Annotated in this window: 51 protein-coding genes (1 of these 51 only partly in view); 24 read left to right on the top strand and 27 right to left on the bottom strand. The window is 69.2% G+C overall.

Features of this window, described 5'->3' with window-relative positions; all coding sequences use genetic code 11:
* On the top strand, window positions 1-303 hold a 303-nt coding region (locus tag KXS11_RS15475), incomplete at its 5' end, for a hypothetical protein (protein WP_437386517.1).
* A gap of 121 nt (window positions 304-424) precedes the next feature.
* Here KXS11_RS15475 and pip read toward each other — a convergent pair.
* The 5 genes from pip to recQ all read right to left on the bottom strand — a co-directional run bounded on the left by pip (window position 425) and on the right by recQ (window position 7808).
* Window positions 425-1384: a prolyl aminopeptidase gene (gene pip / locus KXS11_RS15480; RefSeq protein ID WP_437386518.1), complete on the bottom strand. Its 960-nt coding sequence runs from the start codon at window positions 1382-1384 to the stop codon at window positions 425-427.
* Between the two features lie 135 nt (window positions 1385-1519).
* Entirely contained in the window at window positions 1520-2404 is an 885-nt protein-coding gene (ypfJ, locus tag KXS11_RS15485; RefSeq protein WP_437386519.1) for a KPN_02809 family neutral zinc metallopeptidase, read from the bottom strand.
* Window positions 2405-2476: 72 nt separating this feature from the next.
* Complete coding sequence (locus tag KXS11_RS15490; protein ID WP_437386520.1) at window positions 2477-3448, bottom strand: acyltransferase family protein; 972 nt, start codon at window positions 3446-3448, stop codon at window positions 2477-2479.
* Window positions 3449-3534: 86 nt separating this feature from the next.
* Window positions 3535-5616, bottom strand: a complete 2082-nt coding sequence (locus KXS11_RS15495; RefSeq protein WP_437386521.1) for an acyl-CoA dehydrogenase family protein — start codon at window positions 5614-5616, stop codon at window positions 3535-3537.
* 161 nt (window positions 5617-5777) lie between these two features.
* The gene (gene recQ / locus KXS11_RS15500; RefSeq protein WP_437386522.1) at window positions 5778-7808 is read right to left on the bottom strand and encodes a DNA helicase RecQ; all 2031 of its coding nucleotides are present in this window, start codon (window positions 7806-7808) and stop codon (window positions 5778-5780) included.
* A gap of 211 nt (window positions 7809-8019) precedes the next feature.
* On the opposite strand from recQ, the gene KXS11_RS15505 reads away from it, so the two are divergent.
* A complete protein-coding gene (locus KXS11_RS15505; RefSeq protein WP_437386523.1) occupies window positions 8020-8679 on the top strand; it encodes a fasciclin domain-containing protein in 660 nt (219 codons plus the stop codon).
* 156 nt (window positions 8680-8835) lie between these two features.
* Here KXS11_RS15505 and KXS11_RS15510 read toward each other — a convergent pair whose 3' ends face one another.
* The 5 genes from KXS11_RS15510 to KXS11_RS15530 all read right to left on the bottom strand — a co-directional run bounded on the left by KXS11_RS15510 (window position 8836) and on the right by KXS11_RS15530 (window position 12697).
* Window positions 8836-9498: a copper resistance CopC family protein gene (locus tag KXS11_RS15510; RefSeq protein WP_437386524.1), complete on the bottom strand. Its 663-nt coding sequence runs from the start codon at window positions 9496-9498 to the stop codon at window positions 8836-8838.
* Window positions 9498-10262 carry a YcnI family copper-binding membrane protein gene (locus KXS11_RS15515; protein WP_437386525.1) on the bottom strand — a complete coding sequence of 255 codons (765 nt, stop codon included), beginning with the start codon at window positions 10260-10262 and terminating at the stop codon, window positions 9498-9500. Before KXS11_RS15515 ends, KXS11_RS15510 begins: the two co-directional genes overlap by 1 nt.
* A 144-nt stretch (window positions 10263-10406) precedes the next feature.
* The gene (locus KXS11_RS15520) at window positions 10407-11024 is read right to left on the bottom strand and encodes a hypothetical protein (RefSeq protein ID WP_437386526.1); all 618 of its coding nucleotides are present in this window, start codon (window positions 11022-11024) and stop codon (window positions 10407-10409) included.
* A 98-nt stretch (window positions 11025-11122) separates the two neighbouring features.
* The gene (locus KXS11_RS15525) at window positions 11123-11527 is read right to left on the bottom strand and encodes a hypothetical protein (protein WP_437386527.1); all 405 of its coding nucleotides are present in this window, start codon (window positions 11525-11527) and stop codon (window positions 11123-11125) included.
* A 51-nt stretch (window positions 11528-11578) separates the two neighbouring features.
* A complete protein-coding gene (locus KXS11_RS15530) occupies window positions 11579-12697 on the bottom strand; it encodes an AI-2E family transporter (RefSeq protein ID WP_437386528.1) in 1119 nt (372 codons plus the stop codon).
* A 124-nt stretch (window positions 12698-12821) separates the two neighbouring features.
* Between KXS11_RS15530 and KXS11_RS15535 the strand changes: the two genes are divergently transcribed.
* The 7 genes from KXS11_RS15535 to KXS11_RS15565 all read left to right on the top strand — a co-directional run bounded on the left by KXS11_RS15535 (window position 12822) and on the right by KXS11_RS15565 (window position 20701).
* Window positions 12822-13772, top strand: coding sequence for a pirin family protein (locus KXS11_RS15535; RefSeq protein WP_437386529.1), 951 nt, complete (start codon window positions 12822-12824; stop codon window positions 13770-13772).
* A gap of 116 nt (window positions 13773-13888) precedes the next feature.
* Window positions 13889-14470, top strand: coding sequence for an ECF transporter S component (locus tag KXS11_RS15540; RefSeq protein ID WP_437386530.1), 582 nt, complete (start codon window positions 13889-13891; stop codon window positions 14468-14470).
* Between the two features lie 94 nt (window positions 14471-14564).
* The gene (locus KXS11_RS15545; RefSeq protein ID WP_437386531.1) at window positions 14565-16352 is read left to right on the top strand and encodes an ABC transporter ATP-binding protein; all 1788 of its coding nucleotides are present in this window, start codon (window positions 14565-14567) and stop codon (window positions 16350-16352) included.
* Window positions 16349-17182, top strand: a complete 834-nt coding sequence (locus KXS11_RS15550) for an energy-coupling factor transporter transmembrane component T (RefSeq protein ID WP_437386532.1) — start codon at window positions 16349-16351, stop codon at window positions 17180-17182. The genes KXS11_RS15545 and KXS11_RS15550 overlap by 4 nt, the downstream gene beginning before the upstream one ends.
* A gap of 27 nt (window positions 17183-17209) precedes the next feature.
* Window positions 17210-17800, top strand: a complete 591-nt coding sequence (locus KXS11_RS15555; RefSeq protein WP_437386533.1) for an ECF transporter S component — start codon at window positions 17210-17212, stop codon at window positions 17798-17800.
* 53 nt (window positions 17801-17853) lie between these two features.
* Window positions 17854-18516, top strand: a complete 663-nt coding sequence (locus KXS11_RS15560; RefSeq protein WP_437386534.1) for a dihydrofolate reductase family protein — start codon at window positions 17854-17856, stop codon at window positions 18514-18516.
* A 49-nt stretch (window positions 18517-18565) separates the two neighbouring features.
* On the top strand, window positions 18566-20701 hold the full coding sequence (locus KXS11_RS15565) for an intein-containing Rv2578c family radical SAM protein (protein WP_437386535.1): 2136 nt from the start codon (window positions 18566-18568) through the stop codon (window positions 20699-20701).
* Window positions 20702-20778: 77 nt separating this feature from the next.
* On the opposite strand, the gene KXS11_RS15570 is transcribed toward KXS11_RS15565, so the two are convergent.
* Entirely contained in the window at window positions 20779-21198 is a 420-nt protein-coding gene (locus tag KXS11_RS15570; RefSeq protein ID WP_437386536.1) for a GNAT family acetyltransferase, read from the bottom strand.
* A 107-nt stretch (window positions 21199-21305) separates the two neighbouring features.
* Here KXS11_RS15570 and KXS11_RS15575 point away from each other — a divergent pair, with 107 nt between their 5' ends.
* Window positions 21306-22814, top strand: coding sequence for a carboxylesterase/lipase family protein (locus KXS11_RS15575; RefSeq protein WP_437386537.1), 1509 nt, complete (start codon window positions 21306-21308; stop codon window positions 22812-22814).
* Between the two features lie 73 nt (window positions 22815-22887).
* Here KXS11_RS15575 and KXS11_RS15580 read toward each other — a convergent pair whose 3' ends face one another.
* Window positions 22888-25113, bottom strand: a complete 2226-nt coding sequence (locus KXS11_RS15580) for a DEAD/DEAH box helicase (RefSeq protein ID WP_437386538.1) — start codon at window positions 25111-25113, stop codon at window positions 22888-22890.
* A 275-nt stretch (window positions 25114-25388) separates the two neighbouring features.
* Here KXS11_RS15580 and KXS11_RS15585 point away from each other — a divergent pair, with 275 nt between their 5' ends.
* Window positions 25389-27215, top strand: a complete 1827-nt coding sequence (locus KXS11_RS15585; RefSeq protein ID WP_437386924.1) for a glycoside hydrolase family 15 protein — start codon at window positions 25389-25391, stop codon at window positions 27213-27215.
* Window positions 27216-27296: 81 nt separating this feature from the next.
* Here KXS11_RS15585 and KXS11_RS15590 read toward each other — a convergent pair whose 3' ends face one another.
* Window positions 27297-27782: an NUDIX hydrolase gene (locus tag KXS11_RS15590; protein WP_437386539.1), complete on the bottom strand. Its 486-nt coding sequence runs from the start codon at window positions 27780-27782 to the stop codon at window positions 27297-27299.
* 80 nt (window positions 27783-27862) lie between these two features.
* Here KXS11_RS15590 and KXS11_RS15595 point away from each other — a divergent pair, with 80 nt between their 5' ends.
* On the top strand, window positions 27863-28477 hold the full coding sequence (locus KXS11_RS15595) for an antibiotic biosynthesis monooxygenase (RefSeq protein ID WP_437386540.1): 615 nt from the start codon (window positions 27863-27865) through the stop codon (window positions 28475-28477).
* A 21-nt stretch (window positions 28478-28498) separates the two neighbouring features.
* On the opposite strand, the gene KXS11_RS15600 is transcribed toward KXS11_RS15595, so the two are convergent.
* Window positions 28499-29416, bottom strand: coding sequence for a helix-turn-helix domain-containing protein (locus KXS11_RS15600; protein ID WP_437386541.1), 918 nt, complete (start codon window positions 29414-29416; stop codon window positions 28499-28501).
* 172 nt (window positions 29417-29588) lie between these two features.
* On the opposite strand from KXS11_RS15600, the gene KXS11_RS15605 reads away from it, so the two are divergent.
* Window positions 29589-30104 (top strand): pilus assembly protein CpaE, encoded by a 516-nt coding sequence (locus tag KXS11_RS15605; protein WP_437386542.1) that lies wholly within the window; start codon window positions 29589-29591, stop codon window positions 30102-30104.
* 75 nt (window positions 30105-30179) lie between these two features.
* Here KXS11_RS15605 and KXS11_RS15610 read toward each other — a convergent pair whose 3' ends face one another.
* The gene (locus KXS11_RS15610) at window positions 30180-30959 is read right to left on the bottom strand and encodes an IclR family transcriptional regulator (RefSeq protein ID WP_437386543.1); all 780 of its coding nucleotides are present in this window, start codon (window positions 30957-30959) and stop codon (window positions 30180-30182) included.
* A 109-nt stretch (window positions 30960-31068) separates the two neighbouring features.
* Between KXS11_RS15610 and hutH the strand changes: the two genes are divergently transcribed.
* Window positions 31069-32673 carry a histidine ammonia-lyase gene (gene hutH / locus KXS11_RS15615; protein ID WP_437386544.1) on the top strand — a complete coding sequence of 535 codons (1605 nt, stop codon included), beginning with the start codon at window positions 31069-31071 and terminating at the stop codon, window positions 32671-32673.
* 97 nt (window positions 32674-32770) lie between these two features.
* On the opposite strand, the gene KXS11_RS15620 is transcribed toward hutH, so the two are convergent.
* Both KXS11_RS15620 and KXS11_RS15625 read right to left on the bottom strand, forming a co-directional pair.
* On the bottom strand, window positions 32771-36784 hold the full coding sequence (locus KXS11_RS15620) for an efflux RND transporter permease subunit (RefSeq protein WP_437386545.1): 4014 nt from the start codon (window positions 36782-36784) through the stop codon (window positions 32771-32773).
* A gap of 143 nt (window positions 36785-36927) precedes the next feature.
* Window positions 36928-38370 (bottom strand): PLP-dependent aminotransferase family protein, encoded by a 1443-nt coding sequence (locus KXS11_RS15625; RefSeq protein ID WP_437386546.1) that lies wholly within the window; start codon window positions 38368-38370, stop codon window positions 36928-36930.
* Window positions 38371-38433: 63 nt separating this feature from the next.
* Here KXS11_RS15625 and KXS11_RS15630 point away from each other — a divergent pair, with 63 nt between their 5' ends.
* Entirely contained in the window at window positions 38434-39096 is a 663-nt protein-coding gene (locus KXS11_RS15630; protein ID WP_437386547.1) for a YczE/YyaS/YitT family protein, read from the top strand.
* Between the two features lie 124 nt (window positions 39097-39220).
* Here KXS11_RS15630 and KXS11_RS15635 read toward each other — a convergent pair whose 3' ends face one another.
* A complete protein-coding gene (locus KXS11_RS15635) occupies window positions 39221-40570 on the bottom strand; it encodes a cation:dicarboxylate symporter family transporter (protein WP_437386548.1) in 1350 nt (449 codons plus the stop codon).
* A 216-nt stretch (window positions 40571-40786) separates the two neighbouring features.
* Between KXS11_RS15635 and KXS11_RS15640 the strand changes: the two genes are divergently transcribed.
* Entirely contained in the window at window positions 40787-42436 is a 1650-nt protein-coding gene (locus KXS11_RS15640; protein ID WP_437386549.1) for an ATP-binding protein, read from the top strand.
* Window positions 42433-43140, top strand: coding sequence for a response regulator (locus tag KXS11_RS15645; RefSeq protein ID WP_437386550.1), 708 nt, complete (start codon window positions 42433-42435; stop codon window positions 43138-43140). The genes KXS11_RS15640 and KXS11_RS15645 overlap by 4 nt, the downstream gene beginning before the upstream one ends.
* 62 nt (window positions 43141-43202) lie before the next feature.
* Here KXS11_RS15645 and KXS11_RS15650 read toward each other — a convergent pair whose 3' ends face one another.
* Window positions 43203-43973, bottom strand: a complete 771-nt coding sequence (locus KXS11_RS15650) for a MerR family transcriptional regulator (RefSeq protein WP_437386551.1) — start codon at window positions 43971-43973, stop codon at window positions 43203-43205.
* Between the two features lie 216 nt (window positions 43974-44189).
* Between KXS11_RS15650 and KXS11_RS15655 the strand changes: the two genes are divergently transcribed.
* Entirely contained in the window at window positions 44190-45080 is an 891-nt protein-coding gene (locus KXS11_RS15655) for a DUF4097 family beta strand repeat-containing protein (protein WP_437386552.1), read from the top strand.
* Window positions 45077-45706: a PadR family transcriptional regulator gene (locus KXS11_RS15660; RefSeq protein WP_437386553.1), complete on the top strand. Its 630-nt coding sequence runs from the start codon at window positions 45077-45079 to the stop codon at window positions 45704-45706. The genes KXS11_RS15655 and KXS11_RS15660 overlap by 4 nt, the downstream gene beginning before the upstream one ends.
* A gap of 84 nt (window positions 45707-45790) precedes the next feature.
* On the opposite strand, the gene KXS11_RS15665 is transcribed toward KXS11_RS15660, so the two are convergent.
* Window positions 45791-46294 (bottom strand): septum formation family protein, encoded by a 504-nt coding sequence (locus KXS11_RS15665; RefSeq protein ID WP_437386554.1) that lies wholly within the window; start codon window positions 46292-46294, stop codon window positions 45791-45793.
* Between the two features lie 263 nt (window positions 46295-46557).
* On the opposite strand from KXS11_RS15665, the gene KXS11_RS15670 reads away from it, so the two are divergent.
* Both KXS11_RS15670 and KXS11_RS15675 read left to right on the top strand, forming a co-directional pair.
* The gene (locus KXS11_RS15670) at window positions 46558-48561 is read left to right on the top strand and encodes an APC family permease (protein ID WP_437386555.1); all 2004 of its coding nucleotides are present in this window, start codon (window positions 46558-46560) and stop codon (window positions 48559-48561) included.
* Between the two features lie 59 nt (window positions 48562-48620).
* Entirely contained in the window at window positions 48621-48908 is a 288-nt protein-coding gene (locus tag KXS11_RS15675) for a hypothetical protein (RefSeq protein ID WP_437386556.1), read from the top strand.
* A 33-nt stretch (window positions 48909-48941) separates the two neighbouring features.
* Here the strand turns inward: KXS11_RS15675 and KXS11_RS15680 are convergent, their stop codons facing one another.
* Window positions 48942-50225, bottom strand: coding sequence for an MFS transporter (locus KXS11_RS15680; RefSeq protein ID WP_437386557.1), 1284 nt, complete (start codon window positions 50223-50225; stop codon window positions 48942-48944).
* 119 nt (window positions 50226-50344) lie between these two features.
* Between KXS11_RS15680 and KXS11_RS15685 the strand changes: the two genes are divergently transcribed.
* Window positions 50345-51103: a DeoR/GlpR family DNA-binding transcription regulator gene (locus KXS11_RS15685; RefSeq protein ID WP_437386558.1), complete on the top strand. Its 759-nt coding sequence runs from the start codon at window positions 50345-50347 to the stop codon at window positions 51101-51103.
* Window positions 51104-51113: 10 nt separating this feature from the next.
* Here the strand turns inward: KXS11_RS15685 and crcB are convergent, their stop codons facing one another.
* Genes crcB through KXS11_RS15705 form a run of 4 tightly spaced genes read right to left on the bottom strand, consistent with a single transcriptional unit; the run spans window position 51114 to window position 53083 of the window.
* Complete coding sequence (gene crcB, locus KXS11_RS15690) at window positions 51114-51494, bottom strand: fluoride efflux transporter CrcB (protein ID WP_437386559.1); 381 nt, start codon at window positions 51492-51494, stop codon at window positions 51114-51116.
* Entirely contained in the window at window positions 51491-51967 is a 477-nt protein-coding gene (locus KXS11_RS15695; protein WP_437386560.1) for a fluoride efflux transporter FluC, read from the bottom strand. Before KXS11_RS15695 ends, crcB begins: the two co-directional genes overlap by 4 nt.
* Window positions 51964-52494, bottom strand: a complete 531-nt coding sequence (locus tag KXS11_RS15700; RefSeq protein ID WP_437386561.1) for a universal stress protein — start codon at window positions 52492-52494, stop codon at window positions 51964-51966. Before KXS11_RS15700 ends, KXS11_RS15695 begins: the two co-directional genes overlap by 4 nt.
* A gap of 4 nt (window positions 52495-52498) precedes the next feature.
* Window positions 52499-53083, bottom strand: a complete 585-nt coding sequence (locus KXS11_RS15705; RefSeq protein WP_437386562.1) for an HhH-GPD-type base excision DNA repair protein — start codon at window positions 53081-53083, stop codon at window positions 52499-52501.
* A 206-nt stretch (window positions 53084-53289) separates the two neighbouring features.
* Here KXS11_RS15705 and KXS11_RS15710 point away from each other — a divergent pair, with 206 nt between their 5' ends.
* Both KXS11_RS15710 and KXS11_RS15715 read left to right on the top strand, forming a co-directional pair.
* Window positions 53290-53505, top strand: a complete 216-nt coding sequence (locus KXS11_RS15710; protein ID WP_437386563.1) for a DUF3073 domain-containing protein — start codon at window positions 53290-53292, stop codon at window positions 53503-53505.
* Window positions 53506-53608: 103 nt separating this feature from the next.
* Window positions 53609-54724: a 2TM domain-containing protein gene (locus KXS11_RS15715; RefSeq protein ID WP_437386564.1), complete on the top strand. Its 1116-nt coding sequence runs from the start codon at window positions 53609-53611 to the stop codon at window positions 54722-54724.
* A gap of 217 nt (window positions 54725-54941) precedes the next feature.
* Here KXS11_RS15715 and purF read toward each other — a convergent pair whose 3' ends face one another.
* On the bottom strand, window positions 54942-56399 hold the full coding sequence (gene purF / locus KXS11_RS15720) for an amidophosphoribosyltransferase (RefSeq protein WP_437386565.1): 1458 nt from the start codon (window positions 56397-56399) through the stop codon (window positions 54942-54944).
* A gap of 59 nt (window positions 56400-56458) precedes the next feature.
* Window positions 56459-57087 carry the 3' portion of a phosphoribosylformylglycinamidine cyclo-ligase gene (purM, locus tag KXS11_RS15725; protein ID WP_437386566.1) on the bottom strand. 490 nt of this gene lie beyond the right edge of the window, so only the last 629 of its 1119 coding nucleotides appear in the window; the start codon falls outside the window, past its right edge; the stop codon is at window positions 56459-56461.

The following is a 57087-nucleotide window of genomic DNA, read 5'->3' on the forward strand; positions in this document are numbered from 1 at the left end:
ATCCGCATCCTCGGCAACACGATCCGCGGTGCGACGAACTTCGCGATCCTCGGCGGCGCGGAACAGAACAACGTCACCCTCACCGTCGACGGCAACTGGCTCGACGGCGGACACTGCACCCTGAAACTCCAGGTCAAGAAGAGCTGGACCCAGAAGGCCACGGTCACGAACAACCAGTTCGGACCCAACCGGGTCGTGTCCTCCTGCGCGTTCACGTCCTACCCTGCCGTCTCCCTCACCCAGAGTGGGAACACGATGGAGAACACCGGGGCGAAGGTGAACCCGCTGCTCCTCGTCTCCTGACACCCGGACACCCTTCGACAGGCTCAGGGACCGAAGAGAACGACCGTCGTCGTTCCTCCGGTCCCTGAGCCTGTTCCGGCCCCCGGGGCACCCCCGGTCCCCGAGCCTGTCGAGGGGCGACTCAGTGCTTGGCGAACCGGTCCGTCGCGTCGATGAGCGCCGAGAGGATCCCGGGTTCGTCGAAGGCGTGGCCGGCGTCGGGCACGAGGGTGAAGTCCGCCTCGGGCCATGCCTGGTGCAGGTCCCAGGCGGTGAACGCCGGCGTGCACATGTCGTAGCGACCCTGGACGATCACGCCGGGGACCCCAGCCAGCTGTCCGGCGTCGCGGATGAGCTGTCCGGGTTCCAACCAGCCCTGGTTCATGAAGAAGTGGTTCTCGATGCGCGCGAACGCGACGGCGAACGTCGGGTCGGTGAATCGGGCGACCGTGTGATCCTGCGGCAGCAGGGTGATCGTCGAGGACTCCCACCTCGCCCAGGCGACCGCGGCCGGACCGTGCACCGCTGGGTCCTCGTCGAAGAGCCTGCGGTGATAGGCCTCGATGAGGTGCCGGCGCTCCGCGGGTGGGATCGGCTCGAGGAAGCCCTCCCAGAGGTCGGGGAAGACGGCGGCGGCACCGCCCTCGTAGAACCAGTCGAGTTCCTGTTGGCGCAGCGTGAAGATGCCGCGCAAGATGAGTTCGGAGACGCGCTTCGTGTGCTTCTGCGCGTACGCGAGCGCGAGGGTGCTCCCCCACGAACCGCCGAACACCATCCACCGCTTGATCTTCAGCGACTTGCGCAGCGTCTCCAGGTCGGCGACGAGGTGCCAGGTGGTGTTGGTCGAGAGGTCCGCTGCCGGATCGCTCGCGTGCGGAGTGCTCTTGCCGCAGCCCCGCTGGTCGACGAGGACGATGCGGTAGCGCTTCGGGTCGAACAGTCGACGATGGACGGGACTCGTTGCCCCACCCGGTCCGCCGTGCAGGAACACGACGGGCTTGCCGTTCGGGTTGCCGGAGGTCTCCCAGTACAGGGAATGGCCGTCGCCGACGTCGAGCATGCCCGTCTCGTACGGTTCGATCTCGGGGTACATCTCACCCATCGACGTCCACTTCCTCCACCATCACCAACATCTGTCTCCTCTAGCATGCCGTACCAGCCCTCCCCCAGCTCGCGAGGGGTCCCGAATGGCTGGCGTCAGCCGCCCTCGGCCAACCATTCGGGACCCCTCGCGGACTTAGAGCTGGCCGGCAGGGACCGAGAAGGTGTCGCAGGCGCCCGGGCCACCCCGGTAGCCGGTCAGGAACCAGCGCTGACGCTGCTCCGCGGAGCCGTGGGTCCAGGCCTCGGGGTTCACCTGCCCGGTCGATGCCTCCTGGATCCGGTCGTCGCCGACGGCTGCCGCAGCGCTCAGTGCGTCGGCGATCTCCTGCTCCGTGACGGGTTTCAGGAAGGCGACGCCGTTGACGTCCTCGGTGCTCGACGCCGCTGCGACCCAGGCACCCGCGAAGCAGTCGGCCTGGATCTCGATGCGCACCGAGTCGGACGACGGTCCGGTGCCGCTCCGGTCAGCGCGGTCCATGATGCCGGTGATCCCCTGGATGTGGTGGCCCCACTCGTGGGCGACGACGTACATCTCGGCAAGTGGGCCGCCGGACGCGCCGAAACGTTCGCGCAGCTCGGTGAAGAACCCCGTGTCGAGGTAGATCGTCTGATCCGGCGGGCAGTAGAACGGCCCCGTCGCGCTCGATGCCGCCCCGCAGCCGGTGTTCGTCTGCTGGTCGAAGATGATGAAGTCCGCCGGGGAGGTGTACTCCACGCCGAGTGTCGGGAGGGTGTTCGTCCAGTACGCGTCGAGCGACGAGTACGCCCCGCCCATCCGGCAGTCGACGTTCGCGTTGGCGTCGGCACCCGTCTGGCACTCGTCGGAGAGCATCGTCTCCTCCTGCTGTTGGCCGCCACCCGCACCGCCGAGGATGCCGGTGAGGTCGACACCGAGCAGCTGCGAGATCAGTGCGATCGCGATGACGCCCACCGCACCACCACCCACGGCTATACCGGTCGTGCGGCCGCGCCGCTTGACCTTGTTGCCGCTGATGTCCGCGTTGTCGTTGAACGTCATGCTCGCACCCTATCGCGCAGCGTCAGGCGAGGCACCTCGTCGCGCAGACCTTGCGCGAGCGACGAATCCGCCTCAGACGAGGACGGCGACCGCCCTCGTGCGACGCGGTGCACCGAGCAGCCACGAGGACAGCGGTGTGCGCCAGACCACGAGCGCGATGGTCCACGGGATCAGCACGGCGAGGGCGAAGTCGATCCAACCGCCCTCAGGCGTCGTCTTGAGGACCCACAGCACGAGCGGGTGCAGCAGGACGACCGCGACCGCCGGCATCGCGAGCCCGCTGATCGTCGCACCGACGCGGGGCGAGCTGCGCGCGAACGCAGCCTCGAACACCAGTACGAGCGCCGCGGAGGCGATGACGGCCACGATGCTCGTGATGAACGGGGTCCCGAAGTCGCCGGACTTGAGGTTCGGAACGGCCGACAGGCCGGTGGCGACCGCGACGACCGGGACCACGACGACGACGAGACCTGTGCGGAGGCCGACGGTGAAGCGTCGTCGCAGCAGGCTGAAGCTCCGGCCCGCGACGATGAACACGAGACACGGCAGGGCTGAACCGAGAGCCAGCGGTGTGTGCGCGAGGAACCCGCCGAAGGCGGCACCCGCGGCGATCCCCGCTGCGGCGATTGCCCACTGCACGCCGGGCGAGGTTCGACAGATCACGCGGTACAGCAGCGCCGTGGCGAGCAGGACCGAGACGAACCAGAACGTCGTGAAGGGGCGGGTGGCGTTCGCGCCGCCCGCCAACTGCATCAGGTCGGCCTGCAGGTCGAGTCCGCTTCCGAGGACCTGCCGACCGACGAAGAACACCATGATCACGAGGAACCAGGCGATGTACGGGATGCCCAGCGTCTGCGAACGCTTGCGCCACTCGTCGCCGAGGGACCGCCCGGACGACCACAGGTACCCGGTGAGGAAGAAGAACACCGGCACGTGCCACGGATAGACCAGTGCGGCGAGCACCGGATCCGCGGACCAGACGTGCCCGGCGATGACCGCCACGATACCGACGACGCGCAACGCATCGATTCCAACCGACCTCATGGCCCCCCTGTGCTCGATCGACCGTATCGAGACTCAGGCGGGCTCGGACACTCCCCCTTCGGGGCGTGCCGGGGCTCGGTGCGGGGCTACCGCGACTTCTTGTTCAAGGCCTTCTCGTCGATCGGGGCGTCGCCCGAGGCTCGGAGCGCCGCGAAGTAGTCGGCAGCCTCCTGCTGGCGCTTCGCTTCCTGTCCGGAGGCGATGGGTGCGCGCACGTGCTCTGGGGCGAACCCGAAGGCCTCGACGAGGTCCAGAGCGTGCGGACGCAGTCGGGCGATGAGGCGGTCGACGTAGGCGCCGACGGCCTGCCCGCGCTGCGGCGACAGGCGACCGTTGATGAGGTACCAGGACAGGTGCTTCTCGATGAGCGACAGCCCGAACAGGTCGTGGACCCAGGTCATCACCTGCTTCGTCCCTGCGTCCTCGATCTTCTCGACGCCCTCCGTGAACGCCTCCCACTGCAGGAGCTCGCCGTGCGCCCGGGCGGCCTCGATGAGCTCGTTCTGGTGCGCGTTGAAGAGGTCGGCGGCGGCCTGCTTCGACAGCTTGTTGGCCCCACGCAGCTTCGTCGCGATGTCGGCGATCATCGTCTCGACGCGCTCGGTCAGCAACTCACGCTGCACGTTCGTGTCGCGGAGCTGGCTCACCGACCGGGCCGTGGAACCGAAGTCCTTCACCGTCTGCGCAAGACTGCGGAGGCCACTGCCGTGCATCGCACGATCGGTCGCCTGTTCGACCACGTAGCGGGCGAGCGCACCGGCGTCGGCCTTCGCGAACTTCCGGCTGTAGTCGGTGAGGAGGCGCTTGGCGACGAGCTGCAGCAGCACGTTGTTGTCGCCCTCGAACGTCGCGTAGACGTCGAGGTCGGCACGCAGCCCGGTCAGGCGGTTCTCCGCGAGGAAACCGGCACCGCCGCACGCCTCGCGCGCCTCCTGGAGCGTGTCGAGCGCGTGCCAGGTGGACAGCGGCTTCAGCGCGGCCGCGAGGGTCTCGAGGTCCTGGCGGTCGTCGTCGGTGTCGCCCTTGCCGCTGAACACCTCGTCGAACTTCACGAGCAGGCGGTCGTGGGCGAAGAACTGCGCATACGTGGTCGCGAGGCGCGGCAACAGACGACGCTGGTGACGCTGGTAGTCGAGGATGACCTCTTCCTCGGTGTCGCTCGCCGCGTTGAACTGCCGACGCTGACTGCCGTAGGTGATCGCGATCTGCAGGGCGAGCGCCGACGCCGTCGTTGCGGCGCCGTCGAGCGAGACCCGGCCCTGGACGAGCGTGCCGAGCATCGTGAAGAACCGACGGCCGGGGCTCGCGATCGGCGAGGAGTACGTGCCGTCCTCGGCGACGTCGCCATAGCGGTTCAAGAGGTTGGTGCGTGGCACGCGGACCCCGGAGAAGTGCAGGCGGCCGTTGTCGATCCCGTTGAGACCACCCTTCAAGCCGTCGTCCTCACCACCGATGCCGGGGAGGAAGGATCCCTCGTCGTCGCGGATCGGCACGTAGAAGCAGTGGACGCCGTGGTTGACGCCGTTCGTGATGAGCTGCGCGAAGAGCGTCGCCGCCTTGCCGTGCACGGCGGCATTGCCGAGATAGTCCTTCCACGCCGCCCGGAACGGGGTGTCGATGACGAACTCCTGCGTCTCCGCGTCGTACGTCGCGGTCGTCGCGATGGAGGCGACATCGGAACCGTGCCCGGACTCGGTCATCGCGAACGCACCGGGGATGTCGAGGTTCATCGCGCCCGGCAACCAGGCGTCGTGGTGGGGAGCGGTGCCGAGGTGCAGGATGGCCGCACCGAACAGCCCCCACTGCACACCGGATTTGATCTGCAGCGACGGGTCGGCGAGCACGAGCTCCTCGAAACCGGCGATGTTACCGCCGTGGTCGTCGCCACCTCCGAGTCGCTTCGGGAACGCCTTGTGGACCTGGCCGTTCTCGACGAGGAGCTTCAGCTGGTGGAAGACGCGGTCGCGGTGGTCGTCCATCGACTGCCCCTCGATGCGCTGCATCGCCGGCTTGGCGGCGAGCGCACGCGAGGCGAGCCGTGCCTCCGGCCACGTGCCGAGCAGTTGGTGCGCCAGCGCGGCGATGTCGATCCGGGCGTCGGAGGGCGCCACCTCCACCGTCGATGCCGTCGTGCCCGTGCCGCTCGTCCTGATCGCCGTATCGACCATCCCTACGCCCTGCCTTTCGCCCATGAAATCTCCCACAATGGTAGGACTGTCATAACGATGATGCTCAGCACCTGTGGGATGCGGACAACCGACCAGCCGGTCGCCGTCGATCGACTTGGTCCTCCCCCACAGGTGTCGCAGCCAGCTCCCAGGTGCGACCGTCAGGCGTTGGCGACGACGACCTCGATGAGCGCCTCGCCATAGGCGTCGAGCTTCTTCGCGCCGATGCCGCTGATGCCGTCGAGCGCGGCCAGCGAGGTCGGCTTCGCGGTCGCGACCTCGCGGAGCGTCGCATCGCCGAACACGATGTACGCCGGGACGCCCTGCTCCTTCGCGACGCCCGCTCGCCACGTGCGGAGCGCCTGGAACAGTTCGGCGGCGGCCGGCTCCAGCTCGGCGTTCGCCGAGGCCGAGCGTGAGGAGCCGCGCGACGACGACCTCGCCGCGCGCTCCGGCTCCCGACGCATCGCGACGGGACGCGTGCCGGCGAGCACCTCTGCACTCCCGTCGGTGAGCCCGAGCGTTCCGTACTCGCCGACCGTCGCGAGGAGGTCGCGTGCGAGCAGCTGCCGGATGACCCCGCGCCACTCCTGGTCGCTCAGGTCTTCTCCGATGCCGAAGGTGGCGAGTTCGTCGTGGCGCTGCTGCGCGACGCGGTCGGTGCGCTTGCCCCGCAGGATGTCGATGATCTGGCCGGCGCCGAACGACTGGTTGCGCTCGCGCTTCAGACGCACGATCGTCGAGAGCAGTTTCTGGGCGGGCACGGTGCCGTCCCACGTGACGGGTGGCTCGAGGCAGGTGTCGCAGTTGCCGCACGCGGTGGAGGGCTGGCCGAAGTAGCGCAGGAGATTCACCCGGCGGCAGTCGACCGTCTCGCAGAGGGCGAGCATCGCGTCGAGGTGGGCGCTGAGGTTGCGCTGGTGCGCGACGTCACCCGGAGACTCGTTGATCATGCGACGTTGCTGCACGACGTCCTGCAGGCCATAGGCGAGCCACGCGATCGACGGTTCGCCGTCGCGGCCCGCACGACCCGTCTCCTGGTAGTAGCCCTCGACGCTCTTCGGGAGGTCGACGTGGGCGACGAACCGGACGTCGGGTTTGTCGATGCCCATGCCGAACGCGATCGTCGCGACGACCACGACGCCGTCCTCGCGGAGGAACCGCGACTGTGCGGCGGCGCGCACGGAGGCGTCAAGGCCCGCGTGATACGCGACGGCGTCGACGCCGTTGTCTCGGAGGAGCTGAGCCGTCTGCTCGACCGTCTTGCGACTCAGGCAGTACACGATGCCAGCGGTACCGGCGGGCTGCTCCTTCACGAAGGCGACGAGCTGCTTGCGCACCTCGTTCTTGCCGACGATCCGGTACTGGATGTTCGGGCGGTCGAAGCTCGAGACGAAGTGCTTCGCGTCGCCCAGGTGCAGGCGCTGCGTGATCTCCTTGTGGGTCGCCTCCGTGGCCGTCGCCGTGAGTGCGATGCGTGGGACGTCCGGCCAGCGCTCGGCGAGCTCGCCGAGCATGAGGTAGTCGGGTCGGAAGTCGTGGCCCCACTGCGACACACAGTGGGCCTCGTCGATCGCGAGGAGTGCGATGGTGCCCTGGCCGAGGAACCGGCGGGTGGCCTCGGAGCTGAGGCGTTCCGGCGCGACGTAGAGGAGGTCGAGCTCGCCCGAGAGGTAGGCGTCCTCCACCCGGGCGCGCTCGGCGGCGTCCTGCGTGGAGTTGAGGAAGGCTGCGCGGACCCCGACGGCGAGAAGCGCGTCGACCTGGTCCTGCATGAGGGCGATGAGCGGCGAGACGACGATGCCGGTACCAGGGCGGAGCAGCGCCGGGATCTGGTAGCAGAGGCTCTTGCCACCACCGGTGGGCATGAGCACGACGGCGTCGCCGCCACCGGCGAGCTGTTCGATGATCTGCTGCTGCTCGCCACGGAACGCGTCGTAGCCGAACACCGTGTGCAGGGCTTCCTGCGCCGTCGCGAATTTCGCTCCGGCGGGGCGTGCCGCCACCGGCGCGGTGGGACGAGCGGGTGCCGGGGCTCGACTCCCCCAGTCGACGCCGCCACCACCGTAGGCGGCCGAGTCCTCCGGCGGCGGAGGTGCGTCGTACGGCGGAGGTGGGGCCTCGGAGCCGTAGAGATCGTCGGGCGCATCCGAATCGTCCGGGATCCAGTCGGGTTCGGTGCTCCAGCTCATCCGTCGATCGTAGCCGCCACAGCCGACAGTCCGACGCGATCCTCCACAGAGAGGAATGTGAAGAAAGTTGTTCCTCTTAATGCGGCGAGCGAAGCGACACGGAATCGAAGCTTTTTCCAAACCACCTCACGGGGGGCTCCGAAGTGTCATCGAGGGCCGGTTCGAAGAGGCACTCGAACCGCCGGTCCAAACCTCATCAAAGGAGAATCACATGCGTACCATCAAGCGCCACCACATGGCCGCTCTCGCACTCGCCGCCGTCGCGACCTTCGGTCTCGCAGCCTGTTCGAGCGGCACCAGCTCCGACAGCGGTTCCTCCATGGAGCCGAGCTCCGCCCCCTCCGAGTCCAGCATGACCGCTGACCCGGCAGCGGACCTCGTCGGCTCGGGCTGCGCCGCCTACGCCGAGGCCGTCCCGGACGGTGCAGGCTCCGTCGCCGGCATGTCCGCCGACCCGGTGGCCGTCGCCGCCTCGAACAACCCGCTCCTCACGACGCTGACCGCTGCGGTCTCCGGCCAGCTGAACCCCGACGTCAACCTCGTCGACACGCTGAACGGCTCCGAGTTCACCGTCTTCGCACCGGTCGACGACGCCTTCAAGAAGATCGACGCCGCAACGATCGACTCCCTGAAGACGCCTGAGGGCGCTGCAACGCTGACCTCGATCCTCACGTACCACGTGGTCCCCGGCCAGATCTCGCCGGCTGACATCGACGGCGACCAGACGACCGTCGAGGGTTCGACCGTCAAGGTCGAGGGCTCGGGCGACAACATCACCGTCAACGGTGCCAAGGTCATCTGCGGTGGCGTCAAGACCGCCAACGCGACCGTGTACCTCATCGACACGGTGCTGATGCCGCCGGCAAAGTAGCCGAACGCGGGTTCACCCGCACCAGTTCCACCTGAAACAGCAGCAGCCCCGTCATCCTCTCGAGGATGGCGGGGCTGCTGCGTTGTACGACCCGCCGCCAGGCTCAGGGACCGGGCCACGGGCCAGGGCCGCCTGCGCTCTGGACGAGGGTGACGCTCAGGGGGCGGGGGTCTCCCCGTCGTCGTCGTCGGGCTTCCGACGGGTGACGAGCAGCACGGCGACCCCGGCGACGACGACCACGCCGATCGCACCGACGATCCACCAGACGTCGCCGCTCAGCCCACCTGAGGACTGAGTCGTGTCGGCGTCGGTGTCTGCTCCGGCCGCCGCGTCGGAGGACGGTTCCACCGTCGATGCACCGCTCGTCGCGCACGTCGGCGTCGAGCTGCCCTCGGCGAGTTCCTGACCCTCGGCCGGAGCCCAGTCGAAGGTGTACGTGCCGGAGAGCGGGTGGCCGTCGGTGGACACGAGCTGCCAGACGACCGTGTACTCCCCGGCGGCGCCGAGCTGCAACGGCATGACGAGCGCCGGCCCGTTCACCGCGGCGCACGCCGTGCCGTAGTAGAGCTGCTCGGCGTCTGGGCCCGTCACCTGGATCTGGTTCGACTGACCGGCGTCGCCGAGGTCGAGCAGGTTGTCGTTCGTGGTGATGACGAGCTGGCCCGGTTGCTCGGTGACGGTCGAGCCCTCTGCGGGAGTCGTCGAGACGATGGAGTTGTGCGCCGAGGCCGGCTGCGCCACGGCCAGCACCGCTGCGACCGCGAGGAACGCGGTCGCAGCGGTGCCGACGAGACGGCGGCGACGATGAGCGGCCGTCATCATGCCTTGCGCTTCGCGTCGGCGGCAGCGCGCTTCGCGGAGGCCGCGACCACGATGCCTGCCGCACCGACGACGAGGCCGGCGATGCCGAGCACACGACCGAGCACGTCGGTCGAGGACGTCGAAGTCGCTGCCGCCTCGGCGTGGTCGCCGTCGCCGTCGTCGTCCGCGGTCGCCGCGCCGTGGTGGTCGCCGGCAACGGCGGCCGTCACGACGATCGTGGGTGCCGGAGCCTCGAGCTCCTCCTCGTCCTGACCGTCCTTGGCGACGTCGGTCCAATCCGTCTGACCGACCTCGCACTTCTGGGTCACGGGGAAGACGAGCGTCTTGCCCTCGGCGTCGGCCGGGAGCTGCACCTGGAAGGAGACGACGTCGCGGTAGCCGTCGACGAGCGGGGTCTTCGCCGTGTAGACGACGCTGCCGACGCGCTCGGCGATCTGCTCGCCTTCGCTGTCCGTGATGGGGTCGGCGAGCGGGGCCGCAACCTTCGTGACGTCCCAGTTCGGGTTGATCGTCGGCGTCACCGCGTTGATCTCTTCGGGGATCTCGAACGACAGGCTCGTGGTGGGTGAGCCGTCGCAGCCGTGGCCGACGGCGAAGCTCAGCACCGTGTAGGAACCGGCGGCGGTGGAGGTGGGCGTGACGCTCACGTGGGCGCTCGCGGCGAGCGGCGCGCCGACCGCGAGGAGGGCACCGGCGCCGACGGCGATGGCGCCGAGGACGGCGGGCTTGCGGAAAGCGGGGCGGGTGGAGGTTGCGTTCATTGGGGTGTCCTGTCGACTGCTCCGCGGCGAGACGCCTGCGGAGACGGATGAGGCGACGCCTGCTGGCGTGCCGATGGGTGTCACTGCGTTCCGACTGATCGCGCGTCGCGCAGCACCCGTCCAGGTCGGAGGGCGGCGCGTCGGTCAGACGGCGAAGGAGACCGGGGGCCCGCGGTGGCGCAGGTGCAGGAGGACGACACCGAGATTGCGCGGCCGCTCGTTGACCCGTGCCCAGCGCACGCGTCGGGGCGACGGCACGAGGTGCAGGACGGCGGCGCGACGGGCGAGGACCCGGACGGCCAGAGCCGCGATGGCGGCGCGCACAACGCGTTCAGCGAAGAGGATGGCGGCGATCGTCGCGACGGCTGCCACGAGGTGCGCCCCCCACATCGTCGGACCGGCATGGACGTGCGCGGACGTCGCGACACCGCTCGAGGCGAACTCGACGACGCCGTGCTGGTGCCAGTTCCCGGAGCCGATCGTCCCGGTGGACGTCACCGTGGCGGCCGCCGTGCTCGGAACGAGGGTGAAGAGCGCGTGGTAGCCGAGCTGGCTGACGAGCACGGAGGCTGCGACGCCGACCGCGGAGATGCGGCGCCCGGCCAGCAGCACGCAGACGAGCAGGGCGAACGTGCCGCCGATGAGGAGGACGAACATCGACGGGGCCGCTGCGCCACCGAGCGTGTGCGAGAGCGCGGCCGAGAAGGTGGCGAAGAGGGCGGCGGCGGCACCGCGGACGACTCTGGCCCACCGTTCCGTCATGCCGTGCCTCCGCAGGGTGCAGCCGACCGGGTATCGGCGCTCGTTCGAGAATACCGGAGCGCCGAGCCTGGTCGTGCCAGCGCGGTGCGCTGGCACACTCACGAGGTCGGGATGAAGAGGATCGCGATCGAGGCGATCGAGCACACGACGCCGATGCCGAACGTGACGGCGAACAGCAACCGGAGCGCTCGCGCGTGGTCGGCGGTCCGCCGGAACCTCGCACGCGAGGGCTCACGGCGGGAGTAGAACACGATGGGTTCGTCCGGGTCTCGGAGTGAGGCGAACTCGGCGTCGTCCACCGGTCGGGAGAACAGCTCGGCCGCGACCGTCATCCAACGCACCTCACGACCCTCCGGACCCTCGACGATCACGCCGTGCGTCTCGACCCAGCTGCCGTCAGCCGCCCGGGCGATGAGCATGATGAGGAGGACGACGACGGCTGAGCCGAAGCCGACCCAGGTGAAGACCTCGAGGACGAGGCCGAGCAGGTCGTGGGTGTCCACGCTCACATGCTATCCGGCGGCGACGATCGCCACCGCGCGGAGCAGACCCGGTCAGACCGACTCGGGCCGCTTCTGCCGCATCGGTTCGGCCGGCTGGTCCGGGCCGTTCCAGACGCCGATGATGCCCCACGCGACCGCGGCGATCGGGACGGCGAGGACCGCGCCGACGATGCCACCGAGGATGGTGCCGGCGGTGAGGGCGAGCAGGACGACGAGCGCGTGCAGCTTCAACGAACGTGCCATCACGACCGGCTGCAGGAAGTTGCCCTCGAGCTGGTTGACGGCGATGACCACGATGACGACGATGAGGGCCGCGACCGGCCCGTTGGCGACGAGCGCGACGAGGGCTGCCAGGATGCCGGCGGCCGTCGCACCCACGAGCGGGATGAACGCGGTGAGGAAGACGATGACACCGAGCGGCAGGGCGAGCGGGACACCGATGATCGCGAGTGCGACGCCGATACCGACCGCGTCCACCGCGGCGACCGTCGCCGTTCCTCGCACGTAGCCGCCGAGCACGTCCACGGTCTTCGTGCCGATCCGCTTGGCGCGGTCGTAGGAGGCGCCGGTGAACGGGCGCAGCAGGAACTCCCAGATGCGAGGCCCGTCCTTCAGGAAGAAGAACAGCACGACGACCATCAGGAACAGCCCCGTGACGAAGCTCGCGGTCGCTGAGACGCCGGCGAGCGCGCCGCTGCCGAACTGGCTGGAGGTGAGGAAGTCGATCGCGGTCTGCTTGGCGTCCTCGATCTGTTTGCTGTCGATGTCGAACGGGAGTGTGCTGATCCAGTCCTGCAGCTGCCCGAACCCCTGGGAGGCGGAGTCGACGAGGTCGTCCCACTGGCTGCGGACGGCCCACACGATGAGCCAGCCGATGCCGCCGAGGATGACGATGAGCGAGAGGAGCGCGATCCAGGTCGCGAGGATCGACGGTACCCCCTTGTTGCGCATCCAGCGGATGAGCGGGTGGATCGCGGACGCGAGGATGAGGGCGATCACGACGGGGATCATGACGAGCGAGAGTTGCGTCATCGCGAAGACGATGAGGGCCGCGACGGCGACGACCGCGAGGGTCTGCACGCTCCGGGTGGCGAGGGTGCCGATGCGGTCGTTCCAGAGGCCGGGCTTCGGCTGCTCGTCGGTGCTCTCGGTGCGGTCGAACAGGCCCATCGGCTCTCCATCCATCGGTGCGGGGTGGGTGTGCGACCCCCGTTGCGCGCTCCCAGTCAACCACGAGCGGGAGTGGAGTGTCCGGCCCGTGCCGGAGTACCGTTGGCATGGTAGGGAGGCGTCCATGACGAGACTCGATGCCGCGAACGAGACGAGCGTCTGTCGTGCGCCCGACGCCTCCGGCACGAAGCTCCTCGAGGCCCGAGAGGTGCCACTCGGCGGCGTGCGAGGGCTGAGCGTCCATCGCACCCTCCCCCAGCGTGAGCTGCCGATGATCGGCGCATGGTGCTTCCTCGACCGCTTCGACGAGGACCACGCGACGATGCGGGTGCTGCCGCATCCGCACACGGGTCTCCAGACGGTGACGTGGCCGCTCGACGGCGACATCCGCCACCGGGACAGCGTCGGGAGCGACGTCGTCGTGCGGCCGGGCGAGCTCAACATCATGACGAGCGGCGCTGGTGTCTCGCACTCGGAGTTCTCCGTCGGAGACGAAGCGGCGTCGATGCACGGGCTGCAGCTCTGGGTCGCGCTCCCCTCCTCGGCGGCGAGCGTGCCTGCGGCGTTCGAGCAGCACACCGACCTCCCCGTCCACCGGGCGCCCGGCCTCAGGGCGACGGTGCTCGTGGGCGCACTGGGTGAAGCGGTGTCCGCCGCGACCGTCCACACGCCGCTGCTGGGTGCGGACATCGTCGTCGACGCCGGCAGCTCCGTCGAGCTCCCCGTCGACGCATCGTTCGAGCACGGGGTGCTCGTCATCGAGGGCGACGTCCGTGTCGAGGAGGTCGACCTCGTCGCAGGGCCGCTCCTCTACCTCGCCCACGGCCGCGGTCGGTTGGCGCTCAGCAGCACCGGCGGCGCACGGTTCGTGCTCCTCGGTGGCACCCCGTTCCCGGAGGAGCTCGTGATGTGGTGGAACTTCGTCGGGCGCAGTCACGACGACATCGCCACAGCCCGAGACGACTGGGAGCGAGGTTCGCCGCGGTTCGGCACGGTCGCGGGCCATGGCACTGAGCGGATCCCTGCTCCTCCGCTGCCGAACGTGCGCCTCACTCCCCGCCGACGCACGCTCTGAGGTGTTCGGCCTGCAGCCCCGTTTCGCGGGAACGCAGGCGACGACTGTCCGCCTGAACGCTCAGCTATGCAGGATAGGCTGTCCTCAGAGAATCTGCTGCTCGTGAAGGTGGGCCCATGCAACGTCTGAGTACGCGTCTGCTCATGACCTGCGCCGCGATCGGTGTCGCCGGCGGCCTCGTCTTCGTCGTCTCGGGGTACATCGGCGGCGCGATCTCGGCTACCGCACCGGTGCTGTACGGAGTCATCATCGGCGTGTACTTCCTGCCGGGGGTCGTCGCCCAGGCACTGCTGAGGCGTGGCGGTGTCGCGCTCATGACGGGGCTCACCGCCGGTCTCGTCTCCGCGGCGTTCAGCCCGCAGTGGTTCTTCCGCTACTTCGGCGCGGGTCTCGCGATCGGGCTGCTGCAGGAGCTCCCGTTCGCCGTCTCGCGATACCGCGTCTGGAAGTCGTGGGTGTTCTTCCTGGCCGCCGGCGTCGCGGGGGTCCTCTTCGGTGGTTCGGTTCTCGTCGCGCTCGGCCTCGAACACTTCGCCCCGCTCGCCCAGATCGTCTACATCGCGCTCTTCGTGCTCAGCCCGATCGCCTTCACCGCCGTCGGGCGCGGCGTCGCAGCAGCACTCGCGCGTGCCGGGGTCGGGCGGTCGATCTCACTTCCCGTGGATCGCCGGCGCACTGACGCCGAGACGCGCGCCTGAGCCGCTCACGCACCAGAATGGACTCCGAGGTTAGGTAAGGCTAAGTTGGAGTGACCGCGACGGCCTCCGTCCCCACCCCTCCCACTGGACTCCTGTGATCGACGACGTTTCGCGCCCCGCAGGCGCCACCGCCCCGAGGGCGGTCACGGTCGTCGACGCGGTCCGGATCCGGCACGACGACCGTTCGGAATGGACGCCCGACGGAGTGTCGTTCGAGATCGCCCCCGGCGAGGTCGTCCTCCTGCTCGGGCCGAGCGGCTCCGGGAAGTCCACGCTCGCGCTCGCGATCAACGGACTGATCCCCCACGCCGTCCCCGCGACGCTCGAAGGCACCGTCGTGACCGGCGGAGTGGCGACGACGGAGACGACGGTCGGCCATCTCAGTGCCCATGTCTCGATGGTGTTCCAGGACCCGGACGCCCAGATCGTCACGGGCACGGTGCTCGACGAGGTGTGCTTCGGTCCCGAGAACCTGCTGCTGCCCGCCGACGACGTCCTTGCACGCGCGGAGCGGGCCCTCCGCCAGGTGGGGCTGTGGGAGCGCCGCGCCGAGAACCCCGACCGACTCTCCGGGGGCGGCCGACAACGTCTCGCGATCGCGTGCGCGCTCGCGATGGGGAGCGAACTGCTCGTCCTCGACGAACCGACCGCCAACCTCGACCCCGCCGGCATCGAGGAGGTCTACGCGGCATTGCGGGCACTCGTCGCCCCGACTGCAGACCCGGCACGAACCCGGCACTCGGTCCTCCTGGTGGAACACAACCTCGACGCCGCGATCGACCTCGTCGACCGCGTCGTCGTGATCGACCGCGCGGGCCGCCTCGCCTTCGACGGCCCGACACGCGAGACCCTCCTCGACAACCTGGACGAACTGCTCGCGATGGGCGTCTGGCTCCCCGTCTCGACGCTCGCGGCACTCCGGCTCCGGGCCGCGGGCGTCCCTGTGGAGGGCATCCCCCTCACGCCGTCGGAGTTGGCATCGGCCCTCGACCCGCTCGACCTCCCGCCTCTCCCGTCGACGATCGCCCGAGCGACCGAGACCGAGCGGCCGATCGCGGTGTCCGTCCGCGGACTGAGCGTGGAGCGCGGGAGAGGCAAGGCGCGCACGCCGATCCTGCAGGACGTGACCCTCGAGATCGGCCGCGGCGACTTCCTCGCGGTTATCGGGACGAACGGCGCAGGCAAGACCACCCTCGTCCAGGCGATCGCGGGCGTCGTGCCCCCGCCCCGCGGCCACGTCGACGTCGGGGGGATCGATCCGGGGCGCAGCGACGTCCGGACCCTCGCCGCCGGCATCGGCTTCGTGTTCCAGAACCCCGAGCACCAGTTCATCACCCACACCGTCCATGACGAACTCGCCCACGGGTTGCGGATCCGCGGCGAGGACGAGGCCGAGGTCGAACGCCGGGTCGCCGACATGCTCGCGCGCTTCGGACTCCGGTCGATGCGCGACGTCCACCCCTTCCTCCTCTCCGGTGGCCAGAAGCGGCGCCTGTCGGTCGGCACCGCGCTCATCGCCGGCGCACCCGTCATCGCCCTCGACGAGCCCACCTTCGGCCAGGACCGCGAGCGCGCCGACGAACTCCTCGCCCTCCTGTCGGCACTGAACGATCAGGGCACGACCGTCATCGTCGTGACCCACGACATGCAGCTCGTCGCCGAGCACGCGAGCCACGTCGCCGTGATGCACCGCGGCAGGCTCCTCGCCCATGACACCACCTCGTCCGTGCTCGCGGACGACGACCTCATCACCCGTGCCGGACTACGCCAGCCACCCTTGGCGAGCGCGATGCGCGGCCTCACCCGACACCCCGGTTGGCAGTCCGTCACCCGACTCGACGACCTCCCGTCGGCAGACGCACCGGAGGCGGACGGCCGATGACCGCGACGACGATCGACCCGTACGCCCTCAGCCGCGAGCGCCCGGCGATCCGCTTCCTCTACCGCCTGAACCCATTGGCGAAACTCGCTGCACCGCTACCCGCGATGGTGCTGCTCATCTTCACCCGCGACCTCGCGATCCCGCTCCTGTTCATCGGTCTCGCGCTACTCGTCATCGTCATCGGCGCCGAACTCACGAGGCCGATCGCACTCCTCCTGTTCCTCGGCCTGCCCGTCGTCGTCACGATCATGTCGTTCAGTTTCGGCCTGTGGAGCGACCCCGGCCGCGTCGACCAGTCGGTGCTGCTGTTCCAGATCGGGGACTACCGTTTCTTCCTCGGAGCGCTCCTGCTCGGCCTCGCGACCGCGCTGCGGCTCGCAAGCCTCCTCGTCCTCGCCCTGATCGGCGGCATCTCCTCCACGGGGCCCGAGCTCGTGCGAGCGATGATCCAGCAGCTGCACGTGCCCTACCGCATCGGATACACGGCGCTCGCTGCATACCGCTTCGTGCCGCGGTTCGGTCATGAGCTCGATGTCATCCGGTCCGCCCACCGCGTGCGCGGAATGGCACAGGGTCGCGGCCCGATCTCCTCGCTCCGCCGCACCAGCGGGTACGTCGTGCCGTTGTTGGCCGGCGCGATCCGCCACGCCGAACGCGTCGCGCTCGCAATGGACTCCCGAGCCTTCGGCGCGCATCCGCAGCGCACCGAGCGGACCCTCATCCCGTTCCGCACCCGCGACTGGGTGTTCATGATCCTGTTCTGGATCGCGAGCATCGCCATCGTCTGGTGGGGACTCACCGCCGGCCCCGGCACCGTCGTCGGCGTCTGACCGACTCGAACCCTTCTGGAGGAACCGATGAAGCACCTCAGCACCAGGCTGCTGCTCAGCTGCGCCGCGATCGCCGTGGCGGGCGCCCTGCTGAACGTGGGCAACGCGTACGTGTACAACGCGGTGTCCGTCGCGGCGCCGTGGCTGCTCGGCGTCTTCGCGGGCATCTACCTCCTGCCGGGTGTCGCGGCGCAGGCCGCCTTCCGCCGACCGGGCGTCGGTCTGCTGACCCAGCTGCTCTCGGGTCTGCTGCAGGCGCCGTTCGTCCCGACGGGTGTCGCGAGCGTGCTCGTGTTCGTCGTCCTCGGGATCCTCATCGAGTTGCCGTTCCTGCTCGGTCGGTACCGGTATTGGGGCGCTTGGCTCTTCTACGCGAGCGCGGTGTTCTCCGGGCTCGTGTACGGAGCCTGGTGGTTCGCGTGGCTCCTGACACTCAACCCGCCCGTGTGGATGTACGTGGTCACACCGCTGATCCTCGTCCTCGCCCTCATGTTCTTCACGTGGGTCGCCCGCGCCGTGATGGCCCGTGTGGCCCGCACCGGCGTCTTCCGGGGCCTGCAGCTGCCGGTGGACCGGCGCGTGTCCGCCGCGACCGCGCCGGGCGCGGCGACCGCTTGAGGCCCCCGTATCGCGGTCGGTCGGCAGGATACGAGCAGGGCTACAGTGGGCGCATGACGATGCTTCGTGTCCACAACCTCGCCGTCTCCCTCGACGGCTTCGCCACCGGTGAAGGCCTCACCTTCGACGCCCCGTTCGGGCACGCGGGCGGACGGTTGATGCAGTGGTTCTTCCCGACCAGGGCGTTCGTGGCCATGAGTGGACACGACGGGGAATCGGTCGGAGCCGGCACGCGTGGCGTCGACGACAGCTTCGCGGCGGCGACCTCGGTCGGCATCGGCGCGGAGATCATGGGGCGGGGCAAGTTCGGCCCGCAGACCGGCCCGTGGACCGACGACGGCTGGCGTGGTTGGTGGGGCGAGGAGCCGCCGTTCCATTCGCCCGTGGTCGTCCTGACGCATCATCCCCGCGAGGATCTCGCCGTCGGCGAGACCACCTTCCTCTTCCGCGACCTCAGCCCGCGCGACGCCCTCGACCTGGCGATCGAGCAGGCCGGCGGCCTCGACGTCCGCCTCGGAGGCGGCCCGACCGTCGTCCGCGAATTCCTCGCAGCCGACCTCGTCGACCACCTGCACGTCGTCGTGACGCCCATCCTGCTCGGTCGGGGCGTGCGCGTCTGGGACGGTCTCGAAGGCCTCGAAGAGCGCTTCGACGTCGAGACCACCGCGTCGCCCTCGGGCGTCGTGCACTACGTCTTCACGCGCAAACCACGCTGATCGAGCGATCCGTCGCGCTTCTTCTTCGAACGTATGTTCTAATGTATGCATGAGGTGGAGCGGGCAAGAACTCGGAGTCGATGAACCTTCGGCGCTGCCCGGACTCGCGCGCCTGAACAACCTGGTCCGGAGCGTGCAGACACCGGAGTTCGCAGGAATCACCTTCCATGAGGTGCTCGCGAAGTCCGCACTCAACCGGGTCCCCGGTCAGTCGGCGATGCCGTTCGGCTGGACCATCAACCCGTACCGGGGATGCTCGCATGCCTGCACCTACTGCCTCGGGCCAGACACGCTCATCTCCATGGCCGACGGAAGTGTCAAACCGCTCGGCGAGCTTCAGGTCGGTGACGAGATCGTCGGCACCGAGGTGTCCGGTCGATATCGCCGGTACGTCGCGACAACCGTGCGGGCGCGGTGGCACACACGCAAACCGGCCTTCCGGGTTCACCTGCACGACGGCACCACGGTCGTCGCCAGCGGCGACCATCGGTTCCTGACTGAGCGAGGGTGGAAGCACGTCACCGGAGCCACGGCCGGTTCCTCCCGACGCCCTCACCTCACGACGAACGATGCGCTGACGGGATTCGGGCTCGCCGGACTGAGTGAGCACGACCGGTCCGCCATCGGCACGACCGGCTATCGACGCGGCTACCTCTGCGGGATGATTCGCGGCGACGCGATGATGCTGCGGCGCACGGACACGAGGCCGAACGGACAACCGACGACCGTCAGCAGATTCCGGTTGTCCCTCGCGGACCGCGAGGCCCTCGACCGCAGCCGCGAGTACCTGTGCGAGGAAGGAATCACGACCGACACCCGTCCGTTCAGCCCGGCGACAGACAACCGCCGCGAAATGACGTCCATCATGACCGCGAAGGCAAGGCACTTCGACGCAATCACCGCGATCGTCGCCTGGCCGGCCGCAGTGGACCAAGACTGGTGTTCGGGATTCCTCGCCGGAGTATTCGACGCTGAAGGGAGTTGCTCCGCCGGCATCTTGCGCATCTCGAACACGGACGCCGCTGTGCTCGAACAGATCATGGAGAGCATGCGGTTGCTGGGCATCACCTGCGTGCTGGAACCTCCACATGCCAACGGGGTGCGGAACGTCCGCGTCACCGGTGGGCTCCCGATGCGCGAACGATTCTTCAGGTTGACCGAACCTGCGATCCTCCGAAAGCGTCGATTCCTGGGACGGGCGGTGACGTCGAATGCGGATCTCCGCGTCGCCTCGATCGAACCGATCGGGGAACAGGACCTCATCGACATCACCACCGGCACAGGGGACTTCATCGCCAACGGCGTCATCTCGCACAACTGCTTCGCTCGGCCGACGCACACGTATCTCGACCTCGATGCGGGGAAGGACTTCGACTCCCAGCTCATCGTCAAGGTCAACGTGGCAGAGGTGCTCGCGAAAGAGCTCGCGAAGCCCAGCTGGGGGAAGCACCCCGTCGCGCTCGGCACGAACACCGACCCGTATCAGCGCGCAGAGGGAAAGTACCGGCTGATGCCCGACATCATCCGGGCGCTCGCAGACTCCGGCACACCCTTCTCGATCCTCACGAAGGGCACGCTCTTGCGTCGCGACCTCCCGCTGCTCGCCGACGTGGCCACGCAGGTACCCGTCGATCTCGCCATGTCCATCGCGATCTTCGACGACGAGCTGCAGCAGTCCATCGAACCGGGCACCCCGACAGCCGCGGCGAGACTCGCGACGGTTCGGGCCGCAAGCGATCTCGGCTTCGACGTCGGTGTCTTCATGATGCCGATCCTCCCCTACCTCACCGACACCGTCGAACACCTCGACCTCGCGCTCACCCGTATCCGAGAAGCCGGCGCGAGCACGGTGCTGTACTCCGCACTCCACCTGAAGTCGGGCGTGAAACCGTGGTTCATGCACTGGCTGTCGAAGGCCCACCCCGAGCTCGTCGCGAAGTACAGCGCCATGTACGCCGAGGGGATGCACGCTCCGAAGGACTACCGCCGCTGGCTCGCAGCCCGGATCCGCCCCATGATCCGTGACCACGGACTCGAACGAGGCCGAGAAGACCCCTCGACGGGCGGTGTGCGTTCAAGCGCGCTCGGCATGCTCCGCAACGACGAAGGTGAACGGGTGCGTTTCCGGCAGCTCGCCCCCGACCTCGCGACCACAGCCCTGCAGCCGCAACCCACCCTCTTCTGAGGCTCCCGTTCGCCCGCATGCGGGCGAACGAGCAGGGGCTCGACCAAGAACGAACGAGCCCCGAGGGACGGCACCGGTCAGGCGTCGGGGATGAGGCGCTTGCTGAGCAGCGCCACCTCGTCGGTGCCGTAGCCGAGCGCCTCATAGAACCCGATGACGCGATCGTTGCCGGTGCGCACCATGAGGTTGATCTTCGGGCAGCCGAGTCCGATGAGCAGCCGCTCCGCCTCCGCCATGAGCGCACGACCGAGGCCGCCACCCTGCTGGCTCGGAGCGACGGCGAGATAGTGCACCCAGCCGCGGTGGCCGTCGTAGCCGACCATCGCCGTGCCGACGACGACACCGGCGTCCTCGCCGACGAGGAACAGCTCCGGCTGCGTCGACGCCTTCCGCTCGATGTCCTTCGCCGGGTCGTTCCACGGCCGGGTGAGTCCCGCCTCCTGCCAGAGGGCGATGACGGCTTCGGCGTCGGACGGTGCGTAGGAGCGGATCTGCATGCGCCCATTCTTCCAGCCGCAGGAGGGACGCTCGATCAGCACGGCAGCGGACCTCAGCCCAGAGGACGTCGATACAGTGGGACACCTGACGCGAAGGACGGACCCGAATGAGCACCGAACCCGGACAGGACATCCCCGAGGCATCCGGCAACGCCCCCACAGCGGCGACCGTCGCGACGGGCAGCGGTCCCCTCGTCGGCATCACCGAGGGCGGCGTCAGTCGCTTCCTCGGGATCCCGTACGCCGCCGCCCCGTTCGGTGAGCACCGCTTCCGCCTCCCTCAGCCGGTCGAACCGTGGGAGGAACCCCGGGACGCGAGCCGCCTCGGCGCGACCGCACCGCAGGCGCCGTACTCGGGGCCGATCGGCGAGCTGCTGGCGACGGTGACCGTGCCCGGCAACGAGATCCTCAACGTGAACGTGTGGACCCCGGCTGATCACGCGGGCGCCTCACTGCCCGTCATGGTGTGGATCCACGGCGGCTCGTTCGTCCACGGCTCGAACGCCCTCGACGCCTACGACGGCACGGCGTTCGCCCGCGACGGCGTCGTCCTCGTCGCCGTCAACTACAGACTGGGCTCCGAGGGCTTCTCGGTGCTCGACGATGTGCCGATGAACCTCGGGATCGCCGACCAGCTCGCGGCGCTCGTCTGGGTGCAGGACGAGATCGCGCACTTCGGCGGCGACCCGAGCAACGTCACGGTCTTCGGGGAGTCAGCCGGCGGCTCGTCGGTCGCGACCCTGCTCGCGCACCCCGACGCGGCCTCGCTGATGACCCGGGCCATCGTGCAGAGCGGCCCACTCGAGTCGCAGACCCGTGAGCGGGCCGGTCGCGTCTCGAAGCTCATGGCGAAGGACCTCGGTGTGCCGGCGTCGCGTGCCGGCTTCAAACGCATCCCACCGGAGGGGCTCGTCGCCTCTCAGGAGCGGGTGATGGCGGGCGGGAACCCGATCAGTGGCGGTCCAGGCTTCGCCGTGGCGACAGACACCCAGATCGTGCCGGCGAGCCCGTTCGACGCGTTGCGAGCCGGCCAGGCCTCCGGCATCCCTCTCCTCATCGGCAGCACGACCGAGGAGTACCGGTTGTGGTTCGTGCCGACGGGCCTGATCCCCACCTTCAAGCGGTTCCACCTCTTCGCCGCGCGGCTGAAGCTCGGCATCCGCGCGTCGACGGTGCGCACGTTCCGGCGGAACCGGCCGAAGGCGCCGACCGGTGAGATCCTCGGCGCCATCGCGACGGACCTCCTCCTGCGGGTGCCGCTCAACCGTGTCGCCGACGCCCGCGCCGCCGCCGGGTCCGACACCTGGGTCTACGAGTTCGCGTGGCGGAGCCCGGTCGGCGAGGACGGTCACGGTGCGCTAGGCGCCGCGCATGCCCTCGAACTCGGCTTCGTGTTCGACCATCTCGACTCGCCCGAGGCGATCCGGATGACGGGCACCGACGCACCGCAGTCGCTCGCGACGAGCATGCACGACGCCTGGGTGTCCTTCGCCACCACCGGTGACCCCGGTTGGGCTCGCTGGGATGCAACCCGCCCGGTCCGCACCTTCGACGGCGTCGACGACGCCGTCGTCCTCGCGCCGCGGGACGACGAACGCCAGGCCCTCACCCCGTAGAAACACCTTCCCTGACACGCGAGAACGCCCGCCGAGCAACTGCTCGGCGGGCGTTCTCGCGTGATGACGGAGGCTACGCGGTGGCGATGTCCTCGACGAGCTGGTCGCCGGGAGCCGCGTCGTCGAACGCCGCCTCGATCTCCGCGCGGTCGAGGAGCTCGGTCATGCGACGACGACGCGCCTTCGGGATGATCGTGACGACACGACCGACCTTGCCGGCACGACCCGTACGGCCGGCGCGGTGCAGGTACGTCTTGTACTCGTCGGGGGCGTCAGCCTGCACGACGAGCGTGATGTCGTCGACGTGGATGCCGCGGGCGGCGACGTCGGTGGCGACGAGGACGTTGACCCGACCAGAGGTGAGCTTCTCCAGGTTCCGCGTACGGCGGTTCTGGTTCAGGTCGCCGTGGAGCGAGACGGCGGGGATGCCGGCGCTCTCCAGCTGGTCGGCCAGACGCTCGGCGTACGCGCGGGTGCGGGCGAACACGAGGGTCTTCTCGGTGCGGTTGACGAGCTCCTCGATGAGGCGGTCCTTGCCCTTGTGCTCCACCACGAGCACGCGGTGGTCGATGGTGGAGGACGCCTGGTCCTCCCCGGCGACCTCGTGCACCGACGGGTTCGGGAGGAACTCGTTGACGAGGGCTGCGACACCCTTGTCGAGGGTGGCGGAGAAGAGCAGCTTCTGACCGTCGGGCGCGGTGCGACGCAGGATGCGCTGGACGGGCTCGAGGAAGCCGAGGTCGCACATGTGGTCGGCCTCGTCGAGGACGGTCACGGTGACCTGCGAGAGGTCGAGACGACCCTGCTCGATGAGGTCCTCGATGCGGCCGGGGGTGCCGACGATGATGTCGACGCCGCGCTGCAGCGCACCCACCTGACGACCCTGCGGGACGCCACCGTAGATCTGCGTGGTGAAGAGGCCGACGGCGCGGGCGATCGGCTGCACGGTGCGGTCGATCTGAAGCGCGAGTTCACGCGTGGGAGCGAGGATCAGGGCGCGGGGCTTGCGGCCCGGCTTGCGGTTCTTGCCGCCGCCGTTCTCCATGAGCTTCTCGACGAGCGGCGCACCGAACGCGATGGTCTTGCCGGAGCCCGTGCGGCCACGGCCGAGGACGTCCTTGCCGGCGATCACGTCGGGGATCGTCGCTGCCTGGATCGGGAACGGGCTGGCCGCGCCGAGCTCTTCGAGGGCACGCACGATGTTGCCACCGAGGCCGAGCTGACCGAAGGTCATGCCGTCGACGTCGCCCGCCTGGATGGCGTCGGCTTCGAGGCGCTCGAGCACCACGTCGTCCTGCGGCGTGTAGGAGCCTGCGTCGCGCTTCGGGTAGAAGTCGCTGCCACGGCTGGCCGAGTCGGACCCACCGTCGAAGGAACGCTTCGGGCGGTCGTCGAACGAACGGGCGGGGCGGTCGTCGAAGGAGCGCTTGGGGCGGTCGTCGTACGAACGGGCCGGACGATCGGTGCGGTTCGCCTGACGCGGGTCGCCCTGGCGTGCGGGGCGGTCACCGTAGGAGGGACGCTCGGAACGCTCACCCCGGTTGTACGCGGGGCGCTCGGTGCGGTCGCCATACGACGGACGCTCGGAACGCTCACCCCGGTTGTAGGCCGGACGGTCGTTGCCGCCGCCACGGTTGTAGGAGGGACGCTCGGTGCGGTCGCCGTAGGACGGACGCTCGGTGCGGTCGCCGCCACGGTTGTAGGCCGGGCGGTCCTTACCACCGCCACGGTTGTAGGAGGGACGCTCGTTGCGATCGCCGTACGAAGGACGCTCGGAACGCTCACCCCGGTTGTAGGCCGGACGRTCRTTKCCGCCGCCACGGTTGTACGACGGGCGCTCGTTGCGGTCACCGTACGACGGACGCTCGGAACGCTCACCACGGTTGTACGCAGGACGCTCGGTGCGGTCGCCGTAGGACGGACGCTCGTTGCGGTCGCCGCCACGGTTGTGGGCCGGACGGTCATTGCGGTCGCCGCCWCGGTTGTAGGCCGGACGGTCGTTGCCGCCACCACGGTTGTACGAGGGACGCTCGCCACGGTCGTTCGAGCGAGGGCCGCGGTCGCCGCGTTCGGCGGACTCGAAGCGGGCGGCGCGCTCGGCACGCTCGTCGGCGTTCCAGCGCGACTTCTGCGGAGCGCCAGCCTCATCGGGGCGGTGGCCGCGGTGGCCCGGGCTCTTGCTGCCGGCCTTCGGGCCGCCGAAGCGCGAACCGAACGGCTTCTTGTTCTCCCCGTACTTGGACTTGGGATCGAAGTTCTTGGCCGGACGTCCGCCGGCCGGTTTGTTGTGCTGAGGCATAGAAAAAATGCTTTCCGGGTTATAACTCGTTCGCATGAACAACCTGCATGACTCACACAGCGCCATCCGAGACCTCGGCTGCGCTGCGGCATGCTCATACCCGGGCTGACAATGGCCGGGACCGTTCACATCGTGTGTGTGTTCGCGGAGTTCTCTCCAACGAAACCGGCCCACCAGACTGACATAACCCTCCGCGGTACAAACGCGGTGTCTAGAGCCGACTTGGCCACATTACCCGATCCATCCTGAGAAGTCACGGTGCATCCCTGCCGTGCCTGCCGAGCACCGCGTGGCAGCATGGGGTCATGCCCAGCCCCATCGAGGATTACGCACTCATCGGCGATTGCCACACCGCAGCGCTCGTGTCGCGGGAGGGCAGCATCGACTGGCTGTGCCTGCCGCGTTTCGACTCACCGTCGATGTTCGGAGCTCTCCTCGGAACGCAGGAGCAGGGGTGCTGGAGCATCCGCCCGACCGATGCCCAGGCGACGGCACGCCGGCGCTACGTCGAGGACACCTTCGTCCTCGAAACCGACTGGGCCACGTCAGACGGCGAGATCCGCGTCACCGACGTCATGCCCCACGGCGACCGCCGCGCAGACGTCCTCCGCCGGATCGAGGGGATCAGCGGCACGGTCTCGGTCGACATCGAGCTCCGCTTCCGGTTCGGGTATGCGGACGCGATCCCCTGGGTGCGCCAGCTGCCCGACGGCAGCGGCATCGTCGCCGTCGCGGGTCCGGACGCCGTCGTCGTCCGTGGCGTCCGTCTGCGGGCGACGGACCACGCCCACGCGGCACGGGTCGAGGTCGCAGCCGGCGACGTCGTCGACGTCTCGCTCACCTGGTACCCGTCGCATCGCGAGGTCCCCGAGGCCGTCGATGTCGGCGCCAGAGTCGAGCACACGGTCGACTGGTGGCGGGATTGGGCGACGCACTGCGATCCGCCCGTCGAGTACGAGGAGGCGGTCGTGCGGTCGTTGCTCGTCCTCCGCGCACTCACGCATGAGGACACCGGCGGCATCGTCGCCGCCGCGACCACGAGCCTGCCCGAGTCGTTCGGCGGTGTCCGCAACTGGGACTACCGGTACGTGTGGCTCCGCGACGCATCGCTCACGCTCGAAGCCCTCATGCAGCACGGTTTCACCGAGGAGGCGCACGACTGGCGCAACTGGTTGCTCCGAGCCATCGCCGGTGACCCGAACGACCTCCAGATCATGTACGGCCTCGCGGGCGAGCGTCACCTCGTGGAGGAGGAGCTCGACAGCCTGCCCGGCTACCTCGGCGCAGCACCCGTGCGTGTCGGCAACGGCGCCTACACCCAGTACCAGGGCGACGTCTTCGGCTCGGTCATGATCGCACTCGACGAGGCCCGGTCGGTCGGCATCCCAGAGGACGACTTCTCCTGGAGCCTGCAGCGCGCGCTGCTCGGTGTCGTGGAGGAGCACTGGAATCGGCCCGACCGCGGCATCTGGGAGGTGCGAGGGGACGAACAGCACTTCACGCATTCGCGTGCGATGCTCTGGGCCGCCCTGGACCGCGGTGTGCGAGCCGTGCGGGTCCACGGCCTCGACGGACCGGCAGACCGCTGGGAGAGCCTCCGGGACACCATCCGCGACACGATCGAACGGGAGAACGTCGACCACGAGCGCGGTTGCTACGTGCAGCATGCCGGGACCACGGAGGTGGACGCCTCCCTGCTCGTGCTCGCGCAGATCGGCTACGTCGCCGCCGACGACCCACGGATGCTCGCGACGGTCGCCGCGATCGAGGAGGATCTCCTCCAGGACGGCCTGTTGCTGCGCTACCGGACGACGAGCGGCGTGGACGGGCTCCCCGGCGAGGAACATCCGTTCCTCGCGTGCTCCTTCTGGCTCGTGCAGCAGTACGCGGCGTCGGGCAGGGTGGACGACGCCCGCCGGCTCATGGGCCGGCTCCTGTCGTTCCGCAACGACGTCGGGCTGCTCTCCGAGGAGTACGACGTGCAGAACGCCCGCCACGTCGGCAACACCCCGCAGGCCCTGTCCCACCTCAGTCTCGTGCGCGCAGCCGACGCCATCGCCAATGCTCAGAATTCAGGGAATGTCAGCCGGCCGCGCCGCTGATGTCCGAATTCCGCGAGAGATCGACGGTGTGTCGCGTGTGCTGTCCGAACTTCCCTGAATTCTGGACACGAGCAGTGGGGGTCAGCGGGTGAATCGCGCCTCACGTTCGTCGGAGGCGGCGTAGGCGATGCGGGCGCGGAAGTTCTGCGAGACCTCGGCGGGCAGGGAGTCAAGCGGGAACCAGCGGGCCTCGGTGTTCTCACCGTCGGCGGGGAACGGGTCACCCGACTCGTAGCGGAGACGGAAGACGAGGTCGATGTACTGGGTGACGTCACCGTTGCCGTAGACGTTCTGCGGCAGCACCTGCACCTGCGCCAACCGCTCGGCGGTCGCGACGACGGCCGCCTCCTCGAGCACCTCGCGTTCGGCGGCCACCGCCGGCTCCTCCCCGGGATCGATGATCCCGGTCACCGGCGTCCAGGCACCGTTGTCAGCGCGGCGCACGAGCAGCACCTCGACCTCCGGGGTGCCGGACGCACGGAGCACGACAGCCGTGACCCCCGTCAACCACAGCGGCGCGTTGCCGATCTTCTCGCGGAGGGCCAGAACGAAGTCAGGAGTCGCCATGCCCCGACTCTACGGCCAGCCCGCGGCGAGCAGCGAGGGGCGACACGCATCGGAAACACGAGTGCGGTGTACTGGGAGACATGGAACACGATCCCATCACCGTCTCGATCGAACGACGCGTCAACCCGGCGTCGATCTCCGAGGCCACCATCTGGGTCCAGGCGGGCATCAACCTGGCCAACCGATACCCCGGCTTCCTCGGCTCCGGCTGGGTGCGCGCCGGCGCCGAGAGCGACGTCTGGTACATGCTGTACCGCTTCACGGACGAGCAGACGCTGTCCGATTGGGAGGACTCCAAAGAGCGCGCCTGGTGGCTGTCGAGCGGCCGCGAGTTCATGGAACAGTCCCGCGTCGAGAAGCGCAGCGGCATCGAGGGCTGGTTCGACGCGCCGGACGGCATCCTGCGCATCGACGAGGCCGAGGTCTCCGGAGACTCCGACCCCATTCCGCCGGCACCGCCGCGCTGGAAGCAGGCGGTGAGCATCTGGCTGGGCTTCTTCCCACTCAACCTCGTCTTCACGTTCCTGGTGACCACGTTCGTGCCCGGCTGGGAGCCGCTCGGTGTGTTCCTGCACGTGCTCATCTCGACGCTCATCCTCACGCCGATCATGACCTACTGGCTGCTGCCGCTCGTCACACGCCTGCTGCGCCCGTGGCTCCTGGCACCGCGGAGAGGTCGGGTCGACCCCGTCTGAGTCGCCGACGGTCGGCGTCGCTCAACGCCCGTCGTTCTCGCCGCGCTCGCGCACCTGGCTCGGGCTGAGCCCCGTCGCCGCAACCACCGCCCGTCGCAGATGGGCCTGCGAGTGATACCCGCAGCGCGTCGCCACCTCGGCGATCGACAGGCCACGGTGGTCCGGGTCGGACAACAGCGCGAGCGCGAGTTCGAGACGACGCTCGGCGATCTCGCCCGCCGCGCTCGTCCCCGAGCCCTCGAACACCCGCTGCAGCGAGCGTGTGGACATGTTGAAGCGTCGGGCGAGCGTCTCCGGTCGGAGCTCCCGCTCCGCGAAGGAAGCCGCGATGTGCTCGATGATCCGGAGACGCATGGGCACTCGGCCCGCGTCGCCATCGGCCCGGAACAGGTCGTTCTCGAGGTACAGGCAGGCGAGCATGGTGTCGATGACGCGGCAGAGCCTGAGCTGGGCGGCGCCGCCGATGGGCTCGAAACTCGAGATCACTTCGACGAGGAAGGCGGCGCTCCCCCGGAGCAGGGGCGACGGAGCGAGTGGGCCGAGCGGGGTGGTCGGTGTGATCCCCATCCGGCGGAGCGCACGTACCGGCACGAAGACGTACAGGTAGGTGGCTCGTTCAGCGACGGAGGTCCGGTAGGTCTCCGAGCCGATCGTGAGCGTACCGGTACCCGGTTGGAGGTCGAGCTGCTGCTGCGCATGGGTGAGGGTGGCAGCTCCGTCGATGAGCATGACGATGGTGGCGACCGGTTCGTCGAGGCCGTAGGAGTCGGCCGCGACATCGAAGACGCCGGGGCCAACCGTGTTGCGGTGCACGATGTAGTCGCCGAGCATGACGGTGTCGACGGTCATCGAGAAACGTTCCGGATCCACGTCGATGAACCTGATCGCCGCCGAGGCCTCGTGCATGCCCGTCGGACCGTGCAGCCGCAACGTGGTCACTCGTCCGCGTGCGGGGAATCGGACGGGTTGTCGGGCATCGGCTGGGGGCATCGGCTGACCTTCGGAACAGGGGTTCCACCCTCGCACAGTGCATCGGTGAGGTCGAGGGGTTGCCAGCCGACTCGAAGCGGGTTCGCGATACCAAACGGATGTCGTCCGGGATACTGGACAGATGATCGCCGAAGACATGATCTCCGCGGAGCTCGCCCGAGCCCTCCGCACCGCCGGCCTGCGCTGGACCCCGGAACCGGGCGACCGGTTCACCATCGACGGCGGTGAACTCGCGGGTGACGTGTTCACGGTGAGTGAGATGACCGTCGAGGTGCATGAGCATCCCGGCGGGCGCAGCTTCGGCTTCAACGGGACGACCGAGTGGGCGCTCGACTCCGTCGAACAGGAGGACACCCTGTGGCTTCCGTCGGAGCACCAGCTCCGGGCGCTGCTGCGTGGCTCGTTCCGTTCCCTCGAGCGTGCGGCGTCCGGGCCGTCCCCCGCCGGTGCGGTGGCCGATACCGCGGCAGCGGACCCGTTCGACGATGAGCTCGACGTCCTGCTGTCCCTCGGTGACGGCGAGGCGTACACCGTGACCGTCGAGTTCAGCGGGGAACCTCGCCGATTCAGCGCCGCGACGGCCCCCGACGCATACGCGACGGCACTCCTCGAACTCATCCTCCGCTCGGTCGCCTGAGCACCGAGCGGGCACGATGGCGCCGACCGGTCACGCGACACCGCTGTCCGGACCGGTGGTCTCACCGAAAGCTGGTCAGGGCACGGGCCGGGGCCGGTCCGCACCGTGCCCGCCGATCCGCCGCGACAGCTCCTTCGCCGCAAGCCCGGCCTGGAGGGCGAGCGCGAACGTCTCCTCGGGCGTCCCGCCGGCGAAGGTGATCGCGATCGCGGCGACCGGCCAACCCGTGTGGTCGCGGACGGCGACGCCCACACTCGCGAGTCCCAGCGTGACCCCTCCCTCCTCCGAGGCGTAGCCGTCGCGGCTCGCGCGGATCAGCACCTCGCGCAGCTCGCGATAGCGCTTCGGCCCCTTGCCGGTGCGGTCGACGAACGCCGAATCGTCGGGGAACAGCGCACGCAGCTGTTGCAGCGGGAGCGCGGCGAGGATGGCGCAGCCGCTCGCGGTCAGGTGAGCGGGCAGCCGGACGCCGACCTCGGTCACCAGATGGGGCTTCCGAGGGGCGCGCTCCTCGACGATGTAGAGCACGTCGCGTCCGTGGAGCACGGCGAGGTGGGCGCTCTCCCCCACGCGGTCGACGAGGTCGGCGAGCAACGGTCGACCGAGCATGCTCAGCGGCTCCTGTCGGGCGTAGCCTCCCGACAGTTCGAAGGCCGCGACGCCGAGCCCGTACCGGCGCGCTTCCGGGAGGTGGACGACATAGCCGTGCTCCTGCAGGACGGCGAGCAGGTGGTACACCGTGGACCGCGGGAGGTCGAGCGCAGTGGCGATGCTGGCCGCAGGGAGCGGTCCCCGGGCAGCGGCCAGATGGCTGAGTACGCGAAGCGTGGCGTCCGCCGCCGGCACCTGACTCATGGAGGACTCCCTTCGAAGCGGACGGCATCGCCGAGCCACGTCTGGAATCCCAGACACCGAGCACTCTACGCCCCTCCGGACCGATGCCACCCGGGTGTTCCATCGGAACATGGACCTGTCACACGCCGACCACACCAGCGCCCCCGAACCGTCGACGAGCGGACGACGCGTGCTCCCGGGCTCCGTCCTCCTCTGCGCAGGACCGCTCAGCTCAGCGGACCTCGTCGCCGTCGCCCGCCATGACGCCCGTGTCGACCTCGACGACGACGCCCTCGCGGGTGTCGACGCATCCCGCAGGATCGTCGAGGCGCTCGCCTCCGATCCGGAGCCCCACTACGGCGTCTCGACGGGCTTCGGAGCACTCGCGACCACCTTCATCGAACCGGACCGCCGAGCCCAGCTGCAGGCGAGTCTCGTCCGATCGCACGCCGCTGGCAGTGGCACCCCCGTCGAGCGCGAGGTCGTCCGTGCGCTCATGGCGCTGCGACTGTCCACTCTCCTGACCGGCCGGACCGGGGTGCGCGTCGAGACGGTGCGCGCCTACGCAGGACTCCTGAACGCCGGTATCACCCCGGTCGTCCGCGAGTACGGCTCGCTCGGCTGCTCCGGCGACCTCGCCCCGCTCGCGCACTGCGCGCTCGCCCTCATGGGCGAGGGCGAGGTGGACGACCGCGACGGCGTCCGACTCCCGGCGGCCGAGGCACTGGCTGCAGCCGGTCTGTCGCCGATCCGGCTCGCCGAGAAGGAGGGGCTCGCGCTCATCAACGGCACCGACGGCATGCTCGGCATGCTCGCCCTCGCCCTGCACGACCTCCGCCTGCTGCTCACCACCGCCGACATCGCCGCGGGCATGAGCGTCGAGGGGCTCCTCGGGACCGACGCCGTGTTCGCGGCCGATCTCCAGGCTCTGCGCCCGCAGCTGGGCCAGTCCGACAGCGCCGCGAACCTGCGCACGATACTGGCCGGATCACCGGTGGTCGCGAGCCACCGCGGGCCGGAGTGCACCCGGGTGCAGGACGCCTACTCGCTTCGCTGCGCACCCCAGGTGCACGGCGCGGCGCGCGACACCGTCGCGCACGCCGCACTCGTCGCGGACCGCGAGCTCGCGAGCGCCGTCGACAACCCGGTGCTCACGCTCGACGGCCGGGTGGAGTCCAACGGGAACTTCCATGGAGCACCCGTCGCGTACGTGCTCGACTTCCTCGCGATCGTCGTCGCCGACGTCGCCTCCATGTCCGAACGCCGCACCGACCGGTTCCTCGACCGGTCGCGGAACAACGGATTGCCACCGTTCCTCGCGCATGAGGTGGGCGTGGACTCCGGGCTCATGATCGCCCAGTACACGGCGGCCGGGATCGTCAGCGAATTGAAACGCCTCGCCCACCCGGCGTCGGTGGACTCGATCCCGTCCTCGGCCATGCAGGAGGATCACGTCTCGATGGGATGGGCCGCTGCCCGGAAGCTGCGGCGCGCGATCGACGGCCTCGGACGGGTGCTCGCGATCGAGCTCATGACGGCGTCGCGCGGCCTGCAGCTCCGTGGTCCGTTGGAGCCGGCTGCAGGGACCGGAGCGGTCCAACGCCTCGTCCACAGCCGCATCGACGGAGCCGGCCCGGATCGTTTCCTCTCCCCGGAGATCGAAGTCGTCACCGAGCTCGTGCAGTCGGGGCAGGTGGTCACCGCAGCCGAGTCCGCGGTCGGCACCCTGCGCTGACGAACACCCGTCGCCTGTCCTGACGCAGACGAACGCCCGCTGCGTCTCCTGAAGAGGACGCAGCGGGCGTTCGTCGTGCTGGAGTGTCAGCGCCTCGTTACGGCCACTGCGCCCGGCCACGCTTGGGCCGCTTCGGTTCCCTCGCGCCCGGAGCGGGCTCGGGTGCGGCAGCGGGCTCGGGCTCGGACTCGGGTGCGGCAGCGGGCTCAGACTCACGCTCGAGCTCGGGTGCGGACTCGGCGGCTGAGGCGGGGGCGCCTGACGCATCGAGCGCGCGCGATTCGCTTGAACCGCCCGACGCATCCTGCACCGTCTCGATCGGCACCGTCGCCGCGGGCACCTCGTCGGGAGTGCTCGACGTGGTCGACCTTGCATCGGGGCCCGCTGCGACGTGCTCGCCGTGGTGTTCGGACACGGGTGCGACATCGTCGGCGGGCAGCGTGATCGCTTCGGTCCGCGGCTGCTCGACCCCGGCTGCGACATGCGCTCCGTGAACCTCGTGCGGTGCGCCGGTGTGCGCTGATTCGGACCGACCGCTGGCCGTCTCGGCTGCGTCCGTCGGGTCCGTGGCGCGGACTCCGGCGTCGTCCCCATCGGGTGCGCTGGGGTCGCCGTCCGCGACAGCTCCGTTCGTCGGGACGCCAGTGTCGTCGGCCGCGACGGGCTCGGGCGCCCCACCGGGTCCGGTCGCATCGCCGATCTCGGTCGTCACGTCAGCGTCGGTCGGCGCAGACTCGGTGGGAACAGCGGCGGCGGTCCCTCCGTCGGCCAGGTCAGGACCGTCGACGACGGAGTGCTGGGCGTCACTCGGAGCCGGGGCGCCGACCGTCGCATCGGACCCGTCGGCGGCTTCGACGCGACCGGCGCCGACCAGCACCGGTTCCTCTGCAGCGACGGCTGCAGCCGACACACGAGGACCTTCGATCGCGGCGACCTGGCGCGGGGCCGGGGTCTCGGCTGCTGCACGGCGCAGCGCACGCCGCTCGCGGAACCCTTCGACGAGGTTGTAGAGCGTCGGAAGCACCACGAGGGTGAGCACGGTGGAGGAGACGAGCCCGCCGATGACGACGATGGCGAGCGGCTGCGAGATGAACCCGCCGTGTCCGGTGATGCCGAGCGCCATCGGAGTGAGGGCGAAGATGGTCGCGAGCGCGGTCATGAGGATCGGGCGGAGCCTGCGCGCGGCACCGTGTTCGACGGCGTCGGCTACCGTCATCCCCCGACGACGGTACTGGTTGACGAGGTCGACGAGCACGATCGCGTTCGTCACGACGATGCCGATGAGCATCAACACGCCGATGAGCGACGGGACACCGAGCGGCACACCCGTGATCACCTGGAGGCCGATGGCACCGGTCGCGGCGAACGGCACCGAGATGAGCAGCAGGAGCGGCTGCCGCAGCGAGCGGAACGTCGCGACCATGATGACGTACACGATGAGGATCGCGGCAAGCAGTGCGAGACCCAGCTGGCTGAAGGCGTCACTCTGCGAGGCGGTCACGCCGCCGAGCGTCGCGGTCGTGCCGGCGGGGAGCTTGACACCGTCGAGAGCGGTCTGCACCTCGGCACTGGCCGTGCCGAGGTTGTCGCTCGCCGGGGTCGCGCTGACCGTCGCCGAGCGGAGGCCCTTCACGGTCGTGATCGTCGCAGGGCCGTCGACCTGCGAGACGGTCGCCAGGGCGTCGAGACGCTGCAGTCCGGTCGCCGTGGGGATCTCCGCGGCGGCGAGCGCGTCGAGCGTCGTCGGCGGGTCTGCTGCGTCGACGTAGATGGTGAGTGTCTTGTCGTCGATCACGATGCTGCCGACGGTGGAGGGCTGCATCAGCTGCGACACGTACGCACCGAGGGCGACCTCGCTGAACCCTGCTGCCGCTGCGGCGTCGCGGTCCACCGCCACCTGGATGAACGGCCTGGACTCGCTCAGGTTGCTCGTGACCTGGTCGATGCCGTCGAGCTTCGTGACGGACTTCTGGATCGCGTCCGCGGCATCGGCGAGGTCGCTCTGTCGCGCCGAGGTGATGTCGATCTCGATGTCGCTCGAACCACCGAAGCCGGCCGAGGCGGCCACCTCGATGGTGCCGGCGCCGTCGATGGAACCGAGATCGGTGCGGACCTGCTTCTGGAGGGCGGTCTGGTCCGCGTTCTCATCGGTGGTGATCGAGTAGGTGATGGCCCCGGAGCCACCGCCCGAGAAGGCGTCGCGCAGGGAGCTGCCGCTCGATCCGATCGACAGCTGCACGGTCTCGATACCGTCGATGCCGCGGAGCTTGTCCTCGACCTGTTTGGCAGCGGCGTCCTGAGCGTCGAGGCTCGTTCCGACGGGCAGCGTCTGGGTGACGGTGAGGGTGTTCTGTCCCGAGTCGCCGAGGAAGTTGGTCTTCATGAAGGGCGTGAGGGCGAAGGTGCCGACGAGCACGAGCACCGACAGCAGGAGCGTGGTGACGGAGTGCTTGATCGTCCAGTGGATGATCGGGAGGTACCCCTTCTGGAGCCGCGACGGCGACTCGAGGTCGTCCTCGTCCTGGACGCTCACGCGCCGCTCGCGCCGGCTGCGGGCGGTGCCGGACGTCGGCTGCGCCTCCTCGGCAGCTGCGGCCGCGAGCCGCTGCGCCTTCGGGGCACGGAGGAACCAGTAGGCGAGCACGGGGACGATCGTGAGTGCGACGAGCAGGGACGCCAGCAGTGCGATCGTGACCGTGAGGGCGAACGGGCGGAAGAGCTCACCCGTGACGTCGCCCACGAAGGCGATCGGGAGGAACACCGCCACCGTCGTGATGGTCGACGCGGTGATCGCACCGGCGACCTCCTGCACGGCGCTGAGGATGGAGCCTGCACGCTGCGGCCCGGTCCGATTGTCGCCGAACGACAGGTGCCGCTTGATGTTCTCGATGACGACGATGGAGTCGTCGACCACACGGCCGATGGCGATCGTCAGCGCACCGAGAGTGAGGATGTTGAGCGAGTACTCGGCGACCTGGAGTCCGATGAAGGTGATCAGGACCGAGGTCGGGATCGAGATGGCCGTGACGAGGGTGGCTCGGACGTCGAGCAGGAACACCAGGATGATGAGCACTGCGAAGGCGAGACCGAGCAGCCCCTCCGTGGTGAGCGACTCGATCGACTGCTCGATGTACGGCGCCTGGTCGAAGACGACCGTGAGTTTCGCGTCCGAGCCGATCGTGCTCTCGAGCTTCGGGAGGATGTCGCGGACGCCCTGGGACACCTCGACCGTGTTGGCCGCCGGCAGCTTCGTGACGGCGATGGTGAGGGCCGGTTGGCCGTCGACCCGCGAGATGGACGTCACCGGGTCGTCTGTGAGCTCGACCGTCGCGATGTCGCCGATCGTGAGGACGGAGCCGTCGGCGGCGAACGCGCCGGTGATGGGCAGCGCAGCGATGTCGTCGACGGAGGAGAGCTTCGTGCCCGTCTGGACGGAGAAGGTCTTGTCGTCCTCGGTGATGTCACCGGCCGGTTGCAGCACGCCGTTCTGCTGCAGCGCTGTGCTGATCGCGCGGCTCGTCTGCCCGGCGAGCGCGAGTTTCGCGTCGTCCGGCGTGATCGAGACCCGCTTGCCCACCTGACCGACGATCGCAGCGTCGCGAACGCCGTCGACGTCCTTGATGTCGGGCACCACCGAGCTCGACAGCACCTCGGCGAGACTGTCCTGCGAGGTGCTGCCTGACACGGCGATCTGGATGACCGGGAGGTCGTCGATGCTGCCGCTCACCACCTGCGGGTCGACGGTGTCGGGCAGGGTGGACTTGATGCGGTTGATCGCCTGGTCGATCTTCTGCTCCGCCGTGGCCAGGTCGGTGCCGTACACGAAGGTCGCGCTGACGAGGCTCGTGTTGGTGCTCGACGTGGCCGAGGTCGAGTCGATCCCCGGGACACCCTGGATCGCCGTCTCGATGGGGGTCGAGACGTCGTCGTTCACGACCTGCGGCGCAGCCCCGGGGTAGCTCGTCACGATGGCGAGCTGCGGGAACTGCACCGAGGGGATCAGCTCCTGCTTGAGGCCGCCGACAGCGAGGGCGCCGAACACGGCGACGACGATGGTGACGAGCGCGATCAGCGCGCGGTTCTTCATGCTGAGGACGGAGAGCAGGTGCACGGGGCCGCTTTCAGTTGGTGCGAGAGGTGCGGACGCTGCAATTATGTCACCGACGGCCTGTTCAGCCGCGGTTTCCGGCGGTCAGTGCGCTGACCGCGCGACAGGATCACCTGTGGAGGACGTTCACCCCTTCCCGAGGGTGCTCAGACGACGTCTTCGAGGTAGTCGAGCGCGGGCACGTGCCCGAACATCGCGGAGTTCCACGTCTGCGTCAACAGCTCGACAGCGCGCTCCGTCTCGGCCCACGGGTAGCTGATCGGGATGCGCAGGTAGCGCTCGAACGCACCGTCGATCCCGAATCGCGGACCGGCGACGATCACGAGTCCGTTGCTCCTCGCCGCGAGGGAGAGCTGCGACGATGCGGCCTCCCCCAGGTTGACCCAGGTGGCGATGCCGCCGTCGACGCGCGGGACGGTCCAGTCGGGCAGTCGTTCCGCGAGGAGGTCGACGAGTCGATCGCGTGTCTGACCGAGCGCGACGCCGCGACGGGCGACGATCCCGTCCATCGCCGGCATGAGCTGCTGCACGGTGAGCTGATCGAGGATCGGCGTGCCCAGGTCGCCGAGGGAACGGGCCGAGACGAGCTTGCGGATCGTGCCGCGTTCGGCGCGGATCCACCCGATCCGGAGACCGCCCCAGATGGTCTTGCCCACGGAACCGATCGTGATGATCGAGCTGGGGGCACCCTCGAGGGCCGCGAACGGCGTGCCGTCGAGGCCCGCATCGGTGTCGCGGTCGATGTCGAGCTCCGCCGTCGTCTCGTCGATGACGAGCACCGTCCCGTGCCGCTCGGCCGCGGCTGCGACCCGCTGACGAGTCTCGAGCGGCATCGAAGCGCCCGTTGGGTTGTGGAAATCGGGCATGAGGTACGCGAGCGCGGGGCTCGTCCGCTCGAACCACTGCTCGAGTTCGCGCACGTCCCAGCCGGTCTCGGACGACACGGTGGCGGCCCCGAGACGCGCGCCGGCGGCACGCAGCGCCTCATAGGCGTGCGGGTAGCTCGGCATCTCGACGAGCACTCGATCGCCTCGGCTCAACATGGTGCGGGCGATGAGGGCGATCGCGTGCTGCGCACCGACCGTGACCATGATCTCGTCGGGGTGGGTCGGGAGGCCTCGCGCGGTGTAGCGGTCGGCGATGGCCTGCCGGAGTTCCGGCATGCCGACGAGGTCGTAGTCGAAGTCGTGCATGTACCGCGGGAGCTCGGCGGCGGCGGTCTGGACGGCGTCGATGATCTCGGGGCACGGCGGGACGGCGGCTTTGCTGAAGTCGAGGAAGCCACCCTGCGGCACCGGCGCGAGGGAGGTCGGCGCGGAGGGCAGGAGGGTGACGCTGCCTGAGCCACGGATGCTGCGGAGGTACCCGGCTTCGCGCAGTTCGCGGTAGGCGGCGGTGACCGTGGTGCGGCTGAGGTCGAGCCGGTCGGCGAGTTCGCGCTCCGCGGGCAGACGGGTGCCGACGGGGATCCGGCCATCGAGGACGAGCAGCCGGATGCGGTCGGCGAGGCCGCGGTATGCGGGCGCGGCGCTCTTCCAGTGCCCGAGCAGGGCGGCGAGCGAACGGGCGCTCAGGGTGATCGAAGCCATGGAACCACGATACCCAGATTGGCCTCTAGCGCCAAAGCCAATCATGGAATTGGATTGTCGACTATGACCCGCCGCGTGCTCCAACTCCTCATCGGACTCTTCCTCTACGGCATCGCCATCGCCATGATCGTCCGTGGAGCGGTCGGCGTCGCCCCCTGGGACGTCCTCACCCAGGGCATCAACCTGCGCACCGGGATCAGCTTCGGCCTCATCACGATCATCGTCGGTGCCGTCGTGCTCCTGCTCTGGATCCCGCTCAAACAGCGTCCGGGCATCGGCACCATCCTCAACGTGCTGCTCGTCGGCCCGTCCGCCGACATCGGACTCGCGTTCATCCCGGCGGACCTCGACCTGTGGGCGCGGATCCTGCTGTTCGCGGGTGGCCTCCTCCTCCTCGGCGTCGCCTCCGGCCTCTACATCGGTGCGAACTTCGGCCCTGGCCCGCGCGACGGCCTCATGACGGGCATCCACCGCGTGACCGGCTGGCCCATCTGGGTGGGACGGACCGGCGTGGAGGTCGTCGTGCTCGCCGCCGGCTGGCTCCTCGGCGGCAACGTCGGCGTCGGCACCGTGCTCTTCGCCGTGCTCATCGGGCCGATCTGCGGGTGGACGATCCCGCTGTTCCGGATCGCGCCCCGGGCGAAGACTCCGACCGCCGACGTCGAGGCGGCCCTCGAGGGCGATGTCGAGCCCTCGACGCCCGCCGTCGACTCGCCCGCGAACTGACCCGCCCTTCGACGGGCGCAGGGACCCGACCCGCTCGGCTCGGGGACCGAACCCGACAGGCTCGGGGAACGGATGCCGCCCCGAGGGCACGGATCCGGTCCCCGAGCCTGTCGAGGGGTCGGGGTTACCGGCTGAGGCCGGACGGGTCAGGCGAAGCGACCGGCACGGCCACCGCACCCGTGTGGTCGTCGACGCTCATGGTCGCCTCGTCGAAGCGCGAGCGTCCGGCGAGCACCTCGCCCACCTGCACGCGGTCGACCTGCTTCACCCAGGTACCGATGATGATCGTCGCCACGGCGTTACCGGTGAAGTTCGTGAGCGCACGGGCCTCGGACATGAAGCGGTCGATGCCGACGATGAGTCCGACGCCGTCCACGAGGTCGGGACGGTTCGCCTGCAGTCCGCCCGCGAGCGTCGCGAGGCCGGCACCGGTCACTCCGGCAGCACCCTTCGAGGCGATGATCATGAACGCGAGCAGCGAGATCTGCTCACCGAGGTTCATGGGCACGCCCATCACGTCGGCGATGAAGATCGACGCCATGGTGAGGTAGATGGCCGTGCCGTCGAGGTTGAAGGAGTAGCCGGTGGGGACCGTGATGCCGACGACGGGCTTCGAGACGCCGAGGTGCTCCATCTTCGCGATGAGCCTCGGCAGTGCGGCCTCGGACGAGGACGTGCCGACGATCAGCAGGTACTCGCGGCCCAGGTACTTCATGAGCTTGAAGATGTTGAACCCGGTGGTGAGCCGCAGGACGCCGCCGAGCACGATGACGATGAACAGCGCACAGGTGATGTAGAACGCGATCATGAGCGTCGCGAGACCCACGAGCGCGCTCGCGCCGGCCGACCCGGTGACGGCGGCGATGGCTCCGAACGCGCCGATCGGTGCCATCCACATGATCATCGCGAGCACCCGGAACACCAGGGCCTGCAGCAGCTTGATGCCCCGCAGGATCGGTTCGCCCGTCGTCCCCATCTTCTGCAGGCCGAACCCGACGAGCAGCGCGACGAAGAGGACCTGCAGGATGTTGCCGCCGGTGAGCGAGGACACGAGTGTCGTCGGGATGATCCCGAGGATGAACTCGGTCGTGCTCTTCGCCTCACCCTCCACCTGATAACTCGTCTCGGCGAGGTTCAGTCCGGCGCCCGGCTGGATGATGTTGCCGACGACGAGGCCGATGCCGAGCGCGAAGGTCGACATGACGATGAAGTACAGCATCGCGAGTCCGCCGACCTTGCCGACGGTCGCCGCCTTGGCGATGGAGCCGACGCCGATGACGATCGTGCAGAAGATGACCGGCGCGATCATCATCTTGATGAGCGCCACGAACGCGTCGCCGACGGGTTTCAGGCCCTTGGCGAACTCGGGCGCAGCGAGCCCCGTGACGATGCCGGCGAGCACCGCGACGATCACCGCGATGTAGAGGTAGTGGGTCTTGTCCAACCGCTTGAGGGAGGAGAGCGTCATTGCCATTCCGAATCCGTTCCGTCGGTGCGCCGCTGCACTGCGGCCGCACGGCCTGTGATCCGCCAACCCTGCAGCCGGACGGGGCCGCTTCGACGGTTGTGGTCGTAGTGACCGCTTGTGGTCGTACTGGTCACGGCGCAGCGCCACACGAAGCGACACCCGACAGGTGTCCACCCCCGATACTGGAGAGGTCGACGCGATGGAGCAGGACGGAGGTGCGCGATGACCCGGCGCTCCCTGAGCATCGCCTCACGGTTGTTCCTCGTGCAGCTCGTGGCCGTCCTCGCGCTCACCGTCGTGGCCGGTGTGCTGCTCTGGTTCCAGGCCCGCACCGAGACCGAGGACCGCGCCGTCGCGAAGTGCCTCGACGTCGCGAGCGGCATCGCCGACAACCCGTTCGTGCTCGAACAGGTGCAGAGCCCCCACCCCGAGACCGAGCTGCAGCCGTATGCCGAAGCACTCATGCGCGACACCCGGGTCGACTTCGTCACGATCATGGCTCCCGACCGCACCCGCTACACGCACCGCGACCGCGAGCAGATCGGCAAGCCGTTCATCGGCACCATCGCACCGGCACTCGCCGGTGAGACGTTCACGGAGACCTACACGGGCACGCTCGGCCCGTCCGTGCGTGCGGTCGCGCCGATCCTGGACGCCGATGGGACGGTCGTCGCACTCGTCGCAGCGGGCGTCACCGTCAGCAACGTCTCGGAGACCTTCGAGACACGGGTGCCGTGGCTGATCGGCACGGCGCTGCTCGTGCTCGTGATCGGCGCCGTCGGCTCCTGGATGCTCCGTCGCTATCTCGCGCGCGTCACGGGCTCGCGCGGCCCCGAGGATCTCGCGAGCATGTTCGACTACTACGAGTCGGTGCTGCACTCGGTGCGCGAGGGCCTCGTGCTCGTCGACCGGCGGCAGCGTCTCGTGCTCGTCAACGACCAGGCGGCCGAGCTCCTCGGGCTGCCGCTCGGCGAGCGTTCGACCGCGGTGCCCGTCGAGGAGCTGCAGATCGATCCGGGGCTCCGGGAACTCCTCGCGAGCGGTCGGCAGGCGGTCGACGAGGTGCACCTGACCCGCGACCACGTGCTCGTCGTCAACCAGGAACCGGCCATCGCACCGGGCGACGCGGCTGGTGCCCAGGAGCGCGGCTGGGTGATGACGCTCCGCGACCACACCGAGCTCGAGCACTTGAGCGGCGAGCTGCAGTCCATGCGCACGATGAGCGACGCCCTCCGCGCGCAGACCCACGAGTTCGCGAACCGCCTGCACACGATCGTGTCCCTCATCGAGCTCGACCGCCGCGAGGACGCGCTCGCCTTCGCCTCCCAGGGCCTCGGCGCGAGCCAACGGCTCACCGACCGCGTCCTGGCCGCGGAGCAGGAGCCGGTCATCTCGGCACTGCTGCTCGGCAAGACGGCGCAAGCGGCCGAGCAGGGCGTCGAGCTGCACCTCGAGAGCGATCCTGCACTCGGACGCGTCCAGATCGACCCCGCGGTCGTCGTGACGATCCTCGGCAACCTCATCGACAACGCGATCGACGCGGCATCCGGCCCGACACCCTGGGTGGAGGTCTACCTCGGCCAGGGCCTGCCGGGTGCCACTCAGGGTGATGGCGGCACTGACCGCACCGACCTCGTGCTCCAGGTCAGCGACAGCGGCGCGGGGCTCGACCCGGCGGTGCTCGACCTCGCCTTCGAACGCGGGTGGTCGACGAAGGAACCGGGTCGGTACGGTCGGGGCTTCGGCCTGGCGCTCGTGCAGCAGGCCGTCACCCGACTCGGTGGGACGATCGAGGTCGTCACCGAACCGGCGTCAGCGTTCGTGGTCACGCTCCCCTCCGCCGTCGGAATCCGGGACGAGGCGACGGCATGAGCGACACGATCCGCGTCCTGGTGGTCGAGGACGAGCCGATCGCGCAGCAGGCGCACGCGAGCTATCTGCGGAGGCTCGACGGTTTCGAGCTGGCCGCGGTCGCGGGCGACGCGGCGAGCGCGATGCACGCGCTCCGGGCCGCGGATGCACACCGCTCGCCCGCGGAACGCATCGACCTCGTGCTCCTCGACCTGAACCTTCCGGATGCCCACGGACTCGAACTGTGCCGGCGCATCAGGACCGCGGGGATCGATGTCGACGTCATCGCGATCACCGCGGCACGCGACCTCAGCGTCGTTCGGGCAGCGGTGTCGGCCGGTGTCGTGCAGTACCTCATCAAGCCGTTCGCGTACCCGGCGTTCGCCGACAAACTGGAGGCGTACCGCTCGTTCCGTCGGACGATGACGGCCGAGGGTGCGGTGGCGAGCCAGCACGAGGTCGACCTGACCCTCGCGACCCTGCGCGCACCGTCGTCACGTCCGCAACTCGCGAAGGGGCTCTCGGAGGACACGCTTCGGCTCGTGTCGGAGCTGCTCCGGCAGGCCGCGACCCCGCTGTCCGCGAGCGAGGCCGCGACCGCAGGAGCACTGTCCCGGGTGACGGCGAGGCGCTACCTCGAATACCTCGCGGAGACCGGGGCGGTCGAGCGGTCGCCGCGCTACGGCACCCCGGGCCGTCCGGAGCTCGAGTACCGCTGGCGCTGATCCGCACGCGAACCCTGCAGCCGACCGGGTCCCTGAGCCTGTCGAAGGCCTCGCTACAGCCCCTACAGCTCACGCTCCGCGAACGCCGTCATGGCGTCGCGGACGAAGCTCGCGCCGGCCTCGCCGCCGTAGTTCGCGCTGAACCGTGCGTCGGTGACGTACATCTCGCCGAGCCCGGTGAAGTACTCCCTGGTCGGGTGTCCGTCCGGCGTCTGTGGCGTGCCGGGGATGCCGGACAACCACTCGTACTGCCGGGCGGCCAGCGCTTGGGCCTCCTCTGCGACCGGATCGACCCCGCGACCTGCGGCATCCGCCCAGTCCGACGCCAACGCGGCCGCCCGTTCCTGCCACGCTGTCCGCTCTGCCGGTGTCTTTCGTCTCCACCAGCGGTCGCCGGACGCGAAGGCGTGCTCGCCCCAGCGCTCCTCCACCTCTGCCTGGTGCTGTGTGTGATCGAACCCGTCGAACATGTGCTCTGCCATGAGGGGTTCGCCTCCTTCCAATCTCGTGATGGTGTCCTCGACGGACGCGATCTGCGCCTCGAGGCGATCCTGTTCGGCCTGCAGCCAGGCGAGGTGCTCTCGGAGGGCGTCGGTGGTCTCATGACCGGCGGCGTCCTGGGCGTCGAGCACCTCGGCGACGGCGGGCAGCCCGAGCCCGAGTTCGCGCAGCAGCAGGATGCGCTGCAGACGGACGAGAGCCTCGCCGTCGTAGCGTCGGTAGCCGTTGCCGCCGATGCGCGTCGCCGGCAGGAGTCCGATGGCCTCGTAGTGGCGCAGCGTGCGACTCGTCGTGCCGGCGTGCTTCGCGATCTCCTGGATCGACCAGTCCATCGTGCCCACCTCCTGAATCAGCCACCGGGCGTCTCCCGGCGGTGATCTCCACCCTAGAACTTGACGTTGCGTCAAGGTCAAGTCGTTTTCGGGACGCGCTCAGGGTCGATTCAGGGTGATCCCTGAGGCTCCGGGGTTGCCCCGCCTGGAAACGCGATATATCGTGATTCTCAGTTCAACGCGATATATCGCGATCATCACGAAAGGATCGGCATCATGACGCAGGAGAAATGGATCATCGCCCCGGGCGAGAGTCGCATCATCGACCTCGAACTCGTGCGGCGCCTGAAGGTCGGCCTCATCGGCGGCCAGGTCGACATCATCGCCCACGACGAGCCGGGCGCCCGCATCGAGGTCTCCGCCGTCACCGGCAAGGACCTGAAGATCAGCATCGACGGCGACGTCGCCGAGATCGACCACCCGCAGCTGCGCTGGGACAACTTCCTCGAGGTCTTCTCGAACTTCGGATCGAACCGCGCCACCGCCCAGGTGAGCGTGCTCGTCCCCCGCAACGTCGCCCTCACCTTCGGTGTGGTCAGCGCGAGCGGGCTCGTCTCGGGTCTCACCGCCGACGCGAAGCTCAACACGGTGTCCGGCGACCTCGTCGTCGACAACGTCACAGGGCACCTCGAACTCAACTCCGTCAGCGGCGAGCTCACCGTCCAGAACCACTGGGGTCGGATCACCGCACACACCGTCTCGGGCGACGTGACCGCCTCCGGCACGATCTCGCGCGCCTCGGTCGACGGGGTCTCCTCCGACGTCCTCCTCGACATCCACGGTCCATGCGACCAACTCGACCTCAACACGGTGAGCGGCTCCGTCACCGTCCGCTTCGACGAGGAGCTCGCCGCGCGGTACACGGCGAACTCGGTCGGCGGCCGCCTCACCATCGACGGCGTGGTCCTGAAGGGCCTCCGCGGCGGCGGGTACACCTCGCACACCGGCGAGCTCGCGGGCCAGTTCGCCGAGGTCCGCATCAACACCGTCGGTGGCGCCGTGACCGTCCTCCGCCGCGCGGCGAAGGAGACGGCGTCCACGAGCACCGGCTCAGCCGCTCCGGCGTCCGATGACGCATCGACCTCGGGGAGCGAGGCAGGCGCATGAGCCCCGTCTTCGCGCACGGCAGCCTGCGTCTCTACCTGCTCAGCCTCCTCGAGGAGTCGCCGAAGCACGGCTACGAGCTCATCCAGGCACTCACCGACCGCAGCGGCGGCACCTACAGTCCGAGCGCCGGCACCATCTACCCGAGGCTGTCGAAGCTCGAGGAGGAGGGGCTCGTCACGAAGACGAGCGACGGCCGCAAGACCGTCTACGAGATCACCGACGCCGGCCGCGCCGAGCTCGCCGCCCGTGCCGGCGAACTCGACGGCATCGAGGACCAACTCACCGACTCCGTCCGACGCATCGCCGACGAGGTCCGCAGTGGGGTCAGCGCGGCGATGAAGAGCCTGCGGGCCGACCTGGCCTCCGCCGCCCGCGAGGCGAAGCAGACCTCGAAGCCCGGACCGAGCTGGACGGCGTCGGCGGATGCGAGCGCCGACGCGAAGGTGCAGTCCCGCCTCGCCCTCCACGAGGCTGACGTCTCGATCAACGAGTTCCGTCAGGCGCTCCGGACGGAACTCCGGGAGTACGTCGGCCGAGGCGGCGTGCTCGATGACGCCGCGGTCTCCACCCTGCGCGCCGACCTCGTCGCGGTGCGCGACCGACTGCGCGAACGCCTCCGCGAGTGACCGGTTCCGGCCTCGCGCCTGGACGACGAACCGCCCAGCTCCCCGATCGGGAGCTGGGCGGTTCGTCGCGAGTGGCGGGGTGGGTCAGCGAGCGGCCCCGGCGAGCGAGCCGGTGGTCGCACCGGAGTCGAAGATCACGCAGGTGACGAGACGGTCGTTCATCTCCTCCCAGCTGGCCTGCGTGGGCGTGTAGTAGTTGAAGTCGAGGGTCGAGTCCTCGTAGGCGATGCCGGCGAAGGGCTGGAACTGCGCGTAACAACCATCGTCCGCCTGCTGGGTGAGCGCGTCGTCGCCGGGCCACTCGTCACCGGGGATGGTGACCTCGCCGTAGACCTCGTACGTGTGCGGTTCGGTGCACGGGACGGTGGGCACCTCGGAGACCTCGTCGCTGGACGACTCGTCGTTCAGGCAGTCGCCGACAGCGAGGGTGAACACGTTCGTGGTCCCTCCGCCGACGATCTCGCCCGTCTGCGAGTCGCGGGTCTCGGCGGGCTTCGGGAGGATGTCGTTGATGACGCTGCACCCGGACAGGGTGAGCGCCGCGACGACGGCGGCGATGGCGAGCGGGAGCAGGCGGCGGGCAGTCACGATGAGGGTCCTCGGGGTGGGTGGTCGATCACGGATCGGCAGCCCGGGAACGCACTGCGCGGGCGGCCGCAAGACAGGATATTGGTCGACTGTCCGATTTCGCTACCCACCAGGTGTTGCCCTCCCGGTGTCACGGTCCGGTGACGATGCCGCCGGGGGCCACCGCTACCGGCTTGACTCCGGTCGCCGAAGGAGTAATATCGCCGCTCGTGACAACTGAGGGTCGAGAGCCCGGGACAGAACCACGATCAGCAAAACGCTGGTTGATCGGGGACCCGCTGCCGACCGAGAACCTGGAGGGCCAGCTCCTCCCCAAGCGCCTCGCGCTCCCCATCTTCGCGAGCGACGCCCTCTCGAGCGTGGCGTACGCACCGCAGGAACTCCTCATGATCCTGACGCTCGGAGGGCTCGCCTTCCTGAGCTTCGCCCCGTGGGTCGCGGCGTGCGTCGTGATCCTCCTGGTGGTCGTCGTGGCGAGCTACCGGCAGCTCATCAAGGCCTACCCGTCGGGTGGTGGCGACTACGAGGTCGCCCACAAGAACCTCGGCGAGAAGGCCGGCCTCGTGGTCGCCTCGGCGCTCCTCGTCGACTACGTCCTCACGGTCGCGGTGTCGGTCGCGTCCGGCGTGGACAACATCATCTCCGCCGTCCCCGCGTTGAACCCCTGGCGCGTCGAGCTGGCCGTCGGCTTCGTGCTCGTCCTCATGGCCGTGAACCTCCGCGGGGTGCGCGAGTCCAGCAAGGCGTTCGCGATCCCCACCTACTTCTTCATCGCGAGCGTCCTCGTCATGATCGTCGCGGGACTCGCGCGCACGTTCATGGGCGACGCCCCGGTCGCGTCGAGCGCCGAGTTCACCGTGCAGGGCGAGAGCCTCACCCAGGCGGCGTTCATCCTGCTCCTGCTGCGCGCCTTCTCCTCCGGCTGTTCAGCGCTCACGGGTGTCGAAGCGGTCTCGAACGGCGTTCCGGCGTTCCGCCGTCCGCAGATCAAGAACGCCCAGAAGACCCTCGTGCTCATGGGCGGGACGGCGATCGTCCTGTTCGTCGGGCTCACCGCCCTCGCGCTCATCTCCCAGGTGCACTACGCCGAGAACGCCTGCCACTTGGAGGGCTTCGCCGACTGCGCGACCACTCCCCAGCCGAGCCTCATGGCGCAGGTCGCGACGGCTGTGTTCGGCGCGAACAGCATTCCGTTCTTCCTCATCCAGGCGGGGACCGCGTGCGTCCTGCTGCTCGCTGCGAACACCGCGTTCAACGGCTTCCCGCTGCTCGGCGCCGTGCTCGCTCGCGACTCCTACGCTCCGAAGTCGCTCAACACCCGCGGTGATCGGCTCGTCTTCTCCAACGGCATGATCGTGCTGGGCCTCGCCGCCTGCGCCATCCTCGTCGTCTACCAGGCGAACCTCACGCAGCTCATCCAGCTGTACATCATCGGCGTCTTCGTCTCCTTCACCCTCGGACAGACGGGCATGGTGAAGCACTGGCTGCGCATGCTCCGCGAGGGCTGCAACGACCGCGGAGCCGTGTGGCGCGGCCTCGCCATCAACGCGTTCGGTGCAGCGCTCACGGCGAGTGTGCTCATCGTGGTGACGATCACGAAGTTCACGCACGGCGCCTGGCTCGTCTTCGTGCTCATGCCGATCCTCTTCATCCTCATGCTGGGCGTGAACCGCTACTACCGCGATGTCGAGAAGGAGGTCGAGGTCGACCCGACCACGACCTTCGGCGCCACCGGAGACCACGCCATCGTGCTCGTCGGCAAGATGCAGAAGCCGATCCTCAAGGCCCTCGACTACGCGATCGCCGCGAAGCACGACAGCCTCGAGGCGGTCCACATGTCGGTCGACCCCGAGGCGACGAAGCTGCTCGAACGGCAGTGGATCGAGCAGAACATCCACGTGCCGCTCGTCATCGTCGAGTCGCCGTACCGCGAGTTCGCGATGCCGCTCGCGAAGTACATCAAGGCGCACCGGGCTGAGCACGGCAGCGAGGTCGTCACCGTGTACATGCCGCAGTACATCGTCGGCCACTGGTGGGAGTCGCTGCTCCACAACCGCCGAGCCTCACGCATCCGCAACCAGATCATGCTCGTGCACGGCGTGACGGTCGCGCTCGTGCCGTGGCTGCTCGACTCCTCGGAGCTCATCTACGGCCGCCGGTCCCGACCGTTGCCCGGCCAGGAGCGCCGTGGCGAGATCATCCGGCCCAAGAAGCCCGTCGAGCGCAAGCCCCACATCGATCGCAACACCGAGCGCAGCCGCCACTGACCGAGCGGTGTCTCCGAGCGGTGTCTCCGAGCAGTCGACGTGCCTGACAGACTGGACGCATGATCACCTGGGGCCTGTCCGCGTTGTTCCTGGCCGCGGTCTTCGGGACGCTGTCGATGACCCGGCTGATCGCGGCGAACCCGGACACCCCGCTGCCCATGTGGCGCGGACGCCCGCAGCACCTCCCGTTCTTCACGATCATCCTGCGCGCGCTGTCGTTCGGTCTGGCGGTCTTCGGCCTCTTCACGCTGGTGCAGGAGATCGGGTTCTGGGCGGTGCCACTGTTCGTGGTCGCGGTCGGTCTCCCCATCGTGCTCAACGTCCGGCACAATCGTCGATTCCGATAGCCCGCTCGCCGGCCCGTCCGCCCGGCAGGCGGGTTAGGCGACGGGTGCCGCGGGTGGCGTGTCGTTCGACGGAAGCGAGCGCCTGGGCGCGCCGCTGAGCACGCCCGCGAGCAGGAACGCGAGCAGGCCTGCGAGCGGCACGACGAGGAGCCCTGCCCGGAGGCTGACGGCATCCGCGATGGATCCGACGATCGGCGGGGAGAGCAGGAAGCCCAACCGCATGAGCCAGGAGACGACGGTGACGCCTGTTCCAGCGCGCAGACCGGGCAGTTCGTCCGCTTCGTGCATGGCGGCGGGCACCAGCGTGGCGACACCGAATCCGGCGGCGGCGAAGCCGGCGATGGTCCCGGGGACGGTCGGCGCGATGAGCGCCGCTCCCATCCCGAGCGCGGCGATGAGACCACCGGCCCTGGCGACGGTTCGCTGCCCGAATCGGTCGACCAGGCGGTCTCCGAGGAGCCTCCCGATGAACTGGGCTCCGACGAGGGCGACGAAGCCGCTCGCGGCGATCGCCGCCGGAGCCCCCAGCTCGGTGCCGAGGTAGACGGCTCCCCAGGTCGAGCCGGCGTCTTCGACGAGGGTTCCGGCGATCGCGATGACGACCAGCGCCACGACGGTCATCGTGAGTCGCGGGGTGAGCCGCCGACGCAGAGGCGTCGGTGCCTCCTGCTCGCTCCGATCGGTCGCGAGGACGGCCTCCTCGTCCTTGCCCGGAAGGCAGAACCGGAGTGCGATGAGCGCGGCGACGCTGAAGATCGCTGCAGAGATGGACAGGTGGACGGCGCGGGGAATGCCGAGTGCGATGGCACCCGCCGCCATGCCTCCACCGAGAACCGCTCCGATCGACCAGATCGCGTGGAAGGAGTTGATGATCGAACGCCCGAAGCGGCGTTGGACGCGCAGACCGTGGGTGTTCTGCGCGACATCGGTGATCGCGTCCATCCCACCGGAGACGAGCAGGGCCCCGACGAAGAGCGGCAGCGTCGGCGCGAATCCGATGAGGACCGTGCCGAGCGCGGTGAGGACCGTGCCGGCGACCGCAGCGCGGCCGGAACCGAGCCTGCGGATGACTGCGCCCGCGGCGAGGCCCGCGACGATGGCACCGGCCGGGAAGGCGGCGATCGCGAGACCGTAGGCGGCGTTGTCGAGCGCGAGGTCGATCTTGATGCCCGGATAGCGCGGGATGATGTTGGCGAAGAGCGCACCGTTGGTGAGGAAGAGGGCTGCGACGGCGATGCGCGCACGGCGGACGTCACTCGTGGGCGGGGCGGGATGCGTACGGGTCACGGGTGTTCTTTCGAGTGGCAGGGCGGTCATGGATGGTCGGTACCGCACCGACCCCAGGAGGATCGGAAGGTGCAACAGTCCGTACACCGTACATGTTCGAACGAACATTGCAAATGTGCACTGCGATCATTTTCGGGTATGTTCGTCGCATGAGCGCGAACGCGAGACACGATGCCATCCTCGAAGCGCTCAACGTGCACGGTCGCGTCGATGTGACCGACGTGGCGTCGGCCTTCTCGGTGACGGAGGTCACGGTGCGCCGCGACCTCGACGAGCTCGCCCGCGCAGGAGTCCTCCGCAGGGTGCGTGGCGGCGCCGTCAGTGTCCGGATGCGCGGGGAAGGACTCCCCCATGCGATGCGCCGACTCGAACACTCCGCCGCGAAGGATCGCATCGCGACAGCGGCGGCGGCCCTCCTCGTCGACGGCGAGGCCGTGTGCGTCGACAGCGGGACGACCGCCGCCGTCCTCGCCGGACACCTCGCCGAGCGTCGCCTGACCGTCATGCCGTTCAGCATTCAGGCGCTGACGGCGTTGTCGGGCACGTCCACCGCCCAGATCGTCCTCCCGGGAGGTTCCGTCCACCCCGACGAAGGGTCCATCGTCGGCCCGCTGGTCGAACAGACGCTGCGCGCGCTCCGCTTCGACACGGTCTTCCTCAGCTGTTGTGGTGCTTCGATCGTTGACGGCGTCACCGCCCACGATCTCGAAGACGCTGCCGCGAAACAGGCGATGATCGGCGCCGGGCGCCGCATCGTGCTGATCGCGGAGGGAGCGAAGTTCACGAGGTCGGCGATGTCCGTCGTCTGCAGCCTCCGTGACGTCGATGTCGTCGTCACCGATGACACCGCACCCTCCGAGACGCTGGAAGCGCTCCGCGAGTCCGGTGTCGAGGTGATCGTCGCCTGATCCCGACCGGCTAGCTGAGCACCGATCCGAGCCCGTAGCCGAGGATCGCAGCCAGCACCGAGGCGACGAGCATGCCGAGCGCGTTCGCGAGGCCTGCCCGGGTCCTTCCGTCGTGGAGGAGGCGCACGGTCTCGATGCTGGCGGTGCTGAACGTCGTGTAGCCGCCGAGGAAGCCTCCGCCCAGCACGAGCCGCCAGGATTCGTCGACGAGGCCGCCGAGGGCGAGTGCCGTCACGAAACCGAGGAGCAGCGAGCCGCTGACGTTGATGATCGTCGTGCCCCAGGGGTATGCGCCGCCGAGGCGTGAGCGGACGACGCCGTCGAGGACGAACCGAGCCGCGGCACCGAGCCCGCCCGCACCGGCGATGGCGAGGAACAGGAGCGGCGTCACGGTGCGTCACCACCCTCGACGGGCAGGTCCGGGTCGACGGCACCCGGACGGGGACGGAGACGACGGGCCGCGATGATGCCGAGCCAACTGGCGAGCCCACCGAGCACGACCGTCCCCAGGGCGTAGGCGATGCCGGTGGGCGCAGCACCGCCGAGCAGGAGCACACCGCTGTCGCTCGCGAGGGCGCTGTAGGTGGTGAACCCGCCGAGGATCCCGGTCCCGAGGAAGAGTCGCAGGGATCGACGCCGCCCCTCGTCGGGACCTCGCAGCAGGAGCGATTCGAGGAGCACTCCCAGGAGGAACGCACCGGCCACGTTGATGCAGAGGATCGCGACCGGCACTCCACCGACCGTCGGCGTCGCGAGCGAGATCGCCTCGCGGGCCGCCGTGCCGAGTGCACCACCGACCGCGACCATGACGACGGTCGAGAACTGGAGATGCGGCGGTTTCCGCCCGACCGGCGCCGCCGTCACCGTGGTTCGCCCGGGGCCGCATCCCAGAGCGGGTCGTCGCCGGCGGTGGGGGCGAGGGGAACGACGATCACCGGACGCGCTTGACGATGCGCGAGCGCGGCGGCGACCGATCCGTTGAAGAACTCGAGGATGCCCTTGCGCAACCCGCGCTCGCGAGTGCCGACGACGACCGCTCGCGCCGACACCGATTCCGCCAGCCTCCCGAGCGCTCTGGCAGGATCCCCCGCGAGCTGTGTCAGCTCCCACGGCACCCCGGCATCGTCGAGCAGGCGATGCGCCGTCGCCTCCATCTCGGGGTCGGCGGGTTCCGGATCGAAGTCGTGGAGGTCGGCGTCGAACGGCAGCGAGGTGACGGTCCCGTCGGCGTTCTCCACCACCACGAACCGACTCGCGTCGACGTGGGCGAGCACGAGACGGCAGTCGAAGGCCTTCGCGAACGACACGGCTTCGAGCAGCACCGCATCGGGTTGGCGAGGGGTGACCCCCACCACGATCGCTGTGGCCGGATTCCCATTCCCAGTACTCATGCGCTCACCCGGCCTTCGCCCGTTTCGCCGCCGCTTTGACGGCCTGTTTCGCTGCACGGACCTGTGCGAGCGACTCGGGGTCGACGATGTCGGCCACCGAGCGGAGACTGCCGTCTTCGCTGTAGGGGGCCGAGGCCTCCCGCCAGCCGTCGGCCGTCAGCCCGTACTGCTTGCCGAGGAGCGCGAGGAAGATCTTCGCCTTCTGCGCACCGAAGCCGGGCAGGGCCAGCAACCGTCGGAGGATCTCGGCGCCGTCCGGGGTGCCACGGGTCCAGATCGCGGCGGCATCGCCGTCCCAGTGCTCGGTCAGCGCCGTGCACAGCCCCTGCACCCGCTCGGCCATCGATCCCGGGAAGCGGTGGACCGCTGGACTCGTCTTGAAGATCGCGGCGAACGCTTCAGGGTCCTCCTGCGCGATGCTCGCGGCGTCGAACGATCCGAGGCGCTCGCGGATCTTGAGCGGTCCGGCGAAGGCGGTCTCCATGGGCACCTGCTGGTCGAGCAGCATGCCGATGAGCAGGGCGAGCGGGTCGGTCGACAGCAGTTCGTCGGCTTGAGGATCTCCCGTGACGTGCAGGGTTCCGGTCATGACACCATCGTCGCACCTCACCGTGCGCTGGCCCAGCCCTTGCGTCCAGGTCGCCCCACTCAGCCCCGCCACGGCTCGCGCCGGACAAGCGCTCCGACGACGGGCGACATGGTAAGCTGAACGCTAGTCTTTATCGTTCCCTGGTAGGCGAAAGCCGCCGGACGCCCCCATTCGCGCCCGGTCAGAAAATCATGAGGGGGTCTCGCATGGGTCGTGGCCGTCAGAAGGCAAAGCACACGAAGATCGCACGTGAGCTCAAATCGTTCAGCCCCGATGTGAACTACAACGCGCTCGAGCGCGAGCTCACGGGTCACTCCGGCGACCGCCCGAGCGTCGGCGTCGACGAGAGCTACGACGACGAGATCGCCAAGTGGGCTGAATACGCCGAGAAGTACGCCGATGGCGAGGCCAAGGGCGCATAGCCCGGTGCCTGTATCCGTCGGCAGCTGCCTCCGCGCAGCTGCCGATGTAGACGACAGTCGACGCTAAATGGTGTTCTGGGGAGTCGAAGACTAGCCTGGACGGATGAACACCGACGAACTCCGCGCTGCCGCCAAGAAGCGCCTGAAGGCCCAGCACGATTTCAAGCAATACCTCGGCGTCTGGGGTGTCGTTTCCGTGATCCTGATCGTCATCTGGCTCCTCACCGGCGCCTGGGGCTACTTCTGGCCGATCTGGCCCATCTTCGGCATGGGCATCGCTGCACTGTTCATCGGTCTCGACGCGTACGGACCCTCCAAGCACATCACCGAGGACGCGATCGACGCCGAGGTCGCACGACTCGTCGGCCAGCAGCAGCAGCGCGCTGCGGCCCGCGCCGCCGCGGCGCAGCCGGTGTACGATCCCGCTCAGCACGCCGGCGGCTACCCCGCCCCCCAGACGGGCGCCTACGACCCGAACCTCTACCAGTCGGGCCAGGTCCCGGCGTACGACCCGAACCAGTACCACGCGGGTTACGGCCAGGTCGCCGACTACCAGCAGCCCACCCAGCAGTACGGCACCGTCCCCTCGCAGCCGACCGCGGCACCGGACGTCCCGGCCCCAGCTGCCGCGGAGGCACCCGCACCCCTGACACCGACCGAGCAGTTCGCGGCGGTCTTCTCGGGCACCGCGCCCGAGAACGCTCCCACCGACGGGTCCGGGGCCGTGGCGGAGCCGGCCGAGTCGATCGTGTTCGAATCGACGTCCGCCGGCGACGCAGCGACGGTCACTGCGGCAGCCGATGAGACCGAAGCCAAGCTCTCGGGCGAGACGCCTGCCGAGTCGGTGTCGGCTCCTGCGCCCGCGGCAGCCGTGAGTGCACCCCGCAAGACGAGCACCCGCTCGACGACCGCGAAGAAGTCGACCACGGCTGCAGCCGGCACTGCAGGCACGACGGTCCGCAAGACGAGTTCCACGCGCGCATCCACCACCGGGACCGCCACGCCGTCCAAGACGTCCGCGTCGAAGACCACGGCTGCGAAGGCCCCGGCGAAGACCGGCACGACCCCCGCCAAGCGCTCCACGGCCACGTCCAGCGCTGCTGGCACGGCAGCCAAGCCCGCTGCCACCAAGGCGCCCGCGAAGCCGCGCACCACGAAGCCGAAGACGACGCCTGCGGCACCGGTCGCTCCAGCAGCAGAGCCCGGCACGCCGGAGTAACACCGCCTGGAACACCTGACAGCGCGCGGGCCCTTCGGGGCCCGCGCGCTGTCATCGTTCTGCCTCGATACGCATCACGGCGGCTCAGGGGTCAGTTTCCCTCGCGCATGACGGCCCCAGGGTGCCGTGCGCGGCTCGCCGGATCAGGACGCGGTACGCCCAGCGCGTTCCTCAGTCGAGGCGAGAGATGCGATCGCGATGGTCTGGTCGGCGCGGCTCAGGAGAGCTGCGAGCGCTCGACCCATTCGAGGTATTCGGGGGTGACGGTGCCCGTCACGTACTCACCGGTGAAGCAGCTCATCTCGAGCTCCGAGATGCCGGAGCCCTCGAGGATGGCCGCCTTCATGTCGGCGACCTCCTGGTAGATGAGGTTGTCGGCACCCAACTCGCGGGCGATGTCGGGGATCTTCTTCCCGTGCGCGACGAGTTCCTGACGCGACGGCATGTTGATGCCGTAGACGTGCGGGAAGCGGACGGGCGGCGCCGCGGAGGTGAACGTGACCTTGTTGGCCCCGGCGGCACGCGCCATGTCGACGATCTCCTTCGAGGTCGTGCCACGCACGATCGAGTCGTCGACGATGAGGATGTTCTTGCCCTTGAACTCCGAACCCATCGCGTTGAGCTTCTGACGGACGCTCTTCTTGCGCTGCGCCTGGCCGGGCATGATGAAGGTGCGGCCCACGTAACGGTTCTTGTAGAAGCCCTCGCGGTACTCGATGCCGAGCTTCTGTGCGACCTGCATGGCCGCCGGGCGCGACGAATCCGGGATGGGCATGACGACGTCGATGTCTCCCATGGGCGTGTACTCGGCGATGGTGTCGGCGAGACGGTTGCCGAGACGCAGTCGCGCCTCGTACACCGAGATGCCGTTCATCACGGAGTCGGGACGAGCCAGGTAGACGTACTCGAAGGAGCACGGGACGAGGCGCGGGTTCTTCGCACACTGACGCGAGTACAGCTCACCGGAGGCGGTGATGAAGATCGCCTCGCCGGGGGCGATCTCGCGGACGATCTCGTAGCCGCCGGCCTCGAGGACGAGCGACTCCGAGGCGACGATGTAGTCGTTGCCGACCATGCCGGTCTGGCGTCGACCGAGGATGAGCGGGCGGATGCCGAACGGGTCGCGGAAGGCGAGCAGGCCGTGGCCGGCGATCAAGGCGATCGTCGCGTAGGACCCTTCGACGCGCTCGTGCACCTGTTCGACGGCGTTGAAGACCTGGTCGGGGTCGAGGTCGAGCCCGCTGATCTGACCCTGCAGCTCCGTCGCGAGCACGTTGAGCAGGAGCTCGGTGTCGCTCGTGGAGTTCACGTGCCGGCGGTCGACGTGGAACAGGTCCTTGCTGAGCTCGCGCGTGTTGGTGAGGTTGCCGTTGTGGATGAGCGTGATGCCGTAGGGCGCGTTCACGTAGAACGGCTGCGCTTCGCTCTCGTTGGCAGCATCGCCCTTCGTCGCGTACCGGACGTGGCCGAGGCCCATGTTGCCGAGGAGGGAGCGCATGTCGCGGGTGCGGAACGCCTCACGGACCTGCCCCTTCGCCTTGACCATGTGGAAGGTGTTGCCGTCGGCCGTCGCGATCCCGGTGGAGTCCTGACCCCGGTGCTGCAGCAGCAGCAGGCTGTCATACACCTGCTGGTTTGCGGGCTCGGATGAAACGATGCCGACGATGCCGCACATGCGTGGGGACTCCTTGTGGTTCGTACTCGGGGGACTGACGAAGGAAGGGGGCGTGGAGGTTAGTCGCGGTAGGTGCCGACGAGGCGGACGGCGCCGCCGTCGACCCCCTTCGCACCCTGTTCGAAGCCCGTGAGGTCGTGCGCGGCGGCCTCGGCACCGAGGTGCACAGTGCCGACCTGCCAGGTGGCGATGCCATCCGCCTCGAGAGCCGCGGTGATTCCGGCGGCCACCGACGGTGCGACGACGGCGAAGAAACCGACACCGAGGTTCCAGGTGCCCTCGCTCGACTCGAGCGAGGATCCGGCGAGCTCGCTCAGCGTGCGGAACACGGGGGCGGGGCTCCAGGTGGAGCGGTCGACCTCGGCCCAGGAACCCTTGGGCAGCACACGGGCGAGGTTCGCGGCGATGCCGCCACCGGTGACGTGGCTGAGGGAGTGCACCGCGCCGGCGAAGGCCGGCTTGTCGAGCAGACGCAGCAGCGGCAGCGTGTACAGGCGGGTCGGCTCGAGGAGCGCCTCGCCGAAGGTGGTGCCGAGCTCCTCGCTGCGGTCGCCGTAGCCGATGCCCGCCTGCGTGAGGATGTGACGGACGAGCGAGAACCCGTTGGAGTGGAGGCCGGACGAGGCGAGGGCGAGGATGACGTCGCCGTCCTCCACGCGGTGCTCGCCGAGGATCGCATCGGCCTCGA

It is taken from the genome of Plantibacter flavus (assembly GCF_051487245.1).
Classification (GTDB): domain Bacteria; phylum Actinomycetota; class Actinomycetes; order Actinomycetales; family Microbacteriaceae; genus Plantibacter; species Plantibacter flavus_B.

Bases quoted from the DNA above. Each gene is read 5' to 3' on its own strand.
- pip (WP_437386518.1), bottom strand. From the start codon at position 1,384: ATGGGTGAGATGTACCCCGAGATCGAACCGTACGAGACGGGCATGCTC.
- ypfJ (WP_437386519.1), bottom strand. From the start codon at position 2,404: ATGACGTTCAACGACAACGCGGACATCAGCGGCAACAAGGTCAAGCGG.
- KXS11_RS15490 (WP_437386520.1), bottom strand. From the start codon at position 3,448: ATGAGGTCGGTTGGAATCGATGCGTTGCGCGTCGTCGGTATCGTGGCG.
- KXS11_RS15495 (WP_437386521.1), bottom strand. From the start codon at position 5,616: ATGGTCGATACGGCGATCAGGACGAGCGGCACGGGCACGACGGCATCG.
- recQ (WP_437386522.1), bottom strand. From the start codon at position 7,808: ATGAGCTGGAGCACCGAACCCGACTGGATCCCGGACGATTCGGATGCG.
- KXS11_RS15505 (WP_437386523.1), top strand. From the start codon at position 8,020: ATGCGTACCATCAAGCGCCACCACATGGCCGCTCTCGCACTCGCCGCC.
- KXS11_RS15510 (WP_437386524.1), bottom strand. From the start codon at position 9,498: ATGACGGCCGCTCATCGTCGCCGCCGTCTCGTCGGCACCGCTGCGACC.
- KXS11_RS15515 (WP_437386525.1), bottom strand. From the start codon at position 10,262: ATGAACGCAACCTCCACCCGCCCCGCTTTCCGCAAGCCCGCCGTCCTC.
- KXS11_RS15520 (WP_437386526.1), bottom strand. From the start codon at position 11,024: ATGACGGAACGGTGGGCCAGAGTCGTCCGCGGTGCCGCCGCCGCCCTC.
- KXS11_RS15530 (WP_437386528.1), bottom strand. From the start codon at position 12,697: ATGGGCCTGTTCGACCGCACCGAGAGCACCGACGAGCAGCCGAAGCCC.
- KXS11_RS15535 (WP_437386529.1), top strand. From the start codon at position 12,822: ATGACGAGACTCGATGCCGCGAACGAGACGAGCGTCTGTCGTGCGCCC.
- KXS11_RS15540 (WP_437386530.1), top strand. From the start codon at position 13,889: ATGCAACGTCTGAGTACGCGTCTGCTCATGACCTGCGCCGCGATCGGT.
- KXS11_RS15550 (WP_437386532.1), top strand. From the start codon at position 16,349: ATGACCGCGACGACGATCGACCCGTACGCCCTCAGCCGCGAGCGCCCG.
- KXS11_RS15555 (WP_437386533.1), top strand. From the start codon at position 17,210: ATGAAGCACCTCAGCACCAGGCTGCTGCTCAGCTGCGCCGCGATCGCC.
- KXS11_RS15560 (WP_437386534.1), top strand. From the start codon at position 17,854: ATGACGATGCTTCGTGTCCACAACCTCGCCGTCTCCCTCGACGGCTTC.
- KXS11_RS15565 (WP_437386535.1), top strand. From the start codon at position 18,566: ATGAGGTGGAGCGGGCAAGAACTCGGAGTCGATGAACCTTCGGCGCTG.
- KXS11_RS15570 (WP_437386536.1), bottom strand. From the start codon at position 21,198: ATGCAGATCCGCTCCTACGCACCGTCCGACGCCGAAGCCGTCATCGCC.
- KXS11_RS15575 (WP_437386537.1), top strand. From the start codon at position 21,306: ATGAGCACCGAACCCGGACAGGACATCCCCGAGGCATCCGGCAACGCC.
- KXS11_RS15590 (WP_437386539.1), bottom strand. From the start codon at position 27,782: ATGGCGACTCCTGACTTCGTTCTGGCCCTCCGCGAGAAGATCGGCAAC.
- KXS11_RS15595 (WP_437386540.1), top strand. From the start codon at position 27,863: ATGGAACACGATCCCATCACCGTCTCGATCGAACGACGCGTCAACCCG.
- KXS11_RS15605 (WP_437386542.1), top strand. From the start codon at position 29,589: ATGATCGCCGAAGACATGATCTCCGCGGAGCTCGCCCGAGCCCTCCGC.
- KXS11_RS15610 (WP_437386543.1), bottom strand. From the start codon at position 30,959: ATGAGTCAGGTGCCGGCGGCGGACGCCACGCTTCGCGTACTCAGCCAT.
- hutH (WP_437386544.1), top strand. From the start codon at position 31,069: ATGGACCTGTCACACGCCGACCACACCAGCGCCCCCGAACCGTCGACG.
- KXS11_RS15625 (WP_437386546.1), bottom strand. From the start codon at position 38,370: ATGGCTTCGATCACCCTGAGCGCCCGTTCGCTCGCCGCCCTGCTCGGG.
- KXS11_RS15630 (WP_437386547.1), top strand. From the start codon at position 38,434: ATGACCCGCCGCGTGCTCCAACTCCTCATCGGACTCTTCCTCTACGGC.
- KXS11_RS15635 (WP_437386548.1), bottom strand. From the start codon at position 40,570: ATGGCAATGACGCTCTCCTCCCTCAAGCGGTTGGACAAGACCCACTAC.
- KXS11_RS15640 (WP_437386549.1), top strand. From the start codon at position 40,787: ATGACCCGGCGCTCCCTGAGCATCGCCTCACGGTTGTTCCTCGTGCAG.
- KXS11_RS15645 (WP_437386550.1), top strand. From the start codon at position 42,433: ATGAGCGACACGATCCGCGTCCTGGTGGTCGAGGACGAGCCGATCGCG.
- KXS11_RS15650 (WP_437386551.1), bottom strand. From the start codon at position 43,973: ATGGACTGGTCGATCCAGGAGATCGCGAAGCACGCCGGCACGACGAGT.
- KXS11_RS15655 (WP_437386552.1), top strand. From the start codon at position 44,190: ATGACGCAGGAGAAATGGATCATCGCCCCGGGCGAGAGTCGCATCATC.
- KXS11_RS15660 (WP_437386553.1), top strand. From the start codon at position 45,077: ATGAGCCCCGTCTTCGCGCACGGCAGCCTGCGTCTCTACCTGCTCAGC.
- KXS11_RS15675 (WP_437386556.1), top strand. From the start codon at position 48,621: ATGATCACCTGGGGCCTGTCCGCGTTGTTCCTGGCCGCGGTCTTCGGG.
- KXS11_RS15680 (WP_437386557.1), bottom strand. From the start codon at position 50,225: ATGACCGCCCTGCCACTCGAAAGAACACCCGTGACCCGTACGCATCCC.
- KXS11_RS15685 (WP_437386558.1), top strand. From the start codon at position 50,345: ATGAGCGCGAACGCGAGACACGATGCCATCCTCGAAGCGCTCAACGTG.
- KXS11_RS15700 (WP_437386561.1), bottom strand. From the start codon at position 52,494: ATGAGTACTGGGAATGGGAATCCGGCCACAGCGATCGTGGTGGGGGTC.
- KXS11_RS15705 (WP_437386562.1), bottom strand. From the start codon at position 53,083: ATGACCGGAACCCTGCACGTCACGGGAGATCCTCAAGCCGACGAACTG.
- KXS11_RS15710 (WP_437386563.1), top strand. From the start codon at position 53,290: ATGGGTCGTGGCCGTCAGAAGGCAAAGCACACGAAGATCGCACGTGAG.
- KXS11_RS15715 (WP_437386564.1), top strand. From the start codon at position 53,609: ATGAACACCGACGAACTCCGCGCTGCCGCCAAGAAGCGCCTGAAGGCC.
- purF (WP_437386565.1), bottom strand. From the start codon at position 56,399: ATGTGCGGCATCGTCGGCATCGTTTCATCCGAGCCCGCAAACCAGCAG.